This is a genomic window from Primorskyibacter sp. S187A (assembly GCF_049800955.1).
GTDB lineage: Bacteria > Pseudomonadota > Alphaproteobacteria > Rhodobacterales > Rhodobacteraceae > JAKVBH01.
Genome location: NZ_JBNAGA010000004.1, coordinates 54,103 through 97,882 on the forward strand (window position 1 = coordinate 54,103; position 43,780 = coordinate 97,882).

38 protein-coding genes and 1 pseudogene (1 of these 39 cut by a window edge) are annotated in these 43,780 nt (G+C 60.0%); 10 read left to right on the forward strand and 29 right to left on the reverse strand.

The genetic code is table 11. The features are described 5' to 3' along the window. The 6 genes from ACP15S_RS19610 to ACP15S_RS19635 form a co-directional block, all read left to right on the forward strand. Positions 1-235: the 3' end of a type IV secretion system protein gene (locus tag ACP15S_RS19610; protein WP_425041377.1), read on the forward strand. It extends 779 nt beyond the left edge of the window; 235 of the gene's 1,014 nt are visible here — the last part of the coding sequence; its start codon lies off the left edge, out of view; it ends in the stop codon at positions 233-235. Further along, on the forward strand, positions 232-897 hold the full coding sequence (locus ACP15S_RS19615; RefSeq protein WP_425041353.1) for a virB8 family protein: 666 nt from the start codon (positions 232-234) through the stop codon (positions 895-897). Before ACP15S_RS19610 ends, ACP15S_RS19615 begins: the two co-directional genes overlap by 4 nt. A 3-nt stretch (positions 898-900) precedes the next feature. After that, entirely contained in the window at positions 901-1,632 is a 732-nt protein-coding gene (locus tag ACP15S_RS19620) for a TrbG/VirB9 family P-type conjugative transfer protein (RefSeq protein WP_425041354.1), read from the forward strand. A 3-nt stretch (positions 1,633-1,635) separates the two neighbouring features. Further along, on the forward strand, positions 1,636-3,057 hold the full coding sequence (locus ACP15S_RS19625) for a TrbI/VirB10 family protein (protein ID WP_425041355.1): 1,422 nt from the start codon (positions 1,636-1,638) through the stop codon (positions 3,055-3,057). Positions 3,058-3,113: 56 nt separating this feature from the next. Beyond that, positions 3,114-4,040 (forward strand): ATPase, T2SS/T4P/T4SS family, encoded by a 927-nt coding sequence (locus tag ACP15S_RS19630; RefSeq protein WP_425041356.1) that lies wholly within the window; start codon positions 3,114-3,116, stop codon positions 4,038-4,040. A gap of 145 nt (positions 4,041-4,185) precedes the next feature. Beyond that, positions 4,186-5,208, forward strand: coding sequence for an IS110 family transposase (locus tag ACP15S_RS19635; protein ID WP_425041357.1), 1,023 nt, complete (start codon positions 4,186-4,188; stop codon positions 5,206-5,208). A 318-nt stretch (positions 5,209-5,526) separates the two neighbouring features. Here ACP15S_RS19635 and ACP15S_RS19640 read toward each other — a convergent pair whose 3' ends face one another. Continuing rightward, positions 5,527-5,922, reverse strand: a complete 396-nt coding sequence (locus ACP15S_RS19640) for a MerR family transcriptional regulator (RefSeq protein WP_425041358.1) — start codon at positions 5,920-5,922, stop codon at positions 5,527-5,529. Positions 5,923-5,959: 37 nt separating this feature from the next. Here ACP15S_RS19640 and ACP15S_RS19645 point away from each other — a divergent pair, with 37 nt between their 5' ends. From ACP15S_RS19645 to ACP15S_RS19655, 3 genes are read left to right on the forward strand one after another with little or no spacing between them, the layout of a single operon-like run. Next, entirely contained in the window at positions 5,960-6,358 is a 399-nt protein-coding gene (locus tag ACP15S_RS19645) for a hypothetical protein (protein ID WP_425041359.1), read from the forward strand. Beyond that, positions 6,355-6,564 (forward strand): mercury resistance system transport protein MerF, encoded by a 210-nt coding sequence (gene merF, locus ACP15S_RS19650; protein ID WP_425041360.1) that lies wholly within the window; start codon positions 6,355-6,357, stop codon positions 6,562-6,564. The genes ACP15S_RS19645 and merF overlap by 4 nt, the downstream gene beginning before the upstream one ends. Further along, the gene (locus ACP15S_RS19655; protein ID WP_425041361.1) at positions 6,540-6,767 is read left to right on the forward strand and encodes a GDCCVxC domain-containing (seleno)protein; all 228 of its coding nucleotides are present in this window, start codon (positions 6,540-6,542) and stop codon (positions 6,765-6,767) included. The genes merF and ACP15S_RS19655 overlap by 25 nt, the downstream gene beginning before the upstream one ends. 4 nt (positions 6,768-6,771) lie before the next feature. On the opposite strand, the gene ACP15S_RS19660 is transcribed toward ACP15S_RS19655, so the two are convergent. Continuing rightward, a complete protein-coding gene (locus ACP15S_RS19660) occupies positions 6,772-7,146 on the reverse strand; it encodes a glyoxalase superfamily protein (protein WP_425041362.1) in 375 nt (124 codons plus the stop codon). Between the two features lie 356 nt (positions 7,147-7,502). Between ACP15S_RS19660 and ACP15S_RS19665 the strand changes: the two genes are divergently transcribed. Next, the gene (locus ACP15S_RS19665; protein ID WP_425041363.1) at positions 7,503-8,240 is read left to right on the forward strand and encodes a hypothetical protein; all 738 of its coding nucleotides are present in this window, start codon (positions 7,503-7,505) and stop codon (positions 8,238-8,240) included. Between the two features lie 797 nt (positions 8,241-9,037). On the opposite strand, the gene ACP15S_RS19670 is transcribed toward ACP15S_RS19665, so the two are convergent. The 27 genes and pseudogenes from ACP15S_RS19670 to ACP15S_RS19800 all read right to left on the reverse strand — a co-directional run. Beyond that, positions 9,038-14,173: a hypothetical protein gene (locus ACP15S_RS19670; protein WP_425041364.1), complete on the reverse strand. Its 5,136-nt coding sequence runs from the start codon at positions 14,171-14,173 to the stop codon at positions 9,038-9,040. A 295-nt stretch (positions 14,174-14,468) separates the two neighbouring features. Further along, positions 14,469-16,385, reverse strand: a complete 1,917-nt coding sequence (locus ACP15S_RS19675) for a type IV secretory system conjugative DNA transfer family protein (RefSeq protein ID WP_425041365.1) — start codon at positions 16,383-16,385, stop codon at positions 14,469-14,471. Next, complete coding sequence (locus tag ACP15S_RS19680) at positions 16,385-18,292, reverse strand: relaxase/mobilization nuclease domain-containing protein (protein ID WP_425041366.1); 1,908 nt, start codon at positions 18,290-18,292, stop codon at positions 16,385-16,387. The genes ACP15S_RS19675 and ACP15S_RS19680 overlap by 1 nt, the downstream gene beginning before the upstream one ends. Continuing rightward, positions 18,285-18,869, reverse strand: coding sequence for a helix-turn-helix domain-containing protein (locus tag ACP15S_RS19685; RefSeq protein WP_425041367.1), 585 nt, complete (start codon positions 18,867-18,869; stop codon positions 18,285-18,287). Before ACP15S_RS19685 ends, ACP15S_RS19680 begins: the two co-directional genes overlap by 8 nt. A gap of 340 nt (positions 18,870-19,209) precedes the next feature. Then, positions 19,210-19,437 (reverse strand): hypothetical protein, encoded by a 228-nt coding sequence (locus ACP15S_RS19690; protein ID WP_425041368.1) that lies wholly within the window; start codon positions 19,435-19,437, stop codon positions 19,210-19,212. Continuing rightward, on the reverse strand, positions 19,434-19,793 hold the full coding sequence (locus ACP15S_RS19695) for a DUF2958 domain-containing protein (RefSeq protein WP_227364339.1): 360 nt from the start codon (positions 19,791-19,793) through the stop codon (positions 19,434-19,436). The genes ACP15S_RS19690 and ACP15S_RS19695 overlap by 4 nt, the downstream gene beginning before the upstream one ends. Before the next feature lie 64 nt (positions 19,794-19,857). Continuing rightward, positions 19,858-20,064: a hypothetical protein gene (locus ACP15S_RS19700; protein ID WP_249994673.1), complete on the reverse strand. Its 207-nt coding sequence runs from the start codon at positions 20,062-20,064 to the stop codon at positions 19,858-19,860. A gap of 1,084 nt (positions 20,065-21,148) precedes the next feature. Further along, positions 21,149-22,423 (reverse strand): multidrug effflux MFS transporter, encoded by a 1,275-nt coding sequence (locus ACP15S_RS19705; protein ID WP_055296265.1) that lies wholly within the window; start codon positions 22,421-22,423, stop codon positions 21,149-21,151. 180 nt (positions 22,424-22,603) lie between these two features. Continuing rightward, positions 22,604-23,530 carry an electron transfer flavoprotein subunit alpha/FixB family protein gene (locus ACP15S_RS19710; RefSeq protein WP_055296266.1) on the reverse strand — a complete coding sequence of 309 codons (927 nt, stop codon included), beginning with the start codon at positions 23,528-23,530 and terminating at the stop codon, positions 22,604-22,606. After that, complete coding sequence (locus tag ACP15S_RS19715; RefSeq protein ID WP_055296267.1) at positions 23,530-24,288, reverse strand: electron transfer flavoprotein subunit beta/FixA family protein; 759 nt, start codon at positions 24,286-24,288, stop codon at positions 23,530-23,532. The genes ACP15S_RS19710 and ACP15S_RS19715 overlap by 1 nt, the downstream gene beginning before the upstream one ends. 29 nt (positions 24,289-24,317) lie before the next feature. Next, positions 24,318-25,523 carry an acyl-CoA dehydrogenase gene (locus ACP15S_RS19720; RefSeq protein ID WP_408647828.1) on the reverse strand — a complete coding sequence of 402 codons (1,206 nt, stop codon included), beginning with the start codon at positions 25,521-25,523 and terminating at the stop codon, positions 24,318-24,320. Positions 25,524-25,528: 5 nt separating this feature from the next. Further along, entirely contained in the window at positions 25,529-27,064 is a 1,536-nt protein-coding gene (locus tag ACP15S_RS19725) for a class I adenylate-forming enzyme family protein (protein WP_197918514.1), read from the reverse strand. Beyond that, on the reverse strand, positions 27,061-28,083 hold the full coding sequence (locus ACP15S_RS19730; protein WP_055296270.1) for an NAD(P)H-dependent flavin oxidoreductase: 1,023 nt from the start codon (positions 28,081-28,083) through the stop codon (positions 27,061-27,063). Before ACP15S_RS19730 ends, ACP15S_RS19725 begins: the two co-directional genes overlap by 4 nt. Then, positions 28,080-28,877 (reverse strand): oxepin-CoA hydrolase, alternative type, encoded by a 798-nt coding sequence (locus ACP15S_RS19735; RefSeq protein WP_055296271.1) that lies wholly within the window; start codon positions 28,875-28,877, stop codon positions 28,080-28,082. Before ACP15S_RS19735 ends, ACP15S_RS19730 begins: the two co-directional genes overlap by 4 nt. Continuing rightward, positions 28,877-29,317, reverse strand: coding sequence for a PaaI family thioesterase (locus ACP15S_RS19740; protein WP_055296272.1), 441 nt, complete (start codon positions 29,315-29,317; stop codon positions 28,877-28,879). Before ACP15S_RS19740 ends, ACP15S_RS19735 begins: the two co-directional genes overlap by 1 nt. A 3-nt stretch (positions 29,318-29,320) precedes the next feature. Further along, positions 29,321-30,454 (reverse strand): acyl-CoA dehydrogenase family protein, encoded by a 1,134-nt coding sequence (locus ACP15S_RS19745; protein WP_055296273.1) that lies wholly within the window; start codon positions 30,452-30,454, stop codon positions 29,321-29,323. A gap of 10 nt (positions 30,455-30,464) precedes the next feature. Then, positions 30,465-31,661, reverse strand: coding sequence for an acyl-CoA dehydrogenase family protein (locus tag ACP15S_RS19750; protein ID WP_055296274.1), 1,197 nt, complete (start codon positions 31,659-31,661; stop codon positions 30,465-30,467). 13 nt (positions 31,662-31,674) lie between these two features. Continuing rightward, positions 31,675-32,850 carry an acetyl-CoA C-acyltransferase gene (locus ACP15S_RS19755; protein WP_197918517.1) on the reverse strand — a complete coding sequence of 392 codons (1,176 nt, stop codon included), beginning with the start codon at positions 32,848-32,850 and terminating at the stop codon, positions 31,675-31,677. Positions 32,851-32,854: 4 nt separating this feature from the next. Then, the gene (locus tag ACP15S_RS19760) at positions 32,855-34,960 is read right to left on the reverse strand and encodes a 3-hydroxyacyl-CoA dehydrogenase NAD-binding domain-containing protein (protein WP_055296276.1); all 2,106 of its coding nucleotides are present in this window, start codon (positions 34,958-34,960) and stop codon (positions 32,855-32,857) included. A gap of 92 nt (positions 34,961-35,052) precedes the next feature. Next, positions 35,053-35,877 (reverse strand): IclR family transcriptional regulator, encoded by an 825-nt coding sequence (locus tag ACP15S_RS19765; protein ID WP_055296277.1) that lies wholly within the window; start codon positions 35,875-35,877, stop codon positions 35,053-35,055. A gap of 14 nt (positions 35,878-35,891) precedes the next feature. Then, on the reverse strand, positions 35,892-37,229 hold the full coding sequence (locus tag ACP15S_RS19770) for a TRAP transporter large permease (RefSeq protein ID WP_055296278.1): 1,338 nt from the start codon (positions 37,227-37,229) through the stop codon (positions 35,892-35,894). Further along, positions 37,229-37,744 (reverse strand): TRAP transporter small permease, encoded by a 516-nt coding sequence (locus tag ACP15S_RS19775; RefSeq protein WP_055296279.1) that lies wholly within the window; start codon positions 37,742-37,744, stop codon positions 37,229-37,231. The genes ACP15S_RS19770 and ACP15S_RS19775 overlap by 1 nt, the downstream gene beginning before the upstream one ends. Before the next feature lie 78 nt (positions 37,745-37,822). Further along, on the reverse strand, positions 37,823-38,872 hold the full coding sequence (locus ACP15S_RS19780) for a C4-dicarboxylate TRAP transporter substrate-binding protein (protein ID WP_055296280.1): 1,050 nt from the start codon (positions 38,870-38,872) through the stop codon (positions 37,823-37,825). A gap of 768 nt (positions 38,873-39,640) precedes the next feature. Then, on the reverse strand, positions 39,641-40,540 hold the full coding sequence (locus ACP15S_RS19785) for an ArdC family protein (RefSeq protein WP_425041369.1): 900 nt from the start codon (positions 40,538-40,540) through the stop codon (positions 39,641-39,643). 273 nt (positions 40,541-40,813) lie between these two features. Next, a complete protein-coding gene (locus ACP15S_RS19790; RefSeq protein ID WP_425041378.1) occupies positions 40,814-41,977 on the reverse strand; it encodes an ATP-binding protein in 1,164 nt (387 codons plus the stop codon). A 61-nt stretch (positions 41,978-42,038) separates the two neighbouring features. Further along, positions 42,039-43,304: a plasmid replication protein RepC gene (gene repC, locus ACP15S_RS19795; protein WP_425041370.1), complete on the reverse strand. Its 1,266-nt coding sequence runs from the start codon at positions 43,302-43,304 to the stop codon at positions 42,039-42,041. A 164-nt stretch (positions 43,305-43,468) separates the two neighbouring features. Next, a pseudogene (locus tag ACP15S_RS19800) lies at positions 43,469-43,780 on the reverse strand (plasmid partitioning protein RepB); the annotation flags it as partial.

The following is a 43,780-nucleotide window of genomic DNA, read 5'->3' on the forward strand; positions in this document are numbered from 1 at the left end:
CCTCACAGGTGTCATGGGCATCGCCTCGAACGCGATCGGCCTGACGGGATTGGCGCGACGCGGCGTGGTCAACGCTGGAGAGTATGGCGCGGGTGGTGCCGGACGCATCTTGACCGGCAGGACACCCTTCGAACTCCGGCGCGATGTCAGCGGTGCGGCCACGAAGAGCAACGAATTGATCCGACGTACGCCTGCCGCCGCGCTCGCTCTGACAAAATCCTTTCGCAAGACATGACCCGCGCGGAGTTCGATCAGGACGCCTTCGAGGCCGACTTCATCTTTGGTCCACGCAGGCGGGAACGCTTCGCCTATTTTGTCGCCGCCGCTGGTGTGATTATCGGCTTGGTCAGTTTCGTCGGGGCCGTTGCTTTGTTCCCGCTCAAGACGGTCGAGACCTTTGTGGTCGTCGTCGACAAGGAAACTGGCGAAATGGACCGCGTTGCCGCCGTCGAGGCGCTCAGCCTCGATGAAAGTGATGCGATCATTCAGGCCAACCTGGTCGCATACGTGGATGATCGCGAAACCTACGATCTGACCGACGGCGAAGAACGGATCAATTCGGTCCTTCAACGGTCTGACGAAGACGCCGCGCGCACCCTTCGCGATTTTTGGTCTTCGACCAATCCTGACTATCCGATCTCGGTCTATGGACGGGACGCGAAGATCGACGTGGTCATTCGGTCTGTGAACCAGGTCGAACCCGGGGTGGCGCAGGTGCGGTTCACGAAGACACTTCGAAAACCGCGTGACAACAGGACTGTGACACGGCCCTACGTCGCCACGCTGCGCTACGAGTTTCGCCCGGAAACCCGTCAGCGGTTGCAGCAGGTCTGGGCCAACCCGCTCGGGTTTGTCGTCACGTCTTACCGTGTCGACGCCGAAACGTTGGAGAACTGAGTGATGAAGCTGCGCACCGCCCTGCCCTGTTTGCTTTTGGCTCTGGCACCTTCCCAAGTGCTTTCGGAAGCCACGCCTCAGGGTGGGCCGAAAGATATCCGCATACGATATGCGGTCTACGACGAGCAGCAGGTGTTCCGTATCGAGACGGATCTGCGGCACTCGACCACGATCCAGTTTGGCGACGGGGAGCGGTTCGAGGCTGTGATCGTGGGAGACACCGAAAGCTTTCAGGTCGATCCAATCCCCGAGCTTGGCAATGTGTTGACGATCAAGCCGCACGTCCAAAATGCCTCGACCAACATGACCGTGATCACCAACCGTCGCAGCTATGCATTCCATCTCCGGGAAGGCTCGATTCCGGGTCGCACGGGCATGTTCTTCGAAGTGCGGTTTCGCTACCCGGGCGAAGAGCGCCTTGCCACACTGACGAACGCACAGCCCAAAGGGTTCGAGGTTCCGCGCAACTACAACTACAAGATCGCCGGCGAAGGCGACTTTCGCCCGGCCACGGTCTATGACGACGGTCGGTTCACCTACTTCAGTTTTCCCGAAAGCGGACGGCAACCCGCGATCTTCAAGGCTGACAACCGCGGTCGCGAGCGCACGGTCAATTGGACCCAGAACGGCAACACCGTCCGCGTCTCCGGTGTCAACAACTTCTGGACACTGCGGCTCGGTGAAGAAGCGCTCTGCATCTACAGAGACACCTCCGCGATATACGTGAGCAACTGAGCCATGTCGGATGATCCCAACCTGAAGAACCGGCTGAATACATTCAGCAAGGCAAAACGCTCCAAACCCAGATCGGGATTCGGTGTCACTGCCCTGGCGCTCGCTCTCGGCCTCGGCGGTGCGGGCGTTGCGTATTTCCTGGCGACTGACTGGCAATCGGATCCAGACCAACTAGAGACTTCGGATGTCGAGCAGTTTCAGAATGACGGTCTCTCAAATGGTGGTCGGCTGGAATTTCCTGCCGATGAAGCGGACCAGCGCGTGAACGATGCCCTTATCGCTGTGGAAGAAGCCCTTGAGGCCCCCGAGCCGGTCCCGCCCGCGGCTGAACCAAGGGCTGATATCCTCGCCGAACTGGCTGAGCTTCGCGAAGCACTCGCCGCTACTCAGCTCGAGCGAAACGCCGAGATTCAGTCAGCCGTCACCGAACTGCGCAGTGCCTTCGCAGATCAAGCACAAGCCCTCGAAGCCGCGGTCGCAGAGCGAGATGAAAAAATCGCGGCCCTGGAACGCGACAGCGAGACCAAGCTGAACTCTCTTCAGAGCCTTTTGGAGGCGGAACGCGCGCAACGTGAAGCCCTTGAAGCGGAACGCGCCAATGACGCCCTGATCCGCGACCAACAGCTTCTCGAGGAACGTCGCAGACAGGAAGAGGAACAAAAGCGCCGCGAGGCCGAACAGCAGGCCGAACAACTATTGAGGGCTCAGATCCAGTCTCCTGCCGTAGTCTATTCGACAGGATCATCGGTCCCGGCACCAAACGCCAGCGGCCTGCAGAACGGCGCGCCAGGCGCAGATATCCCACTGAATGAAAACGAAGCCTATCTCAGAGGCGCGGCGCGGCCGCTTGAAATCGATGAGGCGGCTCGTATGGAGCAACCTGAACGCACTCTCGCGCAAGGGTCCGTCATACAGGCGGCACTGCAAACGGCCATCAACAGTGATCTGCCCGGAAACGTTGTCGCGGTCGTCGCGGAACCTGTCTACGCGTTCTCCGGCGACGCAGTGCTGATCCCGCGAGGTTCGCGGTTGTTCGGGCAATATCGATCTGGTGTGGAAGTGAACCAGAAGCGCATCCTCATTCTATGGACGCGCGTCCTCACGCCGGACGGTACGTCCATGCAGATCGCCTCTGTCGGGGGTGATCAACTCGGACGCTCCGGCCTGACCGGTTTGGTGGATACGAAGTTCGACGAACGCTTTGGAGGAGCTGCTCTCATATCGATTATCGGCGCGGCCCCCGCAGTCGCCGCCAATTCCACGGAAGACGAAGTGACCCGCGAGGTTCTGGAGGAGGTCGGCAATGACCTCGAAGACGCGACAAGTTCGGTGATCGCCGATCAGGTCTCGATCTCGCCAACCATCTACGTCGATCAGGGAGCCATGGTAACCGTACTGGTCGATAGGGACATCGTGATCTATTGAGCGAAGCGTCCCTCCCCTCCTCGTATCTCGAGCAATACCTAGAACCCTATCGCGATTTGATCCTGAAGGACGACATCATAGAGTTGGCGATCAACCCGGATGGTAATGTCTGGATCGAACGCCAAGGTGCCCACGCCATGGAGAGAATTGACCGCACTGTCGAGGCGGCGGCGGCGGCTAACTTGGCTGCTACTCTGGTGGGTGATGCACGCGCGCGAGTGTCGCAGAAATCGCCTTTGGTTTCAGGTAAGATCGACTACCTTGAGCGCCCGCTGCGTATCCAGGTTGTTGTGCCACCCGCGGTAGAACACGGCGCAGCGATCTCCATTCGGCTATTTGGCGTTGGTGGCCAGACAACCTTCGATCCTGAGTATCTGTTCGGGAAACCGGTCTCGCTCGATGATCGGCGGCAATCGAGACTATCAGAAGTCGAGGAAATTGCAAAGAGCGACCTCTCCAGAGCCTTGTCGTCGCTCGTCCGCCATCGTTTGAATCTTTTGGTCAGCGGTGGGACGTCCACCGGCAAAACCACATTCGCAAGGCATTTGCTGAAATCGGTTCCGGACGACGAGAGGCTTATCACCATAGAAGACGCCTTCGAGCTTTTCCCTGGTCAGCCAAACACTGTTTGCCTGTTGTCTGAGCGTGTTCCGACATCTCAGCGGTCAACAAATGCTCTGCTACAGGCGAGTTTGCGCATGCGCCCGGATCGCATCGTTGTGGGCGAGTTGCGCGGTGCTGAAGCGCTGACATATCTGGAAGCCATAAACACGGGTCACGGCGGATCGGTGACGACAATCCACGCCGAAACCGCTGAGCTGGCGATAGACCGGTTGGCGATCATGGTCTTGCAGGCAGGGACACCTTTGACCTTCGCCGAGGTACAGAGCTACATCCGCCGATCTATCGATGTCATCGTTCAGCTGGGACGCGACAGCGGTAAACGCGGTGTCTCGGAGGTCTTGGTTGTTGGGACACGCTGACGGCCCGAAGCTGCCGTTGGTCACACGGCATCGATGCTGCGATTGCAGCCCGCTTTGCTGATGGGGTGGATGGCTCCTGCTTCAACCGGCGTCGCGATGCGCCATAGTGCAGGTGTCAAAATCTGCTTATGAGAGGAGCCACCCCATGCAAGTTACCACAATCGGCGTTGATCTGGCCAAGAACGTTTTCCAAGTCCATGGGATCACTGCAACCGAGGAAGTGGTGTTCAACAAGCCCGTGCGGCGGGCGCAGTTTCTACCTTTCTTTGCGAAGCTGGAGCCCTGCCTGATTGGCATGGAATCCTGCAGCAGCGCCCATCATTGGGCGCGCGAACTTACGGCCCTGGGCCACGAAGTCCGGTTGATCCCGCCGATGTACGTGAAGCCATACGTCAAACGGGGGAAGTCTGATGCCATTGATGCCGAGGCGATCTGCGAGGCAGTGACACGACCAACGATGCGCTTCGTGGCGATTAAGACCGTGGAGCAGCAATCATTGCTGTCGCTGCATCGGGCCCGTGACCTTCTTGTTCGCCAAAGGACGCAATTGATCAATGGATTGCGCGGTCTGGTCGCGGAGTTCGGCATCTACATCCCCAGAGGGCTGGCCCGCGTGATTGGGTTTGCCGAGGACATTTCCCTTGGTGAAGTGCTCGACTTACCGGACATCGCCAACGAAGTAATCCGTAACCTGTCCGCACAACTCATGGCTTTGCATCAGCGGGTCCGCTGGTACGAACAGCGCCTCAAACAAGTAGCCAAAGAAGATGAACGGGTGCGCTTGTTGCGCACGATACCTGGTGTTGGGGCCGTAACGGCTTCAGCGATTGTCGCCAGCATCGGCGATGGGCATCAGTTCCGAAACGGCAGGGAATTCGCGGCCTGGCTGGGCCTGACGCCGGCAAACAAATCGAGCGGCGGCAAAGAGAAGCTGGGTCGGATCACCAAGATGGGCGATCAGTATCTACGATCGTTGCTTGTCGTCGGTATGACATCACTGGTCCGACAAACCCGATCCCATCCAGAGCGCGCCAGCAAATGGCTGACGTCAATGTTGGAGCGCAAACCCGCCCGTGTCGCGACAGTGGCCATGGCCAACAAGACCGCCCGGATCGTCTGGGCGGTGCTCATCCGCAACGAACCCTACAGCCCACGCGTTGTGGCCTAAGACGAAAGGAACAGAGAGTTAGCAAGACCTGCGAGATGATGGTGCATAAGTCAGCCGCCAAAACCAGGACACCCCGCCGAATGTCCCGGGCGCCACAGCCCGCTTTGCTGTAAGGGACCTGGTTTGCGGAACCCATCAGGGCCAGCGGTCAAAACCGCGTAAACAGGCCGGACACATGACTGCTTCTGACAAACGCACAAATCAGATCAAAAAGGACTTGCTATGCAGGAGCCATCCACACAGGACATTCGCTGCATCTGCCTGGGCGCAGTACAGGTAACGGGATGAACTCCCGTCAAATGAAACTTGGCAAATGACCTAGGTATTCTGGCTCATAAGTGAGCTCAGCATAGGGCAGTCTCGCTGTCCTTTGGCGCAGTTCGCGACTAGCTCGGCCAAGGCGCTTTCCAGTCGCTTCAGTTCCGCAAGCTTGGCCTGAACGTCAGCAAGGTGCTTTCGTCCGAGGTTTTCCACCGTCTCACATGCACCCGCAGGTTCATTCGCGAGGCTGCGGAGCGCTACAGCGTCGCGGATGGAAAACCCAAGGTCACGGCAGCGCTTTATGAAACGCAGCTCCGAAATCTCAGCGTCGGAGTATGACCGGCGACCAGAGGCTGTTCGACCTGCCTTTGAGATGATCCCCTCCCGTTCATAGTACCGGATCGTCTCTATCGACACGCCGCTCAGTCGGGACGCTTCTCCAATCGCAACCATGTGATCAATCTCCGCTTGCTCCTGTAGTGACTACAGGATGCATAAGTTTCGCATGATGTCGAATACCGGAACCCTGCCAGATCAGGCGAACGGGCCGAACCGCCTTGTCATCGGCGGTGCAGGCTTGCTCGCGCTCCTCAGCGCATCCTGCTGCGTCCTGCCAATCGGGCTTTCCATCATCGGTCTGGGCGGCACTTGGCTGACGATGCTCGGACCGTTCGTGGCATACCGCGTCGAAATACTGGTCGTGGTGGGGCTGATCTTGGCCTGGGGATGGCTGAGGCTTTGGCGTCGATGGAGTTGTGTCAGCCACAAGCGATCAACGCTGTTCATTCTCGGATTTGCAACACTCGGCTTCCTGCTCGCCGCAAGCTCTCCGCTCTGGGAAGAAGATGCGGCCCCCACGATGTGGACGTTGTGGAGGCAAACACGGTGAAAGACTGGCTGTTACCCCTGGGGTTAAGCGGCGCAGGACTGGCGGCGATTTGCTGCCTGACGCCCTTCCTTCCCTGGTTGTTTTCGCTCCTCGGGATCAGCGGCGCGCTCGGGTATGTGTATCGAGACGACGTGCTGCTTCCGATCCTGGCAGGGTTTCTCATTCTTACGGGGTACGCGCTATGGCGACGCAGACGAACGCAGTAGTACTTCAATCCACGATCACCTGCCCGGAATGCGGACATTCCGTCGAAGAGACGATGCCAACCGACGCCTGCCAGTGGTTCTATGAATGCACGTCCTGCAGAGCTGTTCTGAAGCCAAAGCAGGGCGACTGTTGCGTCTATTGCTCGTACGGAACCGTCGCATGTCCACCGATACAGGAAGGCAGTGCCTGCTGCGGGTCTTGAGCGGCTAACTCTCTTGGAAGAAGACGAGTTTGTTGCCGAACGGATCAACGACTGTACATTCCTTAGAGCCCCATGGCATCCGACTGCCGGACTTCGGTGCGATGAACTCTGTCTCTCGCGCACCAAGCTCGCGACAGAACTCCTCTAGATCGTCGATCTGAATCCGGACCTTCGCAACAGGACTGCAATCACCATGGTGCTCCGAAAGATGCAATTTGCAGCCGGACCGCGACACCCCCAGGTACAGCGGATAATTCTCTGCGTATCGATGCTCGAAATCCAACTCGAAGCCAAGGAAGTTGACATAGAATGCCTTGGTCTTGGTTTCATCGAAAACTCGAAGCACGGGAACGGGCGGGGTTAGTTTCACCATGCTCATTATCTAGCAAAACCCCACAACTAAACCAAACAAGCTAGAAACTCATGATACTGGTCGAGGTCGGTTCTGCTAATTCGATCCTCCGCCGCACAACCGACGGCCCTGACCGGACATATAGGAGTCGGCTTGGTTGCTAGATCGATGGTCGCCTTCCGGACATTCGCTGCAGACGCGAAGTCACTGCAAAGACGCCGTACCTGATTGCCGACTTTGCCGCCGTACATAAGGTATTCACCCGGTGACTAAGCGGTCCCGAGCAATTTTCGACATTACCCGCTCTGAAGAACTAAGTTGTTAGAGTGAACATCTCTTGCTGGCACGTTGTGTACGGTTGAAATTGGTGGTCTTGTGAATAGATGGAAGCACTCGAAAACCTTCTCCAACTTCCCTATCAAACTCTCGCGATCTTGGTCGCGGGATACCTGTCGTATCGTCTGGCCTACACAGGCCGCGACACAACACACCGCACGCTAGACACTTTGGCGATAGCGCTTGTGTTCGCATTCGTTGCGCAGGCTGCGACAGCGGGCCTCTTGATCCTCTATGACTGGAAGTATCCTGTCCCGACGGATGGAGAATTGCCGCTGTGGGTGGGTTACGGGGCAAGCGTCGGCGGGATCATCGTCGCCCTTATTGCTGCTGCGGTTTGGCGACGTGTCAGCGTAAATAGCCTTCCAGCATTCTTGCGAAAGGCAGGAATTTCTTCATCGGATAGAAATGTCGCGGCATGGGAAACCGTTATCAACCGCGAAGACTCCGGCCCGACCCAGATTACCGTTCTCAAAAAGGATGGGATTACAGTTCAATGCGAGCGGCTTGACGACTTCAAAGATGCGCCTTTCGGTCCGGTGATATTAGGGCAAGACGGCTCAATCGCAATGTATGTGACGGATTACCGGGACAAAACCGGACAATGGGAAACGGTCAGCCCGGAGCATGGCGACTGGGGACCGGAAATTACGGTCATTCCTGCCACGGAAATTTCGGAAGTGCGTATTCGTCACAACCCATCACTTCTTAGGCGGTGGAGGCGCGGACGGAGCGCTGGGGGTGGGTCTGGCGTTATCGGGGATGTAGACGGGTCCACCCCCTGACTGCATTTCAATAACTTGCATAATGCTACCTCTTGGGTGGTGGCGGCGAAGACGGTACCGCTGGTGCGGGACGTGTATTTGTCTCGGGGGTTGGTCGCGATGGCGGCAAAGAAGGACGCGGCGGTTTTGGTGGGGCTGATGGCCTTTTAGTCATTGACCTACCTCTTCGGCTTAGGGGGCGGCGATGATGCGGGTTTGCTGGCGACCGGTTGCTGCGATCTTTCGATCAACACTCGTGAGCTAGACTGGCGCGGTGCAGGTCTAGGCGATGGCTTGGACGATGGTGACTTGGCCATGCTTTCTACCTCTTTGGTTTGGGTGGTGGAGGCGTGCCCGGTGCCGCGGCACGGGGCTGCTGTGATCCTTGCACCCGGACTTCACCCCGCTGACGCGGGACTGGCTTGGGCTTTGGCGGCGGTGTTGGCTTCTTTGCCATGTCTACCGCTTCGGCTTTGGAGGTGGTGACGCGGAAGGTGCACTTGCCATCGGTTGTTGTGAATTGATCGAGACGCAAAAACCATTCTCAGGCCTAGCAGTCAGAATTGTGACGTTCTCAGACTTACTTTCGTTTTTGCTTTCGCTCATGCCAGAACCTTTCCGAGTCCACAGTATACCAGAACATAATGAAAACATGGCGACGTTTCTAGCATGATCTGACATGGGGGCACATGCAGACCACAAGATGTTGAGTGCCGCCATTTTGGAGGATCCCACGCGAATGGAAGACTGAGACCAAAGCTCGTGTATGGATACGAAAGGGATAGCGCTTGCAGCGGCGCGATAGATGGTCTGCTAGCTTACCGGTTTTTCGCTTCCGCTTGGATCCTTAGCTCTAGCTCATGAGCTTCTGACACACCCAAGCTGACAAGGCGCCCTAAGATGGCATCGATCCGGCTGCGTGAAGAGTGAGAACTGCTATACAAAGACGGATCATCGACCGCCGCCTTATTCAACCATTCCGTGACTTTGCGACCGATACCGAGCTCATGCCACATCGAGCGGTCGCCGTCCGTTACTTCGAGCCAAGTTTCGAGCGCGTTCAACAGGAAATCGAGATGTCGTGCAGTCGGAGCAACATTTAGGGTGTTCATCGTGCAAAGCGCGACGAAAGCGGTAGGACCGCCTGACATCATCGGGCGTAGCGTTTCAAGAATTGGATCAACTCGGTCAAACACAGCCGGAACAAGATAAGTCTTTGTTCCAGAAAACGGGCTGTGGAGGTTCATAAGCAGCATGCCGATCAATGGACCGGTTTCTATATCGATCCCGAGTTCTCCCCGGCGACGATCCCAAGACCATCGATTTAGCTCAATCGCACGCGCAACCATCTTCTGCCGCAAAGCCGACGCCCGAACTGACGGCCTGTCCGGCTCATTGAAATAGTGAACATCAGCGGCATGTATGACCGTTTCAGCAACATCGCAGAATGACCGATCAGGTAGCTCAACTATCGGCAGAAGAAGCGATAAGAACTGATCCTCCTCCCAGTCCATCAAAGCGGTTGCTAACAAGGCATAGAACTGATTGTTCCAATCGCTTGGTGTCTGACTGAGCTCAGCATCAGCGGAATAGCCGTGACCATTCATTCGTGCTGACCATGGCGCGTATGTTTCAATGATCTCAAGGTACCAGCCGGGCCGAGCGCTTCCTTCAACATTGAGCAGACTCAACCATCGTGAAAGCTCTTGATCATTAGCGTGAACGACCGCCTCCCTCGAACTACGCCTCTGGGATGGGCCATCACTTTCGAGGTTAATTTGTTCACCGGTCAGTGAGCCAATTGCACGCGGCCGACGGGAAAATGCCGGTGTCTCTTCCGGAAGCTCTGGCCAAGACGGCTCGGGCCCGCCATTGAGCCAAGCGATCTCGGCTTCAACCGCATCAGCGTCCTTCCCTGCTTTCTCCTCCTCGTAAGCCTCTTGAGTAGAGGCGTCCTCGTCATAAGGATTCCAACGCCAACGGCAGCAGGTGAAAGCGATACGGATTGCAGCTTTGATCAGTCTCGGCTCAGCATCTCTTATGCTCGCGTGTGCTGCCGCCATAGAAACGACGGCGGCCTGGTCTTGTCGAGCGACGGTTCTCAGTAGCTGGTCGCGGTCCTCGATCCGCCGTCTTCGATACCAAAGATGGATTAGAGTGCATATTCCCTGCGCCGGGCGATTGTAGTCCAGCCGTTCTTTCGAGCCGTAGCGGTCGACCTCTTCCGCCAAGGCGGTGGCAATCACGGTCCGAACCCAGTCCTCATGCTCGTCAAGGAGAGTATCCAAACCGTCCCGCGCAACAAGCATGGCCGTCGAAATCAACCGCGTCGATCGTGACTTGAGATGATCTGTATCGCTAAAGTCAGGCAGTTCGCCGGCAGCGTATTCGACGGCCTCGCGCGCCAAATCCGGCGAACCTTTCGCTGGATCGCTGATAGCCAGCTGAATTCTCACCTCAATCGTGCTGGAGCGCTCATGCACCTGTCGGCGGGCCTCGAGGCGTTCGAGATGCTCGGCCTCATCCGGTGGCGACTTGTAGGCGAGGCCTTCTTCGACCTCCACCCAGTTCGCCCGGTTGAGCATATTGAGTGCATAGGATCCCATGAACGCGGGATCGCCGAAATTCGCGTCGTCACTATACGACCCGGCTTTTTTGACTTCCTCAGCCAACAAGGAGCGCACCTTCTGCCCGGAGTCATCCTCGCCGATGTAATAGGGGATAAGTCGCTCGAGCGAGATGGAGCGCGATTGGCGCTTTGCAAGATCGGCAAGCATGACGCGGCCTTTGGGCTCCTTCTGCAGCATCATCGTCCCTCCAAGACTCTCCAACGTCAAACGGGTGCGATCGTTGGCAAGCAGGTCCGGGTTAGCCACAAACGGGACAAGCGCGTCGCGCGTCATCGGCCAATGCGATAGCAGCACGTCGAGACCGATCAGCAGATAGGCGGCGCAGCTACCTTCCGGTCCAACGATGTCCCGAAGAACCGCGTCAACATCCTCACCTCTGTCGAGGCGCTCTTGTGACCAAGCTTCGAGTGCCATTAGTCCAGAAGACGCAGAGTATTCCTGCGCTTGGCTCGAGCGTGACCAGTAATAGGTCTGCACCCACGGAAAGAATCGCGGCTTCCCGTCGAAGACGATCGTAAAGCCGTCCGTTCCTGCCTTCACGCCGTCCGCGCGGTGCGCGACCGCCGCCTCAACGAGTGTTCGGATTAGGCCGAGTCCGATCTCGGGGTCCGCATCGAGCAAGTCGAGAAAAGGAGGCTGCGCTGGCGACACCGGCATGTAGTCGGTATCCGCAAAGCCGAACGCGCCGTTCAGGGAATCCCGTCGTGATCGGTCTCGACGCGGCTGTTCAATAAGACTGGACGTGATAAGCGCCGCTAGCTCGTTCGGCGCGACGCTGGCCAAGGCCTTGCTGAACAGCCGAATTGCCTTGACCTTGTAGTGATCGTTCTCTTTCGCGATCGCGGTCAAATAGGCCTTCGTGTCTTCCGGCGCGTATGACGCCATAAGAAGCGCCATGGTTCGAAGATCCTCGATCATCGTCGCGCGGCTTGAACGTTCTGTCCATGGCGTATCCTGAGCACCCGGAATCGTGACGCTGGATGCACGCAGGTCAAGCTGCATAAGCCACCCAAACAGCATCTTTGCGGTAAGTTGCCCGAGTTCAGGAATGCTCATCAATGTTAGAAACTGGACTTCGACGAGCTTCAGAACAGCAGCTATCGCTTGCACTGGAATTTCGCTGGCTTTCACAGCGCACCACGTGAGAACCGTGGGCGCCGATAGCGTCGTGGCGATGCGCAGTGAGCCTGGTGCCTCGACAGGAAGCTCAAGGCCCTTCGCGGCGATCTGCTTGATTGCGGATGCGGCCGAGATCGTTTCCGTCGCGACGATGGCGGTACAGATCTCGACGAGCAGTTTGCCCCCGTCGGAAAGCAATGCGGCGCGGCAGCGGTTCAGAAGCTGCGACGACAACTCGGATCGTACTATCGCCATGAGAGCTTGGCGACGCCATGCATCATGGGCGCCTGGTCGCGAGAGGGCCCCAAGGAGGGCTATCCAGTTCGAGCCATCCGGTCCCTGTTCGAGCGCGAAGCGTCCGGCAAACTCGATGCCACGCGACACCCGAGGCGATGGCGGCACCGAAAGATCGATTCTGTCGAGCAACATGATGTCTTCGTTGAGGCGCGCGCCGATCGCCCAGTCGCGCAGCACATCATGGTAAAAGCTGAGACGGTCGCGCCTCGGTTCGGACAGCGTCAGGCTACGCAGTAGGTGTGCTCGTGCCGGCGTGTCCGTCGGCGCTTTGATCAAGTCCTGCCCTGCCAGAGCCGCTTCTGCGAGCTCGGCCAAAAGCCGTTGTGCCGGGCGAACATCATCTGGCTTTGCGCCATCAGCACTCTTCCACCAACGATCGGCAAGCGCTGCTTCAGTTCGAATTTCGGCCGATCTCGGGACCTTGAGCAATTGAGCCAATCGATAGAGATTGCGCGCAATGCTCGCGGCCGGATGGTCCGGTGACAGCAGTGCGTGCAGTTCTGGGGCGGCAGTGCTCAGAGCTGCAACCTCATCGTCGTTCAGTTCGTCCACGACCACTTGGCAGGGCTTACCCAGCTTCGCGAGCGCGTCCTCTGCCACCCAAGCAGTGTCTTCGGCGCCGACATCGGGCCGCTTTGACATGACCACGGAAAAGCCTGGGACATCTGTAATCTCGCGCAGCAGGTCATTCACTGTACGGCGGCGCTCGACGGACGTGAACATCTCGAGGCCGTCGATGAATAGGACCCCGCCGCCACTTGCCGCAAGGTCCCACAAGAAATCCTTTGCGGTCCCGGAAACTTCGAGACGTTGCGCGAGCGCCGACCATCCGCCATCTGGCGTGCCTACGGGATCAAGGACAATGACATGGCCCTCGCGGCCTATCCGCTCAGCAAGATGTCTCAAGACCCAAGATTTGCCTACGCCCGGTTTGCCGGTGATCTCAACAAAACGATGCTCGTCGCGCGCTTTCTCGAGATCGGCAAGCGCGCTCAGGCGGGGGAGATTAACGCCTCCGACCGTAGTCCCGATCTCCATCAGTGCGTGGCGCGACATTTCCGCCAGTTTGGCGCGGGCCAGCGCGAAATTCTGGTCGCCAGCGAGGTGGAAGCCCCGCACCGTTAGTCGCTCGATGAGAGACTGGCGCGAGATCGAGCCGCCAGCTTTGCCGGTCTCAAGAACGATCTCGATGAGATTGCTCCAAAGCGCTTCAGCGCGTATCACATCCTCAGGCGCGAGAACTTGGCGAGCAAAGGTCAAAGCATGGGCCCTTGCCTCAGGTGCAGAAGACTCGAAATCGAACTCGAGTATCATGAACCGCCGAAGAATGTCCCAGATGGCTTCGTCGTCGTCCGCTACGCCTTGAGCCACAAGATGCTTCCGGAACGCCTCGGTGAAAGTGCGCATCCCCTCGCTGGCGACGCCCGGGAGAGCTAACCGCGCGAAGAATTGCACGCCGCTTTCCGCTCTGCGCGCCCATTCGAGCACGTCCTGATAAGGGCCGGAGATAGAATAGCTGGTCCGCTGGGTCGCAACCGCCAGTAAATGGCGGTCCGTCGGCTTTTGAGCGGGATTGCTGCGCACAACCTGTTCGCAGACGCCTATAAAGATAGGGTCTTTGGGCGAAAAGCGGATGGTTCTTTTGGACTGGATCTCGAGGATCGCTGTGCCCTTGTCCGACACGCCATGGATAATCAGGTCGTCAAGCGCATAGCCTTCATTTTCCCCTTGCAGTTGTACCTGCTCAATCCGGGCATTGGGAAGACCGCGCGCTTCGCTGCCCGCAAGCATCTGCAGGAGATAATAGGCGCCAAGCTCGCCCTCAATATAGGTTCCTGCGCCTCCGCGACCGACTGGACTGGAGCCTTTCTGTTCCTGGTTCAAGCATCCCTCCGGAATCTGGCTCATTGCGTCGGTCGTCTATGGATCTTTGCTGAAATGTGCCAAATCGATAGCGGAAACACAGGCCTAATTCGATTACTTTCTATGGGTCAATGTGGTGACCCTTGGAAGGGTCCGAATTCATGAGCTTCGCGGCATATTGCTGTCCGAGACGCAGACATTCAATGCTTTGAGGCTCCCAACCTCAAGCGTCATATTGCTCGATCAAGTACAGACTTAAATTCCTTATTGAATGTCCGCTTCGTGGCAAATGACTCCTCATGCTTTGCCCATGCAGCGAATGACGGCTTCCCGCCCCCGCCTACTGACCATCCCCGAGCAGTTCGTCGATGAAGTCACCTTGCTCGCGGAAGACTTGCTCCCACTTTTCTGGGACCGGGTCCTCCCGATCCAAGATTTCCGGACGCAGCTCACCTGCAGTGGTTTCATTGATTTGCGTCTGCATGGATCGCGATTGCCGTCGGCGTGCACGCTCGCTTGTTGCAGTAGATTCGACAGAGGCAGGTTGCAATGTCGAAGGAGCGGGTTTCGGTTCTTCGAACCAGGGCCCCACTCCGTCGACACGTGGGGGATAGGGGAAGTCGCGGCCCGCCTGGCGATCCGCCAGTTTGATGAAAAAGGAATCCTCGAAATACTTGATGCGCTGTGCGCGGATCGGGTGCTGCGGTGAGGCCAGGATGATCACCTCATCAGGATCCATGGTGCGCGCCTCGGTCTCGGAGAGGAGTGGACGTTCCTCCAGACGTGAAGTCGTTGAGGTCGCACCCAGGATGCCCTTATTTCGACCATACATGCGGGTCACCGCTTCCCGGGTAGTGCTGCCGACGGCCGCCGAGACCTCGCGAACGGTACGCTGGTCGCGAGGCGTTATGTAGAGCTTGAGCCCTGCCCCGTTCTCAAGGCTTTCGCGCCCCTCGGGTCCGTAGATGCGATCGAGCGAGGCCAACGACTGCGCAATCATCGCGACGCGCCCGCCATAGGCGGCGAGCGAATGGATCGCCCGCTCGAGATAAGGCATCGCGCCCATTTGCTGGAACTCGTCGATCATCATCATGACCGGCCACGGCTCGTCGGGACCCGGCTCGTTCTGCCGCAAACTAGCAATGAGATCCGCGAACATGAGCCGCAGGAGCGGTGCCAGCGTCGCGATGTGATCTTCCGACACCACGATGTAGAGCGCGTGCGGTTTTTTCCTGAAGTTCGCGAACTCGAAGTCGCTTGCATCGGTTGCCGTACGGACCGCCGGGTTGTCCCACTGCTTCAGACCGGCCGTCATCAAAGCCTGGATGTTGGACGTCAGCAGCCGCGACGACGCGCTGGCCGCATTGATCCAAAGCTCGCGCACCGTCGCTTCCTTCGCCTCGTCCGCATAGGCACTGTACTGTGCATTCTTGTAATCCCCACCGGTGACGATCTTGTTGACCTCGCCCAGGGTCGGCCTGCCGCGTTGGATCGCCAGAAGGCAGGCGGCGACGAATATCGATTTGCCTGCCTCGGAGAAGGTGTCGAGTGTCTTGTTGTCTTTGTCGAGGAAGAGGTCCGCCAGGATCGAGACTTCTGTGAACTGCTGGGCGAAACTGGGGGCGGCCGCGATCCGCGCAAGCGGGTTGTAGCGATGCGAACTGTTCGCCCAATCGAACGGGCTGAAGCGAAAGACCTCATCGCCGTTGAGCGCCCTCAGCCTTGCCGTCTTCTCGAAATTCTCGCCTTTCACATCCAGAACCACGACCGAACCTGCGAAAGACAAAAGGTTCGGGATCACGAAGCCCACGCCCTTGCCGGCCCGGGTCGGGGCCACCATCATCACATGCGGGATATCGCTCGCAGAGATGTAGGGCGCCTTTGACGCGGGCTTTCCCAGCTTGCCACAGACAAACCCGGATCCCGGTGTCTGGAGCATGCCGTTCGCCTTGAGTTCACGTCTGGTCTGCCAATGTGCGGACCCGTAATCATCCCGGTCCTGGGCCCAGGTCCAGCTGAAGGCCAGAACCGCCAGTCCAATGGCCCCGAAGCCAACGGCGCCGAACGCAACCTTGAACGCCTCGGGATGCGCGGCGCGCAGACCCGCGCTCGCCGTCCAGACGGCAAACATGTCAAACTCGGCAAACCCCGTTCTCAACGCCAGTGCGAGATAGAAGCTCGCCGCGATAGTGCCGAGGGCGGTTCCGCAGAGGGTACCCACTGGCACGGCAGCCCAGAGAGGAAGCCGGGTGCTCATCAGAAGCTGATCTCATCGTCGAGATCGCGCGATAGCCCCCTGCCCCTCTGCATCTCGAGATGGGTGTCGCGGGCCAATGCCTCGACCTTGTCCTGCTGCAAGGCGGCGGCACGGTCGGTAAAGACCTGATCACCGGTCTCCTCATAGGTCAGCTCGAGGAATTCCTGCGTGACCGTGATCTGATCGATCCGGTTGGGAAGCACCTCTGCCAGCACCTCGTAATTGCCGCGCCGCAGCTCCCCAAGTCCCTCCTCGCCCAGCTCCTTGAAGAGTTCGGCCTTCAGCGTGCGTTCGACGGTCTCTTCCTGAGCTTCTGAAAGGGTGCCGTCACGCAGCATGTCTGCGAGGTCCTGCAGATACGGGTTTGGCCCACGGTCCTCGTCATCGATCACCTGCAAATCGTCCGATGCGCGTGACAGACCCGTCGCTATGCCGAGCTCCTTCGCGCGCTCCAGCAATCGGTCCATGAACCGATCGACTGTTTCCAACGCGCGATCTTGTTGATCGTCGCTGGCCTGAGCGAGATCGATGCCATCCTTGGCCAGAACCGCCGCCATGTCGCGGTCCACCCAATCCTGAGCAAGCCCGTAGTTCGTCGTCCCACCGGCTTCGATCCGGGCAGCCATCTCTTGCGGATCGAGACCGGCCCTTGCGGCGTCCACCGTCAGGGCCTCGAGGACAGGGTCCTTGCCCGATGAGAGCGCAGCACTCAAGCGCCCGTCTCCGGCTCCTGGCGGATAGGGTTCGGTCAAGTCGCGCCCGAACCGGGCGCGCAAATCAGGGTCCGGCACCATCTGCGAGAGATCACGAACGACACCCGCCGCCTTGGTTTCAAATCCCGGGCGCTCGGTGGCATCAAGTTCTTCTGCCTTGAGCCTTAGCGCTTCGATGGTTTTCTCGGCATAGTCGATGGCCTCACCGACCGTACGAATGGTCTCCATATCGATCTCTCCTGCGGTGAATCTGTAGGGCGTGTCCGAGCCGATTGAGGCCGCCATGCGGCGCATCGCGTAGGCCAGGTGTTTCTGATCCATGCGATCCAGCACATCGGCCAGGTTGCGGTAGTCCTTGGCAAACCCTGTCACCTGCGCCTTGGCAATGGCCCGCTCTTCGGGCGACAGTGTAATCTCGCGCGGCAGGCGCGCCTCGTCCTTTGCCCGGTAGATTTCTGCGATACCGGGGGCCTTCTCGAAGATGCCACGCTCGAGACGGGTCGTGGCCTCTAGTATGACACCGTAGCGTTCGGCGATCTCCGCCTGCTTTTCCCGCATCAGCTGGGGCGACATAACGCCCTCCGCCCAGCAGGAGAACCAGGTGCCTTTTGTGAGGCCCCGGTTGTTCAGCAGGATATGGGCGTGCTTGTGCGCCCGGTCATCATGCACCGAGAGCACGTAATCCCACTGATCGCCGTAATCCCCGCTTTCGAAGAAATGCTCGGCCCAGTCGAGTGTGATCTCTCGCACCTGATCCACCGTGACGTCGGTCGGGAACGACAGCAGCATATGCGAGGTAAACCCGAGCTTCGTCGTGCCCCGCCAGGATTGCGCCCAGGCCTCCACGATCTCCGCCTTCTGCGCCTCGGTCAGCACGGCCTCAGCCGTCAGCGGGTTGGTCATCGTCGCGTAGGTGTAGACCGCCTTGTCGTTCACATAAGACAGCTGGTTGCCAAGGCTCCGCTTCGTCTTGCACCCCCCTGCCCTGATCCGCTTGAACACCGCGGCGCGGCTCTCCGGCATAACTGACTTCATCAGATTGCGCGCCGAGGCCCGGCCCACGCGCTGGTAACTGCGACCTTGCCGCCGCCCTGCCAGCCGCGCGTCTATGCGCGCCTGACGCTGACCCTGGATGCGCTCCGTCTCCCAGAGCTTGCCCATTACGGCGTGATAGAGGGCGAGCAGCTCAGACATGGTCCACCAACTCCTCATGCACGTCTGGCGCCTCGGGATCCGCCGCGTCCCACCCCACGCCCCGGCGCTGACAGGCCGACGCTTTCAGCGCGGCCAGATCGCGATAGGTGCGCTGCGCGAGATCATGCAGCGCGACAAGCGTTGCACGGTTCTCCGGGGACAGCGTCAGCTTTCCGCGTTGCACCGCCTTCGCCAGAACACGGCCGCTGTCTGCAACGTCTTGTGCCTGCTGCAACGTCTCCGAGAACGCCCGGAGATCGTCTCGCATCAGATCAAGCAGCCCACACCGCGCCCGCACAACCGCCTGCAAGGCCTGGCTGCGGCTTGTAAAGCCGCGGGCCTGCCAAGCCGCATCGAAGGCGGCCATCTCAGAGGTCGCCGCGCGGAAACTCACCGCGACCGAAGGGTCCCGGACCTCCTGCCCGTCGCCCCGCTCCTCCTTCGCGAGCCGGGTCACGTGTCGCCGCGACACACCGTAGGCCTCCGCCAATACCCTCGGCGTTTCCCCGGCAAGATAGCGCCGCGCGAGTTCGATCCGCTCTTCGAGCTTTAGGCGTTTTGGGCGTCCCGGTTTCACGTCTCAGACCCCTCGGACAAAAGTCGCAGACATTTGGCATATCCTGCCAACGTCCCTCTCATTTCATCCTCAGGAATACATCAATGCGTGAATCTGCGCAATTTGTCTTTTTGCACGTCGTGTCACTGCGCAAAATACTGCCGAGTCGTCGAGATCAGTCTAGCACGGCCCGAAGCCCGCACTCACGCTGAGCCCAAGAGCAAAGCAACCGCACCGAGGCGCCATCGATGCGGGACCACTGCGGGAAGAAGAATTGCTGGCGACACTCGTCTATTCAGGAAAAAGTCCGGCGTGTCGCGCTGATGCTTGGCGGGTCACCGGAGCGGCCCGCAAGACAATGTCAGGCCGGTCTTCCCCCGTGGTCAGTGACCACTATCGTGTCGGTCACGCTGACGAAGAGCGGCGTGATGACATATTCGCCGCCTGCGTCTTCAGGTGCTGTTACGGCGACGATAGCCGAGGCCGGCGCTCCGTCCACGAAACAGGAGAAGAGCGCGAAGTTTTCGAAACGACCGGATGTCAGCGCCTCGAAGGCGCTGACGTGATCTCTGCGGATATTGGTGCTCATGCGACGATCCCTCCGGCTTTGCGGGCGCGCTCGGCATAGGCGCTGAGGGTGCCATCTGCCTTGAAGTGCAGATCCCGTTCGACGGGCAATCCTAGACGACCGCGGACGGCTCGAATTTCGCTGAGGCGTACTGAACCGATCTCGGGAAAGCCAAGCCCCAGGTCGCAGAGGCCGTGCGCGATATCCGGGTCTTCCGGATCGGTTTCGGAAAGCAGCCAGGTCGCCCCGGCATCGGGGGTGAAGAGTTTCACGACAGGTTCGAAGTCGAGGGTGTCTTCGCCTGCTTCAATGCGGTCCTGGTTGGTGCGCCCGTTCGCAGCGAGCTGGTCGAGGATGGATTGTGGCAGAAGGTCCATAAGGTTTCTCCTGGATGTCGGTGTGAAAAAGGCCGGGACGGCAGACACCGTCCCGGAGGACAGCTCATTCGACGAGGTCCGGGGCATCGCCCTGCCCGTCTGGCTTCGGCTCGAAGAGAACGAGCTGGCCGGTCACAGGCGTGGCGAAGAGCTGGATGGTGAGGAAGGATTTCGCGTCGGGCTTCTGGGGGAAGGCAACGCCGATCTTGTGGAAACGGGTCTTACCGTCCTTTCCTTCGTCGGGTGTGGTGACGGTGTAGTAGCGGGTCATGTCGATCTCCTCTCGTTTTCGATGCAAGAAGAGACCGGGACCGTCCGGACAGGCTGTCAGGCGGAACTTTGCTGCGCGAGGAATGGCCGCGTCAGCGGACAGGGGAAAGTTCTGCTTGAAGAGAGCAAGCCGCGCGCGCGACCGTCAGCCGGGCCAGGTTCCGGAGATTGCATTCGGAAGAAAACGCGAGGAGATCGACAGCTCGTCATCTTGGCACGGTACACCTGACTCCAGGTACGGTAGAGGCGCTAGCGAAGATGCATCGGAGCTAAACGACAGGCCGCGAGGCAAAGCCCAGGTAGAGCAGCATGCAGAACGCTGCTGCTCATTTTCTAAGGGTGCAGCTAGACGCTGTAGATTAGGCCACGATTCAAAATCTGATGGTGGCAAGTCCTTTTGGATGTCAGTAAGCCGCCGACACCACCAAAACTGCAAGCGGACCTTTGTCGGACATGCAGCTTACGGCTGGTTTGAGCCCTCAGGAGACCTCTCAAATTCTCGCTGCGCGCGCATGCAGCACGAAAGTTGCTGCGAGAGCGTGACGATTGGTGCCGCTTCACGGCGTGCAAGACTGCCGTTCATGCGGCGCGCAGTAACGCCGCTGCGCATCGTGTAGTGCAGCCATTCTTGCCAAGTGCCGCGAAGTATTGATCGGCATTAACCGGGTCGCGGGCCAAAGGCGACCTTCATCATTTGATAGCCGGTCCAAGAACTGGTGGCGAACGCGACTTTAACTCGGACTCATAGTCCTTAGTATTTCGTAGCGCGCGTATCAATTTGCCGGACCAGTTGCGAGTGACCAACAACAGTTTCGCGCCAATGGCTGCATCTGCGGCACCATCTCGGGCGATCAGTTCTATGCGATCGGCGACACCCTTGATCGCCGTCCGCGCCCCGATCCCGAAATTGTCGAGGCATCCGGCATCTGTATCCTCCGTTTTTCTAAAGTTAGCTGAGGACCACTTCACTGCAGGAGGAGCAGGATCATGAATCAACTTTGTATCGAGTATATTGCATAGTACCACCGCCACCAGTTTGTCTTGGGGCCAAGAGTCCGTAAGAAGGTGTGTGGTGTCTTGTATCCTCACTCCTCTCGCAGGAATGTTCGCCCTGGTGGAGCAGCGCCAATCACGTTTTCGCGCGGTTCCGGTTTGGCCAGATGCGGGTTCAGACGGTAGATCGCGTAGCTTATGCAGGCCACCACAGCCATGGTGGGGATCAGCACCGCGAACGCGACCAGCGTATCCGCAAAAAATGCGCCGATTGTGCCAACCAACACCCCTGCACCCATTTGCAGGAATCCCATCAGCGCTGCTGCCGCCCCGGCGATCCGGGGGAAGGGCGCCAGTGCGGCGGTGGACATTGCCGGCATCACGAAGGCGATACCGAAGGCGTAGATGCCCACCGGGACCATCACCCGGAAGGTTTTCGGGTCATCCGCCCAGAGAAGCAAGAAGATGAACAACGCCCCCAGGGCGATGGCACCCAGCCCGGGCCAGACCAGCCGGTATGCGCTGGTTCGTTTCATGACAGATCGTGCCACCAGTGCGCCCGAGAAGAACAGCCCCGATTGTAACAGCATCGCCAGGCCGAAGCTGCTGGGGCTCAGGCCGATCTGCCCCATCAAGATGAAGGGCAACAGTGTCGCCTGCGCATAGATTGCCCCGACCGAGCCCGCAACCGTCAGGCTCGCCGTCATGAAATTCCGGTTGCCAAGGAGCCGAAGGTAAGACCTGCCCAGGGCCGCCAGCCGCAGCGGTTGCGGCGCAGGCAGGGTTTCGCGCATCGCGACCTGCGCGACCAGCGCAACAGCAAGGCCGAAGAGGATCATCACCGCGAACACCGATTTCCACCCAACATGCAGCACGAGCAACCCGCCAATCGTCGGCGAAACCGCCGGGCCGACCGCAAGAATGATTCCGATCATGTTCATGATGCTGGACGATTCGTCGCCCTGGAAACAATCGCGTACGATAGCGCGCGAGATCGCCACCCCGGCAGACGCGCCAACCCCTTGGGCGAAGCGGGCAAAGGTCAGCGTCTCGATTGTCGGCGCCAGCAGCGCGCCCAGCGACGCTGCGCAGAAAATCGCCGCGAAGATCACCGTCACCGGACGGCGCCCGATCGCATCCGATAACGGCCCCGCGACCAGCTGGGAAATAGCGAAACCTGCGAAATAGAGCGTCAGGGTCAGTTTCACGATGCTATTGGTGGACTCGTACGCTGCAACCACGCCCGGCATCGCCGGCGTATAGAGCGCCATGGCAATCGGACCAATCGCGACCATCAACCCGCCGATCAGGCTGACCCGCTGCGCGGTCATTAGCGGCACCGATACGAATTCGGTGGGTCTGTTCATATCGTCTCCAGTTCTGCGATGCCGCCCGTGCCGGCAGCTACATGCACCGGATCGGGCCAGCGGGCCACTTGGCCCGCTGGCCTCTCTCCCATTAGCAATGCCCAACCGCGTGACCGGACTTGAAAAACGTCCGGGATCCCGACCAGAGAGAACGGGGATTCCCTCACCGCCGCGCGATTGTCACAGTTTTTCGTTCAGTTCCGGCACGGCGTCGAAGAGGTCGGCGACCAGTCCGTAGTCGGCAACCTGGAAGATCGGCGCCTCTTCGTCCTTGTTGATCGCAACGATGATCTTCGAATCCTTCATGCCAGCAAGGTGCTGGATCGCGCCGGAGATACCAACCGCAACATAAAGGTCCGGGGCAACAACCTTGCCGGTCTGACCCACCTGCCAGTCGTTCGGTGCATAGCCGGAGTCGACCGCCGCACGCGACGCGCCAACGGCTGCACCAAGCTTGTCAGCCAGCGCTTCGATGATCTTGAAGTCCTCTTCCGAACCGACCCCACGACCACCGGAGACAACCACACCGGCGGAGGTGAGTTCCGGACGATCGCTTTCGGCAACCTTGTCCTCAACCCAGCTCGACAGGCCCGGATCAGCCGCGGCGGAAACGGTTTCAACCGGGGCTGCGCCAACTTCACCAGCGGCGTCGAAGGTCGAAGTCCGGAAGGTCACAACCTTTTTCGCGTCCGAGGATTTCACCGTCTGGATCGCGTTGCCAGCGTAGATCGGGCGTTCAAACGTGTCGGCATCAACCACGCCGGAGGCGTCGGAGATCACCATCACGTCGAGAAGCGCCGCAACCCGGGGCATCACGTTCTTGGCGTCGGTGGTGGCCGGGGCAACGATGTGGTCATAGTCACCCGCCAGCGAAACGATCAGCGCCGCGGTCGATTCCGCCAGGCGGTGGCCCAGCGAGGCGTCTTCGGCGACCAGCACCTTCGACACGCCGTCGATCTTGGCGGCAGCTTCGCCTGCGGCCGAAGCCGAGGCGCCTGCGCAAAGCGCGGTCACATCACCGAGTTTCGCAGCAGCCGTCACGGCCTTTGCGGTTGCGTCGAGCGCCAATTCACCACCGGTGACTTCTGCGAGAAGAAGAACAGCCATTACACAGCCCCCGCTTCTTTGAGTTTCGCGACCAGCTCATCCACGGAGCCGACGATTTCGCCGGCCTTGCGGGCCTCGGGTTCAGTGGTCGATACGATCGACAGGCGCGGCGAGACATCGACGCCGTAATCGGCGGCGGTTTTCTCGTCCAGCGGCTTTTTCTTTGCCTTCATGATGTTCGGCAAGCTCGCGTAGCGCGGCTCGTTCAGGCGCAGGTCCACGGTCACGATGGTCGGCATCTTGACCGAGATCGTCTGCAACCCGCCATCAACCTCGCGGGTGACCTTGGCGTTGTCGCCCTCGATGTCGACCTCGGAGGCAAAGGTTGCCTGCGACCAGCCGAGCAGCGCCGACAGCATCTGGCCGGTGGCGTTCATGTCGTTGTCGATCGCCTGCTTGCCGCAGAGAACGAGGTCCGGCTGCTCTTCCTCGACAACCTTGGCGAGGATCTTGGCCACCGCCAGCGGTTCGATGTCGGTGTGCACGTCATCGGCAGCCACCACAAGGATCGCCCGATCCGCACCCATTGCAAGCGCGGTCCGCAGGGTTTCCTGGGCCTGCTTGACACCGATGGAGACCGCAACGACCTCTTCAGCCTTTCCAGCTTCCTTCAGGCGGATCGCCTCTTCGACGGCGATTTCGTCGAAGGGGTTCATCGACATTTTGACATTGGCGAGATCGACACTGCTGCCATCCGCTTTGACACGGACTTTCACGTTATAGTCGATCACGCGTTTGACAGGTACGAGCACCTTCATTGGCATGGTCTCCGAGTTGTTGTTTGGAATTAATAAAACGCCTGAAGGCCGGTGATTGCGCGCCCGAGGATCAGCGCGTGGACATCGTGGGTGCCTTCATAGGTGTTCACGGTTTCAAGGTTCAGCATGTGCCGAATGACGTGAAATTCTTCGGATATACCGTTGCCGCCATGCATGTCGCGGGCGTGGCGCGCTATATCGAGCGCCTTGCCGCAGTTGTTGCGCTTGATCAGTGAGATCATTTCGGGCGCGGCGCGGCCCTCATCCATCAATCGACCGACACGCAGCGCGGCCTGCAATCCAAACGAAATATCCGTTTGCATATCGGCAAGCTTCTTCTGGAAAAGCTGTGTCTGGGCCAGCGGTTTGTTGAACTGCTTGCGGTCAAGACCGTATTGTCGCGCGGCATGAAAACAGTATTCTGCCGCCCCCAACACGCCCCAGGCGATGCCGTATCGCGCGCGATTAAGGCAACCAAACGGGCCTTTCAGACCTTCGACACCGGGCAAAAGGGCATCCTCGCCGACGGCCACGTCCTTCATCACAATTTCGCCCGTTGTCGATGCCCGTAGGGAAAGCTTGCCACCAATTTTCGGCGCGGACAGGCCCTCCATCCCCTTCTCAAGGACGAACCCGCGGATCTTGCCGCCATGAGCGTCGGATTTGGCCCAGACAACGAATACATCCGCGAAGGGGGAGTTGGAGATCCACATTTTGGAGCCATTGAGGACATAACCTTCGGCCGTTTTTCTGGCGGTGGTTTTCATCCCGGCCGGGTCCGAACCCGCATCAGGTTCAGTCAGGCCGAAACAGCCGATATATTCGCCCGATACCAGCTTTGGCAGGTACTTCTTGCGCTGTTCTTCCGACCCGTAGGCGTAGATCGGGTACATGACCAGCGACGATTGCACTGACATCATCGAGCGATAGCCACTGTCCACCCGTTCAATTTCGCGCGCGATCAGCCCGTAGGTGACGTAAGACGCACCCAACCCGCCGTATTCTTCGGGAATGGTGACGCCAAGCAGGCCCGCCTCGCCCATTTCGCGGAATACGCCGGGGTCGTCACTTTCCTCGCTATAGGCCTTCATTACGCGGGGTTGCAGCCGGTCCTGGGCAAAGTCGTGGGCTGCGTCGCGCAGCATGCGCTCATCCTGATCCAGCTGGTCCTCGATTCGGAACGCGTCAGCCCAATCGAAGGGGCCGAGGCCGGGGCCGTTCATGTCTTTTGCCATCTCAGTCATTCCTTTGTTGCGGGTTGGGCCAGCTGTTCCGCGAAAACGGAAGCCAGCTTTTGTTTCAGTATCTTGCCAGTCGGGGCGGCCGGAAGTTCGGTTGTCAGGATGATGCGGGAAGGGCGCTTGTAGCCCGTGAGCCGCTTGGCGACAAAAGCGGCAAGCGCGTCCTGGTCCAGCGTCGCCGGATCTGCGCATTGAACGAATGCAAGGATTTCCTCGTCGCCGTCCGTGACATTGCCTATCACCGCTGACTGAATCACATCGGGATGGTCGTTCAGCGCGGCCTCGACCTCGGGCGGGTAGACGTTGAACCCACCGCGAATGATGAGTTCCTTGCAACGCCCGACAACGTGCAGATTGCCGACCTCGTCGATCTTTCCTAGATCACCGGTTCGAAGCCATCCGTCTGCATCAATCGTGCGGGCGGTTTCCGCCGGATTTCGGAAATACCCCTTCATGACCTGCGGCCCGCGCACGAGAATTTCACCAGCATCGGGATCGCCTGCGGCACTTACCGAAGCGTCAAGCCGGATTTCGGTCTCAGGCAACGGAAAGCCCGCGCTGATATCGGGTGAACCGATGGAATTGCGAGTACCGCAGACACCTGCAGTGCTTTCCGTCATGCCATAGCCGTTTTGCAGGGGCAGACCATAAAAGGCCTCGGCCTTGCGTTTCCATGCCGGGTCCAGCGGGGCGGCTCCGGAGGAAACATAGCGCAGATTGCTGTTTTCCAGGCGCGAAAGCCCCTGATCCCTGGCGTATTGCATAAGCAGCGCGTGCATTTGCGGCACTGCCGGAAGGATGGTCGCCTTGTCCATCAGTGCCGCATAAAGCGCATCAGGACGGAACCGGGGTTCAAGCTGGATGGTTGCGCCGATACCGCTGGCGGCCATCAGCATGGATGCAAGCCCGAAAACATGGGTCAACGGCAGCACGCCGTAAATCCTGTCGTCCTGTCTCATGCCGCGCAACTCGGTCGAGGCCCAGCCCGCATAGCGCAGGTTGGTATGGGTCAGCATCACGCCCTTGGGATCGCCCGTCGTGCCGGTCGTGTAGAGAAGAACGGCGGTTTCGTCCGGGCCGTCTGCGACCTGTTCCGGTGCGCTGGTCCCCGTGACGGCGATGGCGAAACTTCCAAAAGATGTTTCCTGCGTGCCCGCGTTTGCGGTCGCAGCATGTGCCGCCGCTTCCTTGGACGCTTCGGTCGTGAAAACGGTAACGCACGGCGTTGCATGGGTCATCACGCGGGCAATTTCGGCTGCGGTCATCCGTGCATTGATTGGCAGCGCATAGGCCCCGACGGTGCTAGCGGCAAAGATGAAAGCGGCAGTGGTGATGCAGTTTTCTGCCACAATCGCGACGCGGTCGCCTGGCTGCACGCCCCGGTTTTGCAACAGGGCTGCAGCTTCGGTGATCGCGGCCTGGTATTCGGTATATGTGACCTGATGGCCGCTGCCATCTATCAGCGCAATCGCATCGGGATAGGCACGCGCGCTGTCCTCGACAAGATGATGTATCCGGAAGCTGTATTCGGTCATGACACCAGCACCTCTGGGCGTTGCGTTGCAAGGGGTTGGGGACGCAGGCGCGCCAGGGCGACACCTGCCTCTTGTTCCAGCTGGGCGACAATGTCTGCCAGCGGGGCGATGCCGTTGGTTAGGCCCAGAGCCTGCCCTGCGGACAACATCCCGCGCGACACATCGCCGGTCTCATAAGCCTTGCGGCCAATTGCGCCAGACACATAAGGCATCAATTCGGCAATGCCGACATCGGGGTTATCAACCTCAAGCTGCCGTACGATCTCCGTCGTTTCGTTGGTGAGGGTGCGGATGGTGTTGCGCACGCTGCTCATCGTCAATGTCGTGTCACGTTCATTGGCCGTCACCAGGGCCTGCTTGTACTGCGGGTGCGCCGAGATTTCTTCGGACACCAGAAAACGCGTGCCGATCACGACACCCGAAGCGCCGGAGGCCAAGGCCGAGACGATCTGACTGCCGGCACCGATGCCACCGCCAATCAGGAAAGGGATGTCGAGCCGACGCTCGGCGAGCGCTTGGTTGACCATGCTGCCGATCAGATCGAGCCCGGGATGGCCGCCGCATTCCGCACCGACGATGGAGACCATGTCGACCCCAACCTCCTGCGCCTTCACGGCGTAGCGCACGCTTGGAACCTTGTGCAGCACTTTGATGCCCGCGTCGTTGAGGATCGGCAGGAAGGCCTCGGGATTGCGGCCCGAGGTTTCGACAAAACGCACGCCCTCATCTGCGATCAGGCGGAAAGTGTCCGCGATCCTCTCACCTTCGACCAGTTTGGGCAGCATGGACACGTTGACACCAAACGTGCGATCACCGCAAAGTTCCCGACATTTCGCGATCTCCGCGCGCAGGTCGTTTGGGTCGGGAAAGCTGGCCGCCGTGATGAAGGACATGATGCCCGCATTGGCGCCGGCAGCGACATAGGGCGCATTTGAAAGCCACATCAGACCACCCGCGACGATGGGCAGGCGGCACCCAAATGTACGTGTAACAGCGGTTTTGAAGGTCGGATCTGTCATTTGGAGGCTCGTGCTTTGGCAAAGTCCGGACGGCGCTTTTCGAGGAATGCGGCGATGCCTTCGGCGGCTTCGGCGGCAGCAATGGCATCAGCCATCGAATCGCGTTCAGCATTCATCTGATCCAACCGGGATGACGTATGTGCGCTGTTGACTAGCGCTTTGATGCGGCCTTGCGCGTGCGTTGGTCCAGCGCCCAACCGGCCGGCCAGCGCAAGTGCCGCCGGCAGCACGTTGCTCGCCGGTTCGATCTGCGAGATTGCGCCGAGACCGAAAAGGCGTTCCGCCGTCATCGGCTCCCCGAGCAGCGCCATGCGCATCAACAGCTCGCGCGGCAGATGGGCGGCCAATGTGCTGGTCAGGCCACCGTCGGGGACAAGTCCCGCCTTGACATAGGCGACGGTGAAAGTCGCATCCCGGTCGGCCACGATCATGTCACAGGCAAAGGCAAGCGAGACCCCGGCACCAGCCGCGCCTCCTTCGACGGCGGCGATCACCGGTTTCGGGCAGTTCATCACCGCGCGGATCACGTCATGCAGTTCTTCAATGCGGGCGACACGCTGATCTCGGGGCATGTCCCGGCGGGTCGCCAGCTGACCAAGATCGCCACCGGCGCAGAAATAGCCGCCTTCGCTGCGCAGGATGACCGAGGTGATGCGAGGCTCTCTCGTCGCAAGGTCCATTGAATCGACCAATACGCGATATAGTTCCGGCGACAAGGCGTTGCGCTTTCTAGTGTTCGAATTGACGACGATCAGGCGGTCGCCATGATCTTCGCAACGGGCAAGCTGTTGCATCACTGACCACCCCTCTTCGGTACGGTCAACTGGTCCGGCGGCACGCGTTTGAACACACCCGTTGCCGTGGCGATGAGCCAATCCGATCCGTCGCGCAATTCCCCTTTGGCGAACACCAGTGCGCGGCCACCGCCGACAATCTGACCGGTTGCGATCAATTCCGATTGGCCGGTTGCCGGGGCGATGAACTGGGTCGAAAGCGAGATGGTGAGGAATGGTGCGCGGCCGCATGGGTCGACCGACAGGCTGGCGGTCGCTCCCATCGCGCTGTCCAGCATTGTCGCGGCGATGCCGCCGTGCAGGACACCGTGTCGGTTGAGATGCAGATCCGTCATCGACAAGGTACAACGTGCGCGCATGTCCGGTTGCCCCACGTCAAGGACATAACCCATCAGGCGCTGCGCGCCGGTTTCGTTTTCGATCAGATCGCCGGGCACCATAGTTCAAGCCACTGCCAGCGCGATAAAGCGTTCAAGATGATGGATCGCGTCACCAAAGCGGTGATCGACCATGATCAGCCGTTTTGCGAGATGCCCCAACTCGTACTCGTCGGTCATGCCGATGCCGCCGTGCATCTGAATGCTCTCTTCGGCAACGAGTTTCGCGACATTGCCGATCAGGTTCTTGGTTGCGCTGACATGCTTATCGCGAATGTCCGTTGGTTCGTCGACGTGCCCTGCCAGGTTGATGACAGCGGACCGCGCCTGTTCGATTTCGATCAGAACGTCGGCCATCCGGTGCTGCAGCGCCTGGAACTTGCCGATGGGTTTGCCGAATTGCTTGCGGGTCTTCAGGTAATCTGTCGTCAGCTCCCGGATGCTCTCCATCAGGCCAAGTGCCTCGGCGCTGATGGCAAGCGTGGCGCGGGCGTGAATGCGGGTGATTTCGTCATACGCCGCACCTTCGGGGCCGATCAGGGCGTCGGCGCCAAGCTTGACGTCTTCCAGCAGGACCTCGGCTGCGCGCCCGCCGGAGACAAGCGGGTAGCTGCGCAACGACATGGCAGGGGCGTCGGCCGGAACAAGGAACAGGCTGATGCCGGATTTGGCCGCTGCATCGCCGCTGGACCGGGCGCTGACCAGGATGTGGTCCGCCGCCGGGGCATTGACCACGACGGACTTACGCCCGTTCAGCACATGGCTGTCACCGTCACGGGTCGCATTGGTTTCGACACGCGACATGTCATAGCGGCTGGACGGCTCGCTGTGGGCAAAGGCTAGCTGGGTCGTGCCTGCGATGGTGTCTGCGATCATCTGCTTCTGATCGTCGTTACCAAGCGCGGCGATCAGCCCACCGCCAAGGATGGCAGTGTCCAGCAGGGGATCGACCGCGCCGACGCGGCCCAGTTCCTCGAACACCAGCGCGATATCGAACCCGGCCCCGGCGAAACCGCCGTCGTCTTCGGAAAACAGCGCGCCGATGACACCCATTTCCGCAAGCCCGTTCCAGACATCGGCAGAAAATCCGCTTTCGGCCTCTGTAAGTTCGGCCCTCAAGGCAGGGGTGTAGGTGTCCCGCAGGAAACGGCGCAGGCCGTCCTGCAACATCTGGCGTTCTTCTGTCAGTTCAAAATTCATGTTCTGTCCCTTACAGTTCCAGAATGGCCTTGCTGATGATTGTGCGCTGGACCTCATTCGATCCGCCATAAATCGACAGCTTGCGGTTGTTCAGATATTGCGCGGTGGCTGAAGCGGCGTAATCGGGGCCGACGGGTTGCTGGTTGCTGCCGTCCTCCAGCGCTTCGGAGGCGAAGGGCATCGCGTAGGGGCCAACGGCGGAACGGGTCAGCGCGTTGATTTCCTGACGGATGATCGTGCCCTTGATTTTCAGCATCGAACTTTCGGCGCCAGGCGCCTGCCCTGCCGCGGCCTTCGAGACAACGCGCAGGTTGGTAGTGGACATCGCCATCAGGTCGATTTCGAGCCGCGCGATACGCGCCGCGAAATGGGGGTTCTCGATCAGCGGGCGACCGCTGGCCTGTTCGGCTCGGGCAATGCGCTTCAGGTTCTCAAGTCCAGCGTTGGCAAAGCCGACACCCGCAATATTGGTGCGCTCGTGGGTCAGCAGGTACTTGGCATAGGTCCACCCCTTGTTTTCCTCACCCACCAGGTTTTCGACGGGAACCTTCACATCGTCGAAAAAGACCTCGTTCACTTCAGGTTCGCCGTCGATCAGGATGATCGGGCGAACCTTGATGCCGGGGCTGTCCATGTCGATCAGAAGGAAGGAAATGCCTTCCTGCGGCTTGCCCTCTTTCGAGGTGCGCACAAGGCAGAAAATCATGTTGGCGTGCTGGCCCAGCGTCGTCCAGGTCTTCTGACCGTTGACGATATAGTGGTCGTCATTGCGTTCCGCCGTTGTGCGGACAGACGCCAGATCTGAACCCGCGCCGGGTTCGGAATATCCCTGGCACCACCAGTCGTCGCCATTGAGGATGCGCGGCAGGTAGTGTTCCTGCTGCTCCTTCGAGCCGAATTGCTGCAACACCGGGCCGAGCATCGCGAGACCGAAGGGCAAGATGCGCGGCGCGGAGGCCTTGGTCATCTCGTCCTCGAAGATATGCCGCTCGACCGCGTTCCAGCCTGCGCCGCCGAATTTCTTAGGCCAGTTCCCTGCAAGCCAACCCTTTTCATTGAGGATCGCGTGCCATTTCTCGTGATCCGCCTTGGTAAGGGTCTGACCGCGCTTCACCTTGTCGGACAGTCGGGAGGGAAGTTTTTCGGCCAGAAAGCTGCGCACCTCGTCGCGAAACGCCTTCTGTTCATCCGTGTAGTTCAGATCCATTGCGCGTTCCTATTCAGTAGATTTCAAACAGACCGGCGGCACCCTGGCCGCCACCGATGCACATCGTCGCGACGCCCAGTTTCGCGCCACGGCGACCGCCCTCGGCCATCAGATGCCCGGTCATCCGCGCGCCGGTCATGCCGAACGGGTGCCCAACCGCGATGGAGCCGCCATCGACGTTGCAGATGTCATTGTCGATGCCGAGCGTATCCCGACAGTAGATCGCCTGGCTCGCAAAGGCTTCGTTCAGTTCCCAGAGGTCGATATCATCGACTTTCAGCCCCTGCCGTTCCAGCAAACGGGGGACGGCGAAGACCGGGCCGATGCCCATCTCGTCCGGCTCGCATCCGGCAACGGCGAGGCCGCGGAAGGCACCAAGCGGGGTTATGCCAAGTCGCTCCGCCTCTTTCTCGTCCATCATCACCAGCGCCGCCGCGCCATCGCTGAGCTGCGATGCGTTCCCGGCGGTGATGAATTGATCAGGGCCGCGCACCGGGTCAAGTTTTTGCAACCCCTCCAACGTGGTCGAAGGGCGGTTGCATTCGTCCTGTGAGATGGTGATTTCGACCTCCGAAACCTCGCCGGTTTCCTTGTCTTTCTTCGCCATGGTGACAGTGATCGGGGTAAGCTCCTGATCAAACCGTCCGGCGTCCTGCGCCGCCGCCGTGCGTTGTTGGCTTTGCAAGCCGAGTTCGTCCTGCGCCTCGCGACTGACATTGTAGCGTTTGGCGACGATATCGGCGGTTTCGATCATCGGCAGGTAGAGGTCGGGCTTGTGGCTTTCGATCCACGTTTCGCGTGAATGACGCACCGGGGGTTGCACCATCGAAATGCTTTCAACGCCACCGACCAGCACCGCCTTTGCGCCTTCGCTGTCGATCATGTGGGCGCCCATAGCGACCGCCTGCAGCCCGCTGGCGCAGAACCGGTTGACGGTGGTGCCCGCGATGCTGACCGGCAGGCCCGCGCGGATCACGATCTGGCGTGCGATATTGCCGCCGGTGACGTATTCCGGATAGCCGCAGCCCCAGATGCTGTCTTCGATCAGGGCCGGGTCGATCCCGGCGCGCTTGACGGCCTCTGCCGCGGCGTGTCCACCCATTGTCGCGCCATGGGTGATATTGAACGCGCCACGCCCGGCCTTTCCGATCGGTGTGCGGGCGATGGATACGATAACGGCTTTGGACATAGGTTTATTCCTTTCCGGCCTTGTTCAGGTTGTCAAAGTTGCGGCCTTCGGCCACCAGCTTTTCCAGCAGCGGCGCGGGGGTCCAGAAATGATCGTCGGTTTCGGCGAATGTGCGGATGTCGGCGAGAATGCTGTCGAGGCCACGCATATCGGCATATTTCATCGGCCCGCCGCGCCAGCGCGGAAAGCCGTAGCCATAGAGAAACACGACATCCACATCGAGCGGGCGCTGCGCGATGCCGGCTTCCACCACGCGCGCGCCTTCGTTGACCATCGCGGCCATGTAGCGGCGCACGATCTCGTCATCGGTGAAGGTGCGGGTGCTGGTGCCGGCCTCCTTGCGGGCCTGCGCGATGATTTGCTCGACCTCGGGGTCGGGTTGCCCTTTGCGATCGCCCTTTTCGTAGATGTAATAGCCGTGACCGGTTTTCTGCCCCAGCCAGCCTTTGTGGTAAAGCGCATCGGCGAAGGCCGGGTAGCGGTCACGCGGGTGGGCGTCCGCCGCCTTGCGCTGGCGGGTGGCGTAGCCAATATCGAGCCCGGCAAGATCCGAGACCTGATAGGGACCCATGGCAAAGCCGAAATCGGTCAGCGCCTTGTCGATCTGATAGGGGCTTGCCCCGTCCAGCACCAAATGATCGGCCGCCGTGCGGTAGTGCGACAAGATGCGGTTGCCGATGAAACCATCGCAGACACCGGCACGCACGCCGGTCTTGCGGAGTTTCTTCGCCAGCGCAAAGGCGGTGGACACCACGTCCGGCGCGGTCTTGCCGGCGACAACCACCTCCAGCAGCTTCATGATATGCGCGGGAGAGAAGAAGTGCAGGCCGATCACATCCTCGGGCCGCGAAGTCGAGGCGGCGATTTCGTCTACGTCGAGGTATGAGGTATTGGTCGCCAGGATCGCACCGCGCGGTAGGATTTCGTCGAGCTTGGCGAACACTTCCTTTTTCACATCCATGCTTTCAAACACGGCTTCGATGGCCAGATCGACGTCGGACAAGGCGTCGTAGTCGGTGACGGTCGTGAGGGCGTCATTGAGGATCGCGTCACGCCGTTCGGCATTCAGCTTGCCGCGTTTCACGGCGGCGTCGAGGTTGCTTGCAATGGTCGTGCGGGCTTTGTCGGCGGCCTCAGAGTCCCGCTCCACCAACGTCACCGCCAGGCCGTTCAGCACCGCCGAAGTGGCAATACCGGCCCCCATCGTGCCGCCGCCGATGACGCCGATACGCGTGAAGTCACGGGGCGCGATACCGGCGATTTCCGGCAGTTTCGCCACGGCGCGTTCGGCAAAGAAGGCGTGGATGAGCCCGGCGCGCTGGGGAGTGTCCATCAGATGCAGGAACAAGCGGCGTTCCTCCTTCAACCCTTCGGCAAAGGACTTCTGGACCGATGCTTCCACCGCATCGACTGCAACCAGCGGGGCCACTTCGCCACGCGACGATTTCTGCAGCTTCGCGCGCCATTGCTGAATGACGCCCTCACTGTCCGTGGCGCGGGGCAAACCGCTGATTGGTCGTGCCGGGGCATTGTCGGACAGCAGCGATTGCGCATAGTCGATTGCGGCTTCGCGAATATCAACGCCTTCGCAGATTTGATCGATCAACCCGGACTGGAGTGCTTCAGCTTCGGTCACAGGGGTGCCGCTGGTGATCATTTTCAGCGCTGTGTCAGCACCAACGAGGCGCGGCATACGCTGTGTCCCGCCCGCGCCGGGCATGATGCCCAGCTTGACCTCGGGCAGACCCAGCCGCGTGCCGGGAGCCGCGATGCGGTAATGCGCCCCAAGGGCAACTTCAAGCCCGCCGCCCAATGCCATGCCGTGAATGGCAGCGACGACAGGTTTTGCAGATTGTTCTATCTGGAGGATCACGTCGGGCAGGCTGGGGCTTTGTGGTGGCTTGCCGAATTCGGAAATGTCAGCGCCGCCAATGAGCATCCGACCAGCCCCAATGATGACGGCAATATCGGCCGACTCGTCGGTCTGAAAGCGGCCGAAAGCGTCTGACAGACCGCTGCGGATGACCCGGGACAGCGCGTTGACCGGGGGATTGTCGACGGTCACCACCGCCACCCGGCCAACAGTTTCGTAGGATACCGACGCCATCATTTCACCTTTCGTTGATTCACTGGATTGATAAGGGATCACACTATAAATTTCAATATGCAGTAGTGAATTCTACTATGCGGTATTTTCCTAACTTACAGGTCACGATATGCTTGGGACACGCCGAGACCCATCATCCGCTCAAGTTCCTGGACTGTTTCGCGCAGTTTCGGCCCGACATCCGTGCGCATGCGGGGCACCGAGAGGACCTCAGGCAAAGCGCCACAGGTGAAAATCACAGGCTCGCTCAAGTCGCGAGAGTAGAACGGAGTGGCAACCGCGTGAATATTGGCTGCAAAATACTCGCCAGGGTCGGTGACGACGAAGCCTGTTGTCACTAGCTGATTGTGCGCAACGCGCCGAATCTCTTCCGCACGATCCCGGGTCACCCCGCGATCACCGTCTGCCGCTGTCAAAATCTCATCAAACCCTTCTTCGGAGGTTGAGGCGAGCAGCGCATGGCCGGACGAGGTGCCGTTGAACGGCAAACGATGCCCGACCTCCAGCCAGAGGGAGGCAACCCCACGAGGGCGCCATGTCTTGACGATCAGCAGCTTGCCCCCGTCGCGGACCAACAACAGGGCAAGTGTGCCCGTTTCATCCGCCAGCCGCTGCATCAGCGGTGATGAAAGATCGACAAAAGAGATCGATGCGCTGGCCATATTGCCAAGCGCCAACAGCGCAGGGCCGGGGCGATATCGGTCATGGCGCCGCGCATGGGTGAGATAGCCGAGCTTCTGCAAGGTGAAAGTCAGGCGGGAAACGGTGGATTTCGGTATGCCTGTACGCTCCGAGATTTCCGCATTGCCCAAGCCGTCATCGGATGGCCTGAACGCCCGCAGCACGCTTAAGCCCCGCGCAAGAGTGGTTGCGAACCTTCTGTCTGTCTCAATCTCGTTGGGCGTGACGTTCCTCAACATTTTGGGGCCCCTTATCACATCGAATTCGGGATCAGCAGCGAAATGACCGGGAAGGCCATGATCAGGATCAGAACAATCACGTCAACCGTCAAAAACCGCAGGATACCCGAGAAGATCTTGTCGATCGAAACTTCTTTGCCCACCACGTTGGCAATGACAAATACGTTCAGCCCAACCGGTGGTGTGATCAGCCCGATCTCAAGCAGTTTGATGACAACCACCCCGAACCAGATCAAATCGAACCCGTAGGTTTCCACCAGCGGGATCATCAGCGGCAGGGTCAGCACCATGATGCCGATCGGATCAAGAAACATTCCAAGCACCAGATAGATCACCGCGATGGCCGCCAGCAGCAAGACGGCAGAAAGCTGTGCCTCAGTCACGGCACTGACGATGGCGGGCGCGACCCCGGTCAGGGCGACAAAGGCCACAAAGATCTTGGCAGCGGCGGCGATCAGGAAAATACTGGCCGTCTGGACGCAGGTCTCGCGCAAGGAGTCAATCAGCCCGCGCAGATCAAGCTTGCCCTGCGCAAAGCCAATGGCGACAGCGGCCGACACACAGATCGCAGCTGCTTCGGTTGCCGTGAAGAAACCACCATAGATGCCGCCGACAATAATCACGAACAGGCTGATGGCTGGCCAGGATTCGAACGCAGCCCGGCCGCGATCCCGCATCGAGATCTGGCCTTCGAACCTGGGCGCGGCTTCGGGTGTCCGGCGAACCCATACAAAGATGACCAGAACGAAACCAAGCAGTGAGATGATCCCGGGCAGGATGCCCGCAAGGAACAGCGCGCTGATCGAGGTTTCGGTGAAGATACCGTAGATGATGAATAGGACGGAGGGCGGAATGAGGGACCCAAGTGTCCCGCCCGCCGCGACGCTGGCGGTCGCAAGCCGCTTGTCGTAGCCCATGCGCAGCATCTCCGGCGAGCAGATGCGGCCCATGGTCGATGCACAAGCGATGGAGGATCCGGTGATGGCAGAGAACCCGCCGCAGCCCACAACCGAGGCCATCGCGACACCGCCCGGCACGCTCGCCAGCCAGACCCGGGCGGCATGATATATTTTCGTCGTAATCTCAGCCCGATAGGCGATGTGACCAAGTGCGATGAACAACGGGATCATCGACAGATCGTAAGAATGGATCAGGTCGAAAGAGTTGGAGAACACCAGCGAGGTCGTAGGCTTTAGCGCCCGCTCCGGTGCAAAGGCTCCGGTGCGAAACGCAAAGACCACAAAGGTTCCCACCGTGGCGACACCGGCAAGCGCAAATGCAATGGGCACCCGTACCGCAAGCAAACCGATGACTGATGCGAAGGCGACGATGCCAATTAAGGTGCCGTCCATCAGACGCTCTCCTCATGTTCATGTGTCGGTTTGATCACACTGCCGCCGCTGCGGATCGTGCGGATGTCGCCGATCACCATCAGCAGCAGCCGAAGCCAGCAAAATGAAATTCCGATCAGAAAAATCACCCGGCCTGGCCATTTTGGCAGGTTTAGCTGACCGAAGAAAAAAGCACCGCTCTCAATGGTGTGGACGGTCTCTCGCCAGCCAGCAAAGATCAGGGGTGACAGGGCGAAAAGCCCGAATATGCTCCCACCGACGATCAGCCAGTCTTGCACACGGGTTGGCATTTTGTTGCTGAGAAACTCGACTACAATATGTGCCCGCTCCAACGTCGCCACGGCCAGGGGAAGGACGATGGCGGCGACCATCAACTCGCGAACGATCACGATTGTGTCGGGGATACCGGAATTGACGGTGATCCGCAGAAGCACGCTTGCCGTGATCAACACACCAAGGCCGATTACGGCAAATACAGCCAAGTCGAGCAGCAGCCTTTCGATGCGACGCAACATCGGTCAACTCCGTTGAGATTGGGGACATTGAAGTACCGCGGCGCCGGTCTTGCGCCGCGGGCAGACATGCGACCGATATCAGTTGCGCGCCCAGGGATAGCCCTGGCTGTCACGCTCACCGGCATATTTTTCTAGCAAGGCACGGTATTGCTCCAACAGCGAAACCCCGTCGAGACCTGCTGCATTGGCGCGCTCGACCCATTCATCGACATATTGCTGGCCTTTCTGCACAAGCTTGTCGCGCTCTTCCGCGGGCAGGTCGATGACCTCGATACCGGCCTCCTGCATGGTCTGGACCGCGGCATCATTGGCCGCGGTGATCAGTTCACCCAGCTTGTCGGCCATCGCAATGCCGGCCTCGGACAGCGCGGATTGCGTCTCAGCGTCGAGCGCATCATGGGCGTCCTTGTTCATGAAAATGCCCAAGGCGCCAACCTGCCCCCAGTTGAGCAGGGTATAGCTGGTCATGACCTCCTGCTGTTTCAGCGCGGTTACCGCGTAGGAGTAGCCCTGCGAGCAGTCCAGCAACCCGGTATCGAGACCCTGATAGGCATCGTAGATCGGCATTGCGACCATGTTTGCACCAAAGTCCCGGAAAGTGTCGCCATAGGCACCGACACCACGGATCTTCAGGCCCGAGATATCCTCGACCGTGCGAATTGCCACGTCCTTGCACGCGATATTCACAGCCGAGGTTGTGAAGGTGCCGATGTATACCAGGTTCTGGTCTGCCAGGCTGGCCGCGATCGCGTCAGATGTCCTCATCAACTCGTCCGTCGCGCGCATTCCGACCCAGGCATCCTCATTGCGCATAGGCAGGTCGGCGAAGCTGTAGCTCAGCATTTCCTGCGGGAAATACACTGCGATCACTGTGCCGAGGTCAGCCACCCCGTCAGCAATGGATTGTGCAGCCGCATTGGCCTTAAACAGCGCGCCCCCCCATTGAATGTCAATATTGACTTCGCCGTTGGTACGGGCCGTTACGTCGTCGGCAAAGGACTGCAATGCTGCGGCCCGGGCGCCCCGATTCGGACCGGCCTCTCCCAGAATCAGCGTGGTTTCGGCACTCGCGATTGTCGCGGCTGCCAAGCAGAGTGCAGTAGCGGTGGAAGCTAGCAGGGGTTTCATTAGGTCTCCTCCCTAAATTCTACTATGCGGTTTTGATTTCCAATTATGCGAACAATAGTGTAAATTGCTCCAACGAGTCAAGCTTAGTGTTTTTCTGCCGTGAACCGTGGCCAGGACACCCGTCTCGAGGGTGACAATGAACAGCGGCTGCATGTTCAAAATCGCCCCAAATTATGCGAACGTTAGTTTGCCAAACTCAGCTATGGGCCCGCAGAAATCCCCGTGGCGCTCAGCAGTCGCACATTCGGTTAAGCACACCCGCTGCGATATCAACGTTCACGTTGCCTTCTAAGTTCCAAGATCTCGCGCAGATCGGGCGGATTTGCCGATGCCCAGCATATTGGGTTCCCGGCGCTTCCCGATGGGGTCGTGAAAAAATCTATTCTGCTGGTGGGTTTAGTCAAACGTGAACACCGCAATGCATCAATGTGGCAGCGGCGGAAGACGTGTTGCATGTGCAATCGGTTTCTGCATGAGCGAGAGCTGTACGGGCCAACGGCAGCAAGGTACGCGCCTCGGTGCTTGTGATCAGACGCAGAGAAACAGCGGTTTGAAATCCAGTGAGATCAGTACGGGTGAATGCCCGGTTCGGTGAAATCTTCTGCATCGCCGAATTTTTCGCGCTGCAAGGGCGAAGACTTTCTGCGCAAGCATTGGCGACACGGGCAAAAGGCGGCTGTGTCCCGCATTGCCGCCACCGATTATTGGCGCGATGAAGGTTCGGAACCGTCACCTGCGAACCCTTAGGCAGGTCTGTTTTGAGACCACCTAAGCGACTGCCTCGTCCTGATCCGGTTGCAGACCTTGCAGAAAATCCACTGCACGCTGCGCATGGGCCGCGGCCTGGAAGATGTATCGCGTGTCGCTCCGAAGACCACGAAGCCAATGATCGATATAGGCGGCATGCTCCGCGCGCGGTTCCGGCGACAATCCCAGATCGGCGGCCAGAAACGCAGCGCCCAGTTCCGCGACAAGCTCCTCTTGCGCATAGCCTTCATCGCCCCAACGCTTTCGACCGAAACTCCGGTCCAGGCGATCGGGATGGCGGGTCCAGTGGGTGATCTCGTGACCGAGTGTGGCGTAGTAGCTCTCAGGGTCTTGGAAAGTCTCGAAGGGCGGCATCTGCACGTAGTCCAGATCAACGGCGTAATAGGCTTGAGTTCCCCCGTGACGAATGTCGGCCCCCGTGGCTCCAAAGAAGGAGTCTGTAGCCGCATCGCGCTCGACTGTGTCGAGTATCGGCTCCGGGACGGCATAGAACGCCTCGGGAAGGCCCTCGATCTGGTCGACGTTGAAGACCGTGTAGCCCTTCATGAAGGGGATCGCGACCTCACGGTCCTGACCGGCGGCGTCAGTATCGGTCTTGCGAAAGGTGTCTGCATAAACGACCAGCTCGCCCTTTGCGCCCTTGCGCACCTGGCCGCCGAGTTCCAGCGCCTGACGATAGGTCATCCAGGTCGGCGCGGCGAAGCCCTTGGCGACCGAGGCGGCCCAGAGCAGGACGATGTTGAGACCGCGATAGGCGACCCCGTTGTGCCGCAAGGGTCGGGAAATCCGCCCTGCAAGGTGTTCGGCGTTCCAGGGCTTGTGCCAGGGTTGGGTCCCGGCTTCGAGATCGGCGATGATCTTCGCGGTGACGCGGGTGTAGATGTCGGGTCGTTTTGCCATGATGTCCTCCTTTCGGCAGATCCCTCGTGCGGGACGCGGAAAGGCAGGACGGACGCCGTGAGCCGACGGCGCATGGTCAACACGGGGGAGCGTCCGCGACCGGCGCGGGCAGGCCATTGCGCTGGCGGCGGCGTCTGTCAGGCCCGCGCTCCCCTGCTCGCACGGGGGACCTGACGGGAGGCGCAGCTGGCAGGCGGGTCGAGGATTGATCAGCCCCCGTGTCATCGGGGCTTGGGCCGCGGATTGGTCGGGAACCCAGGCGGAGACGCGCTCCTAGAGCGCGCGCAGCCGGTCGATTACGGCCGACAGCGGCATGGCACGCAGCCCGCCTTGCCCCGGCACGTCGCGGGTCTCGGCATAGACCAGAAGCCGCTCCGCCACGTCGAGATCGTCAGCGGCGATATGGAACCCGCGGGTGACCTTGGGACTGGTCGTACGTTTGACCTCAATGGCCCAAAGCGCCCCGCCGGGCAGTTTCAGGATCAGGTCGATCTCGGCCCCGGCCGAGGAGCGGTAGAAACTGGCTTCCGTGCCACGCGGGGCCGCCGCGATCAGGTTTTCGATGCAGAAGCCTTCCCAGGAGCCGCCGACCACCGGATGACCGAGCAGCGCCTCGGACGTCTCGATCCCCAAGAGCGCGTGGGTCAGGCCCGCATCGCGGATGTAGACCTTGGGCGATTTCACGAGCCGCTTGCCGGTATTCGCGTGCCAGGGCGGGAGCCGTCGCACCAGCATCAGATCCACCAGCAGATCGAGATAGCGCGCAATGCTTTGGCCAGAGACGCCGAGGCCCGCCGCCAGCTTCGCCGCATTCAAGAGCCCGCCCTGCTCATGGGCCAGCATGGTCCAGAACCGCCGCAGGGTTTCGGCCGGGATGCGCAGGCCGAAGCTCGGGATGTCGCGTTCGAGATAGGTGCGAATGAAATCCTCGCGCCAGGTCAGGCTGGCCCGGTCCGATTGGGCGAGAAAGCTGTCGGGAAAGCCGCCGCGCAGCCAGAGCCTCTGCAAGGCCCCCTGCCCCACTTCATCCAGCGTGAACGGCGTCAGTTCGTGATAGCTGACCCGGCCTGCCAGCGATTCCGCGCTTTGCTGCAGCAACGTATTGGAGGCCGACCCCAGGAGCAGGAATTGCCCGGTGCGGTGCCCGGCCCGGCGACGCCGGTCGATCTGCCCCCGAAGGGCACCGAACAGCCCCGGCATCAGCTGCACCTCGTCGATGACCACCAGCTTGCCCATCTGCGCGTCGAGATAGAGATCGGGCTCCTCGAGGATCTGCCGGTCCGCGGTCCGCTCCATGTCGAGATAGATCGCCTCGCGGGTTTCTGCGATATCCTGGGCCAGCGTGGTCTTGCCGACCTGACGCGGCCCGAGAAGGACGACCCCCGCCTGGACATCGAGGGCGTCTTCGACCCGTTTGAGGTGATTGCGCACGATCATACCTTGCATTTATTCCATCTCATGGAAGATTTGCAAGGTTTTCGAAAAGCAAAGCCCGGTCTCACGCCGCCATCTCGCTCAGCCGACCGAAGAAACTGCGCTCGAGATGCAGCTCCCCTGCCCCGGCCTTTTCGACCATGCCCCGCAGATATCCGCCCGGCGAGTTGACCTCGCCTGAATGGACCTTCTCGAAGACCAAGGCAAATGCAGCCGCAGCGGCGGGTTTGCCCATCTGCTCCTGTGCGGCGACCCAGGCATGTTCTGAAATGCCGATCATTGGCCGCAATTCACCGGCGACCCGCACGAAATCGCGCCAATCGCGGATGTAGCCACCCAGATTGCGCCCCCAGGAAGTGAATTCCGGGCAGGCTTGCAATATCGTTCCCAACTCGATCCCGACCTGCGGTTTGTTCGCCTCCCCTGCCCCACTGTCCGATGCGGTCCGTGCCACAGGCGCTGGCTGTGCCGGTCCGGGCGGTTCGGCCGCCGCTTCCTCATTTTCTGAGGAATTACGAATTACAGGATGAAGTTGTTTTGTAATTGGTATGTGAGGTCCGGAAATGACCTCCCTGGGGTCCATATTTTCCATTTCCTTGGTCATCTCGGTACTTTGATCCACAGGTTTTGCCTCCCGCAGAAACACCTTCTCGACCCGCGACAACAGGTCGGCGAAGCGATTTGCCAGTCGCTGAAGCATGTCGGCCGTCGCACGCGGGCCTGGAAGGCAGGCCAGAAGCGCCTCAAAGGCCTGTTGCAGGCGCCGGAGCCCCGGCATGTGTTCCTGGCGCTCGAGGACCGCCTCGAGGCGCGCCCGGATACTGCGCCGGGCAATTGTGATCTGACGCCGCAAACGCTGACAGAGCGCGCGCTCCGCTGCCAGATCGGCCGCCAGTGCCTCGAACTCCGCGGCCCGGGCGCTCAAGGGGGCGAGATCGAACCCGTAGGCCTCGAGAATCACACCATCGGCATCGCGGCGGCCCCAGCGTTTGCCATTCGGGCTGTCCCGGAAGGTGATCACACCGACCTCCGCCAGGCGCCGGGCGTGGCGTTTGAGCGTCGACAGGGAAAACCCGGTCCGCTCCATCAGATAGGCGTTCGACGCCCAGACGATGGGCCGTCGCCCCTCTTCCCAATCCTGGGGCTGGGTAAAGGCCGCAAGCGTATCGAGCAGCAGAAGATCCGCCGCTTTCAGCCCGATATGGGCCCCCACACGTTTCGCCGCGACGACACTGCGTGTCTTGGCAATGGAAATCTGTTCACCGTCTCGAGCCAGCTGATCCGCGGTCCCGAGAGCCGGCGTCGGCTTGCGCCAACCGCTCTGTGTCATGCCTGTATCTCACCTCCGATTTTGTGGAGGCAAAAGATTCCCGTGCGCCAAAACGACGTTCTTTCGTTGACAGTGATTCGCGGGAGCGGTATCCAGAAGGTGTCTAATCTATTTGGATAAGCTCTCGGGCCGGATCGGCTTGGGGGCTTTTCTTTTGCCTCAGGTCATGATGTCGATGTCTCCTCCGATTGAGACAGATACTCCGCATAGAGCTGGTCGAGGTTCTCCGAGAGAAACTCTCCAAAGCCTGCGGAATCCTTGGATGTCAGCGAGATGGTATAGGCGCGGCCCGCGCGTCCGATGACGCCCTTGATCCGGCCCTCTCCGGCGGTCCAGGTGCGCTTGGCCGGGGTGGCTTTCGCCGCCCGGCGCCGGGGTGCCCTGCCCGCCTCGGTCACCTTGCTGTGCAGAATTTCGAACTTTGTGTCGCTGTCGAGCTGGTCAAACCCCTCCGTGGCCAGGATACGGTCGGCCAC

Bases quoted from the DNA above. Each gene is read 5' to 3' on its own strand.
- ACP15S_RS19615 (WP_425041353.1), top strand. From the start codon at position 232: ATGACCCGCGCGGAGTTCGATCAGGACGCCTTCGAGGCCGACTTCATC.
- ACP15S_RS19620 (WP_425041354.1), top strand. From the start codon at position 901: ATGAAGCTGCGCACCGCCCTGCCCTGTTTGCTTTTGGCTCTGGCACCT.
- ACP15S_RS19625 (WP_425041355.1), top strand. From the start codon at position 1,636: ATGTCGGATGATCCCAACCTGAAGAACCGGCTGAATACATTCAGCAAG.
- ACP15S_RS19635 (WP_425041357.1), top strand. From the start codon at position 4,186: ATGCAAGTTACCACAATCGGCGTTGATCTGGCCAAGAACGTTTTCCAA.
- ACP15S_RS19640 (WP_425041358.1), bottom strand. From the start codon at position 5,922: ATGGTTGCGATTGGAGAAGCGTCCCGACTGAGCGGCGTGTCGATAGAG.
- ACP15S_RS19645 (WP_425041359.1), top strand. From the start codon at position 5,960: ATGCATAAGTTTCGCATGATGTCGAATACCGGAACCCTGCCAGATCAG.
- ACP15S_RS19655 (WP_425041361.1), top strand. From the start codon at position 6,540: ATGGCGACGCAGACGAACGCAGTAGTACTTCAATCCACGATCACCTGC.
- ACP15S_RS19660 (WP_425041362.1), bottom strand. From the start codon at position 7,146: ATGAGCATGGTGAAACTAACCCCGCCCGTTCCCGTGCTTCGAGTTTTC.
- ACP15S_RS19665 (WP_425041363.1), top strand. From the start codon at position 7,503: ATGGAAGCACTCGAAAACCTTCTCCAACTTCCCTATCAAACTCTCGCG.
- ACP15S_RS19670 (WP_425041364.1), bottom strand. From the start codon at position 14,173: ATGAGCCAGATTCCGGAGGGATGCTTGAACCAGGAACAGAAAGGCTCC.
- ACP15S_RS19675 (WP_425041365.1), bottom strand. From the start codon at position 16,385: ATGAGCACCCGGCTTCCTCTCTGGGCTGCCGTGCCAGTGGGTACCCTC.
- ACP15S_RS19680 (WP_425041366.1), bottom strand. From the start codon at position 18,292: ATGTCTGAGCTGCTCGCCCTCTATCACGCCGTAATGGGCAAGCTCTGG.
- ACP15S_RS19690 (WP_425041368.1), bottom strand. From the start codon at position 19,437: ATGAGCACCAATATCCGCAGAGATCACGTCAGCGCCTTCGAGGCGCTG.
- ACP15S_RS19695 (WP_227364339.1), bottom strand. From the start codon at position 19,793: ATGGACCTTCTGCCACAATCCATCCTCGACCAGCTCGCTGCGAACGGG.
- ACP15S_RS19700 (WP_249994673.1), bottom strand. From the start codon at position 20,064: ATGACCCGCTACTACACCGTCACCACACCCGACGAAGGAAAGGACGGT.
- ACP15S_RS19705 (WP_055296265.1), bottom strand. From the start codon at position 22,423: ATGAACAGACCCACCGAATTCGTATCGGTGCCGCTAATGACCGCGCAG.
- ACP15S_RS19710 (WP_055296266.1), bottom strand. From the start codon at position 23,530: ATGGCTGTTCTTCTTCTCGCAGAAGTCACCGGTGGTGAATTGGCGCTC.
- ACP15S_RS19715 (WP_055296267.1), bottom strand. From the start codon at position 24,288: ATGAAGGTGCTCGTACCTGTCAAACGCGTGATCGACTATAACGTGAAA.
- ACP15S_RS19720 (WP_408647828.1), bottom strand. From the start codon at position 25,523: ATGGCAAAAGACATGAACGGCCCCGGCCTCGGCCCCTTCGATTGGGCT.
- ACP15S_RS19725 (WP_197918514.1), bottom strand. From the start codon at position 27,064: ATGACCGAATACAGCTTCCGGATACATCATCTTGTCGAGGACAGCGCG.
- ACP15S_RS19730 (WP_055296270.1), bottom strand. From the start codon at position 28,083: ATGACAGATCCGACCTTCAAAACCGCTGTTACACGTACATTTGGGTGC.
- ACP15S_RS19735 (WP_055296271.1), bottom strand. From the start codon at position 28,877: ATGCAACAGCTTGCCCGTTGCGAAGATCATGGCGACCGCCTGATCGTC.
- ACP15S_RS19740 (WP_055296272.1), bottom strand. From the start codon at position 29,317: ATGGTGCCCGGCGATCTGATCGAAAACGAAACCGGCGCGCAGCGCCTG.
- ACP15S_RS19745 (WP_055296273.1), bottom strand. From the start codon at position 30,454: ATGAATTTTGAACTGACAGAAGAACGCCAGATGTTGCAGGACGGCCTG.
- ACP15S_RS19750 (WP_055296274.1), bottom strand. From the start codon at position 31,661: ATGGATCTGAACTACACGGATGAACAGAAGGCGTTTCGCGACGAGGTG.
- ACP15S_RS19755 (WP_197918517.1), bottom strand. From the start codon at position 32,850: ATGTCCAAAGCCGTTATCGTATCCATCGCCCGCACACCGATCGGAAAG.
- ACP15S_RS19760 (WP_055296276.1), bottom strand. From the start codon at position 34,960: ATGATGGCGTCGGTATCCTACGAAACTGTTGGCCGGGTGGCGGTGGTG.
- ACP15S_RS19765 (WP_055296277.1), bottom strand. From the start codon at position 35,877: ATGTTGAGGAACGTCACGCCCAACGAGATTGAGACAGACAGAAGGTTC.
- ACP15S_RS19770 (WP_055296278.1), bottom strand. From the start codon at position 37,229: ATGGACGGCACCTTAATTGGCATCGTCGCCTTCGCATCAGTCATCGGT.
- ACP15S_RS19775 (WP_055296279.1), bottom strand. From the start codon at position 37,744: ATGTTGCGTCGCATCGAAAGGCTGCTGCTCGACTTGGCTGTATTTGCC.
- ACP15S_RS19780 (WP_055296280.1), bottom strand. From the start codon at position 38,872: ATGAAACCCCTGCTAGCTTCCACCGCTACTGCACTCTGCTTGGCAGCC.
- ACP15S_RS19785 (WP_425041369.1), bottom strand. From the start codon at position 40,540: ATGGCAAAACGACCCGACATCTACACCCGCGTCACCGCGAAGATCATC.
- ACP15S_RS19790 (WP_425041378.1), bottom strand. From the start codon at position 41,977: ATGATCGTGCGCAATCACCTCAAACGGGTCGAAGACGCCCTCGATGTC.
- repC (WP_425041370.1), bottom strand. From the start codon at position 43,304: ATGACACAGAGCGGTTGGCGCAAGCCGACGCCGGCTCTCGGGACCGCG.